The following is a 57,671-nucleotide window of genomic DNA, read 5'->3' as shown; positions in this document are numbered from 1 at the left end:
TCGGGGCCTTGCCGATTGATATCGTCGGTGTGGTTTCAAACCATTTCGACTATCAGAAGGTCGTGGTCAATCACGATATCCCGTTCCACCACATCCCGGTGACCAAGGACAACAAGCCCGAAGCCGAGAAAAAGCTTCTTGATATCGTTGCCAGCAGCGAGGTCGAACTCATTGTTCTGGCGCGCTATATGCAGGTTCTGTCTGACAGCCTGTGCAAGAAAATGAGCGGCAAGATCATCAATATCCACCATTCATTCCTGCCAAGTTTCAAGGGCGCCAACCCGTATCGGCAGGCCTATGAACGCGGTGTGAAACTGATCGGGGCGACGGCCCATTATGTGACGGCCGATCTTGATGAAGGTCCGATCATTGAACAGGATATCGCACGCATCACCCATGCCCAGAACTCGGCCGATTATGTGTCAATCGGGCGTGACGTTGAAAGTCAGGTTCTGGCGCGTGCGGTTCACGCCCACATTCATCACCGGTCCTTTATCAACGGCAATCGCACCATTGTCTTCCCGCCAAGCCCGGGAAGCTATGCGTCCGAACGCATGGGATAACCATTCCGATCCGAAAACCGAAACGCCCCGGCTTTGCGCAGGCCGGGGCGTTTGTTTTTTTATGGGTGTCTTTCTTGACCGTACCGATGATCAGACTTCGGCCTGACGCAATTCATAGGGCAGAAGAATTGTAACAAGAAGCCCGCCCTGATCACGGTTGCGGATTTTGATATCCCCGCCATGGGCGCGAATGGCACGCTGGGCAATCGACAGGCCAAGGCCGAACCCACCGCCCCAGGCATTTGATTGCCCGCGCACGAAGGGCTCAAACAGATCATCGAGTTTGTCGCCATCAATGCCCGGGCCTTCGTCACTGATGTCGATGCGGAACTGCTGGTGATCGGCATCATCCGTGGCCGTGATTTTGACGATCTGGCCTTCGCCCGAATGGCGCAGGGCATTGCGCACGACATTTTCAAAAGCCCGGCGCAACAGTTCGGGACTGCCCATCAATACCGGTACATTTTGATGACCGGACGGTCGTGCCCCGAAATCGGCATCGACAATCACACCGGTGGCATCGGCCTCGAACCGGGCATCGCTGACCACACGGCCCAGCAGATGATCAAGATCGATCCATGATTGATGGCGTGCCGCACCGCTTTCGGCCCGCGACAGGGTCAGAAGTTCACCCACCAGCTCATCAAGCCGGACGGCTTCCTTTTCGATGCGATCAAGCGAAGTGGCACTTTTGTCCGGTGACTGGCGCGCCAGCCCGACGGCAAGCTGCATCCGGGCAAGCGGGGAGCGCAATTCGTGCGAGACGTCATTGAGCAACCGGTCACGCGCCGCAACAAGCCGTTGCAACCGGTCAGCCATGACATCGAAATCACGGGCCAGATCGGCAATTTCATCACGCCGCCGCCCGATGGTTTTGCCCAGACGATAATCCAGATTGCCGCGCGACAATTCTTCGAACCCGTCACTGATTTTCAGGATCGGGCGCGTCAGATACCAGGCGAGAACACCACTAAAGACAAGGCCGCCAATCGATCCGAGAATGATCAGGGGATTGGGGACTTTCCAGCGTGAACGTTGCGGGATTTCGTCAATCACATCACTGACATCATAGATCAGGCGGATCTTTTCACCGCCAGGTCCGGTCACGACCTGTTCAAAGACCGGATATTCTTTGAGCGCATCCAGCCATTCGGGGGAACCATTATCCGGCAAGACGCGCGCAACCATATCGCTACTATTGGCGCCATCGACAGTGCCGCCCGAACCGGGGGTGCCCAGATCAATGATCAGGCGGCTGCGTTCGGATTTTGGCCAATGGGCAATGGTGGCTTCGAGTTCGTCAACACCGCCATGGCGGGCGACTTCGGCCGCAGTTTGCAGATATCCCGGGGCGGTGCGTTTGAGATAGCCGATATGGAACGGTTCGGGCGGCCCGCCATATAACATCAGCAGCGACCACACCCCGACCGAGATACCGGTAAAGGTTACAATAAACCCGATCAGGATTTTCCAGAACAAACGGCTTTTCATGTGTCCTGCCTTAAACGATAGCCAAAGCCGCGCACGGTTTCGATCATGCCGGCATCGCCGCTGATGGTTTGCAGTTTCTGGCGCAGGTTACTCATATGCACATCAATCGAACGGTCATAAACCTCGCGCGGGCGACCCAGCACCTTGCGCGACAATTCGTCCTTGGAAAGGGCACGTTCGCCCGCACGCATCAGAACTTCGAGCAGATTGAATTCCGACACGGTCAAATCAAACGCCACACCATCAAAACTTGCCACGCGGCTGGCCGGTTTGAGTTTGAGCTTGCCGTGAACAAGTTCATCTGACGGATTGTCCCCCGGCCCGTCAGGGTCACTGGAGACAACCGGTTCGGCCCGGCGCAAGACCGCCCGGATACGGGCCACCAGTTCCCGCGGATAATAGGGTTTGGGGATATAATCATCCGCCCCCAGTTCAAGCCCGATGACCCGATCAACGTCATCGCCCTTGGCGGTCAGCATGATGACGGGTACGCGGCTTTTGACACGCAATTCGCGCAGAACGTCAATGCCGCCCATGCCGGGCATCATGATATCAAGCAGAATGACGGCATATTCCCCCTGAAGCGCGCGCGCCAGCCCTTCCTTGCCGTTATAGGCCTGGGAAACGTCAAAGCCCTCGCCATCAAGATATTCGGCAAGCATCGCCCCCAGTTCGGCGTCGTCATCTACAAGCAATATGCGGGTCAATTGTTTGCGTCTTTCCTTGGCGTCGGCACGGTATAACGGGCCGGTTTGTTTTTGTGGTCTGGATGATGCCATTCTACCCATCGTTGCGCCCGTTAAAAGAGGCCGCAGGCCATCTTTACACATTCCTTACAGATCATTTTCGCCCCCCTCACCCTCAAGCCCGGGCTGGCTTGTTATCTGTTGCTCATCAGGAATGCGCATGTCGCGCCACTGAGCAATGTCAGGAATGAATGCCCGATGAGTAGATCCGGAAAACGTGTCCGCAACGCCGTCATTTTGATTGTCGCCCTGGCCGGGGCTGCGTGGGGGTTGCAGGCCTATCTGTTCCCCAGCAGTGCCGATACCGCCTTTATCACGGCCAAGCCGCGCATGGGCACAATCGAAGATACCGTGCTTGCCACCGGGGCGGTCAGTGCTTCGAAGCTGGTCAGTGTCGGCGCGCAGGTTTCCGGTCAGATCATGGCCCTGCATGTGGAACTTGGCGACCGGATCCGCGAAGGCGACCTGATTGCCGAGATCGATCCGTCAACCCAGGAAAACGATCTGCAGGAGGCCGAGGCATCCCTTGCCAATATCAAGGCCCAGCTTGCCGCGCAGAAGGCGACACTCAAACAGGCGGAACTTGATTTTGCCCGCCAGAAAAAGATGCGCGCACTCGATGCATCCCCGCAGGAAGACTATGACGCGGCCGAAGCCACCCTTGCGATTGCCAAGGCCGATGTCGATGCATTGAATGCCCAGTTCACCCAGGCCGAAATTGCGGTGGATACCGCGCGGATCGATCTTGGCTATACCAAGATCACAGCACCGATGGATGGCACGGTCGTCGCCCTTCCGGTCAAGGAAGGCCAGACCGTCAACGCATCACAATCCACCCCGACCATCATCAAGCTGGCCAAACTTGATACCGTAACCGTCAAGGCCGAGGTCTCCGAAGCCGACATCATCCGCATCACGGAAGGTCTGCCTGTGAAATTCACGGTTCTGGGCGATTCCAGCACCGTTTACAAAAGCACCCTTCGCGCCATTGAACCGGCCCCGACCGGGATCGAGGACGATGATGAAAACACCGATGACGAAGCGGTCTATTACAACGCGCTGTTTGATGTTGAAAATCCCGACCACCTGTTGCGTCTGTGGATGACAGCAGAAGTCACCATCATTCTTGATCAGTCGGAAAATGCCCTGATTGTTCCATCCTCGGCCCTGAAAGGCCCGACCGAAGATGGCGGTTATTTTCTTGATGTCATGACCGACGATGGTCACCCGGAACCGCGTGCCGTCACCGTCGGGCTGAATACCAATATCAATGCCGAAATCACCAGCGGACTGAGTGCAGATGACGAGATCGTCATTGGCATGGCCAGCGGGGCCGAATTGCCGACAAGCACACAATCGGGACGCCGGGGTCCTCCGGGTGGGATGTTTTGATCATGCGCGATGAAACCATGTCAAACAGCACCACCGCCCCGCTGATCGAAATTCGCAATCTGTGGCGCCATTACCCGGCCGGCGAAGAACAGATCGCCGTGCTTAAGGGCGTTGATCTGACGATCGAGCGTGGCGAAATGGTCGCCATCATCGGGGCGTCGGGATCGGGCAAATCGACATTGATGAATATCCTTGGCTGTCTGGATCGCCCGACCGAGGGGGAATATCGCGTCAATGGTCGCCTGACCGGTGATCTTGAACCTGACGAGCTTGCCGCCCTGCGCCGTGAATATTTCGGGTTCATCTTTCAGCGATATCACCTGTTGTCGGATCTTAGTGCGCTTGGCAATGTTGAAGTTCCGGCGATCTATGCCGGAACCGATGCCAGCGAACGGACCAGACGCGCAACCGAAATCCTGACCCGTGTCGGATTGGGTGACCGCATCCATCACAGACCGAGCCAGCTTTCGGGTGGACAGCAGCAACGTGTCAGTATTGCCCGTGCACTTATGAATGGCGGGGATGTCATTCTGGCCGATGAGCCGACCGGCGCACTTGATACGCAAAGCGGCAAGCAGACGCTTGATCTGTTGCGCGATCTGCATCGGGACGGACATACCGTCATTCTGGTGACCCATGATCATGATGTGGCGGCCCATGCCGAACGCATCATCGAAATCCGCGACGGCGAAATCATCCGCGATGAACGCATCACGCCAAAATCCGATGACGACGCATCGACCGTTGCGATCAACACCATCAGCAGCGGTCAAAGCAGTTATCTGTCGCAACTTGGCCGGTTTGGCGAAGCGTTCAAAATGGCGCTGATTGCGATGAATGCGCATCGCCTGCGCACATTCCTGACCATGCTGGGCATCATTATCGGCATTGCGTCGGTGGTTTCGGTCGTGGCCCTTGGCACCGGGTCACAGGAACGCATCCTTTCCGATATCAGCAGCATCGGCACCAGCACGATCGACATCAATCGTGGCAAGGATTTCGGGGACCGGGATGCCGATCAGATCCGCACATTGACCGCCGGTGATGCCGACGTTCTGGCCAGCCAGTATTATGTCGACAGCGTCACGCCCCGGGTTTCAAGCACCGTCGCACTGCGATATCGCAATATCGAGGTCAATGCCAATGTCACCGGTGTTGGCACCGATTATTACCGTGTCCGCGGCTATGAAATTGCCGACGGCATCTGGTTTGACCAGGCGGCAATCGGGAAACGTGCCCAGGTTGCCATCATTGACGACAATACCGTGCAGAAACTTTTCCCGGACGGGGAACGTGCGGTTGGCGAAGTGATCCTTCTTGGATCGGTGCCGGTACAGATCATCGGGGTAACCGCGCCTAAAACCAGCACGTTTGGCAATCAGGACAGCCTGAATATCTGGGTGCCGCACAGTACGGCGCTGACCCGTATTCTTGGTCAGACCTATCTGAGCAGCATCACGGTACGGGTGGCCGACAATGTCGCCCCCGCCCTTGCCGAAAGCCAGATTACCGATCTTTTGACCCAGCGCCATGGCACCAAGGATTTCTTTACCGTCAATAGTGACAGCATCCGCCAGACGGTCGAGAAAACCACCAGCACCATGACGCTTCTGATTTCGTCGATAGCGGTGATTTCATTGGTCGTCGGCGGGATCGGGGTGATGAATATCATGCTGGTTTCAGTCACCGAACGCACCGGTGAAATCGGGGTCCGCATGGCCGTTGGCGCCCGTCAAAGCGACATTTTGCGCCAGTTCCTGATCGAAGCGGTTCTGGTGTGCATTCTGGGCGGGGGACTTGGCGTTCTTGGCGCCCTTGCCATCGGCGAGCTGTTTGATCTGATCGGCAGCAGTTTTTCGATGGTCTATTCCCCGACATCGATCATCGGTGCCTTTGCCTGCGCGACCATGATCGGCATCACGTTCGGCTTTTTGCCCGCCCGAAATGCGGCACGACTGGATCCGGTCGATGCCCTGTCACGCGACTAGGAAAGAAAAAGATCATGAAAAACATTCTGAAAACCGGAACGATCCTGTCGATGCTGATGCTTGCCGGATGTTCAAGCCTGTCGGAAGTCAGCTATGACCGGCCCGACATGACCATGCCGGCATCGTGGGGCCAATCAACCGATAGCGCCACCAGAAACGACACCGGAAACAACACCGGCACGGACGACACCGCAACCCGGGCAGAAATTCTTGCACAGACCGGATGGTGGAAGAATTTTGACGACCCGCAGCTTAACCGGTTGATTGCCCGCGCGCTTGAAACCAACAACGATCTGGCCGCAGCCACCATCAAAGTCCGCCAGGCACAGCTGACAGCCGGACTTGCCGAAGATGCGCTTTATCCCGATCTTTCAGCAGGCAGCGATATTTCGACATCGCGCCAGTTTGACAGCGAAGATGGTCGCAGCAATGGCGACATTACGCGCAGCTATGGTGTTGATGCCGGGATCAGTTACGAACTTGATCTGTGGGGGAAGCTTGGCCACGATTATGATGCCGCCAAGTGGGAAGCCCTTGCCACCCTTGAAGATCGCGAAAGCACTGCGCTTTCGCTGATCGGGACGACGGCGACCCTTTACTGGCAGGCGGTCTATTATCAGCAGCGTCTTGATATCGCGCAGGCCAGCATTGATTACGCGCAGCAAACCCTTGATCTGGTGGATGTGCAATATGCATCGGGTTCGACATCATCGCTTGAAGTCAATGAAGCGCGCAGCAACCTTGAAAACCAGCGCGCGGCCTATACCCAGATTGAACAGAGCCTGACCGAAACCAAGAATGCGTTGTCCATTCTGTTCAACCAGCCGCCATCAGATATTGAAATCACGCGCAAGACACTGCCCGCCGGTATGTTGCCTGCCATTCCCGAAGGGTTGCCATCGGGCCTTCTGGAACGGCGTCCCGATGTCCGGGCTGCTGAATTGCGGCTGCGCGAAAGTGTCGAGGAACTCAATTCCGCAAAGACCAGTCTGTTGCCAACCATCAGCCTGACCGGGACGCTTGGATCAAGCAGTGATCAGTTGCGCAATCTTTTGTCCAATCCGGTTGGAACACTTGGCGCCAGCCTGGCGTTACCATTCCTGAACTGGAATGAAGGGCAGTTGAATATCAAGGTATCCGAAGCCGAATATGAACAGGCCATCGCCGAGTTCCGCCAGACCACATACCAAGCAATGGCGGATGTCGAAAATGCCCTGTCTGCGCGGACCAATTATGATCGCCGGGCTGAAAGACTTGAAGCAGCACTTGCGGCGTCACTTAACGCAGAGGCGATCTATGAAACCCGGTTCCGGTCGGGTGCGGTCGCGATGCAGGATTGGCTTGATGCGCAGGAAGACCGGCGCACCACCGAGGAAACCGTCCTTGAAAACCAGCTTGATCGCATCACCAACCTGATCACGCTTTATCTGGCGCTGGGCGGGGATGCGACACCAGACGCATCGCAGTCCGATGCAGCAACCGATCAGGTCAGCCCGACCTGATCACAGTGCGCGCGGATATTGGCAATATTTGAAAGGTCAGGACATGCCCCGATTTCATCGTGAAAAAGCACCAATGCTTGGACGGCTTATGATGCTTGTCGGTGGCGGGCTGTGCTTTGCGGCACTTATTTTGACGGTTCGGGAATCCAACAGCGTGACGCGCGGTGAAATCATATTTGAACGCGACAGTGCGCAACGCCTATCGCCAGGACTTGATTGCACGGCGGTCAACTGCCCGTGGGACGATGCCGCACGCCGCATTTCCAATCGCATCGAGGACATTGCTCGCAGCGATATCACATTGCCGGGCTTCCATCCGCCCAAGCCGCCCTTCGAAGAGTTCTACCCGTTCTTTGATCCCCCGTGGATCGGCGGGTAATTCCACCCCGTCCAGAAACGCCACCGGGTCAAGCCAGTCAAGTTTCAGCGTCGTCAGGTTCAGACGCAGCACATCCCCGTCACGCAGATAACCGATCCCGCCGCCCGTGAATGCTTCTGGCACCATGTGACCAATGCACGCGCCCTTTGTCACCCCCGAATAGCGCCCGTCGGTAATCAGCATCGAGGATGCTTCAAGAATGCGGTGATGACGCAGATTCTGGGACGGTGAAAACATTTCCGGCATGCCATAGGCTTCGGGCCCCTGCCCACCGATGACAAAGGCAAAGGACAAATGCCCCTGTGCCAGCATGTCCTTGGGCGCGTTCATATCAACACTGTTCCCGCCATTGCGCCGAACCACTGCGGCAATCAGTTCTTCGTCCACGCCATCGGTTTCAATCAGGCGCGTCACCAGATCGGGGGATGCAAAATCCCCGTTACAGACATGTTCGTTTTCGTAATAGCGGACGATGAAAACATGATCGTCGAAATGCGACAGCAAATGGTCGCTCATACCCGATGTTTTGACCGCGCAATTTTCAAAGAAACTGCCGGTAAGAACATCGACACCCGATCGTTTGCGCACCGGGGTTGCGCGAATGACCGACGCATCACCAAGCGACAGATCAACCGGATTTTCAAGACCGGCAATACGTTCGGCCCAGGTTTTGCCAAGGACCGTCGGCGCATCAAGATCCATCGCCACCCCCAGATCGGCCAGAATGCGATAAATGCTTTCCATGCCGCGATTTTTGCCTTCGGCCATTTGTTGGGCCAGTACAAAGGTATCGCGATTTTCGGTCAGGCTGTGGGCAAAGATTTCAGGCACCGGGGTTTTGGTGCGCACATCCTGATAATCATCAATCGACACATCAAACCCGGCATAGCGCATCATGAAAGGCAGATGCAAAAGCATGTTGCTGCTTGATCCGGTCGCATTATGAATGCGCACGAAATTGGCGAAATTGGCTTTCAGCAGATTGCCGATCGCATATTGCGGTTTGTTGAAAACATCAAACAAGGCATCCACCCCGGCCGCCACCGCACTAAAGGGCGGAACATCGGTCAGAAGTTCCAGTTCCGGCGGCGTCAGACCAAAGGCGGCCAGCATGGTACGCGATGAATTTCCCGTGCCGTTAAAGGCACAAATGCCACCCTTTGAATCACAGGTCGCAGTGGCGAGCTGATCAAGTACGCTGCGTTCAAGTGCGCCATCAATCAGGCCCAGCAACCGGGCACGTTCCAGCAACCCGGCAAAGGCCTCGTCCGAGGTGCATTGCAGGATATAGCGCATGTTTTCACGAATATCCGATCCCAGATCATCATGCCCGGCCGCGTCCGCACTGGCTGCGATATCATCAAGCAACCGCCGCGTGCCTTCGGGGATTTCACCGCCCTTGAGAACATGGGACGGGGCAAAAACCGCCCAGACCGGGGCCTGATCGCCGCGATAGGCACGGGCATGATCGGCCGCGGCCAGACCGGCAACCACAGCAGCCGGTGATTTGTCACAACCGGCAATGACATAGGCCGCGTGATAGCTGTGCCCTTCGAACGTGATATTGACCGCAGCAGCCGTGTGATTGCGTGACGCCAGGGAATAGCTTTGTCCGATATTGTTTTGCGCGGTGCCATCACAGATTACGGGCACATGAAACAGGAACGGCACCCCGCCCATTTCCCAGATGCGGATTGCCGCCATCAGGGCCTGTGGCCGATCAAGAAGATGGGCCGGATGATCCGGCGCGCCGCCAATGATCGCAATGCGTGGCCGGTTTTCCACCAGACGCCCGACCACATCCCTGATTTCCGGGACGCTGAAATCACGGTCCCGGGCAACGACCGGGTTTTCATTCACCGCATCGCGCAACAGTTTGACGACCGTGATCGGCTGATTGGCCAGCCCCTGAATGCAATCGCGGTACGGGTTTGCTTTTTCATCAATGATGATCGGAGATACGGGAAGATTGGTGGGCGACATGATGTGTGTTCTCGATTGGGGCGACTGCGGGACAAGGCATTTACGAACCGGCAAACCCGATGATCGGATTTAGGCCGGTATGCGACGGATCAGACGATGCCGCCATCAACAATGAAGTTCTGTGACGAGCAGGCCGAAGACACATCGGATGCCAGAAACAGCACCATCTGCGCGACATCATCACCGACCAGCCGGCGTTTGACGCATTGCTGTTGCTGGATGCGTTCCTCGTCGGCGGGGGAAATCCACAGATCAAGCTGTCGCTGGGTCATGATGCAGCCCGGCGTTAGCGCATTCACGCGAATGCCATCAGCCCCCCAGTCACGCGCCAGCGCACGCGTCAGGCCAATCACCCCGGCCTTGGCCGTTTCATAAGCCACCAGATCGGGAAGCCCCATCATATAACTTACGGAACTGAAATTAATGATGCTGCCTGCGCCTTTTTTCTTCATGTCCGGGGCCACGGCCTGGGCGCAAAAGAAATGATGCGCAAGGTTTACATCCAGACCATCGCGCCATTGTTCCGGGCCGATTTCTTCGGGGCGATGCCGGTCATCACGGGCGGCATTATTGACCAGAACATCCATCGGCCCGATTGCCGCCGACATTTCGCGCACCGCACCGGCAATCAGCGATTGCTGGCGAAGATCAAAGGATTTGTAGACCGGTGCCCGACCGGTTTCATCGCGGATCTCGTCAATCAGCTTTTGTGCGGCACCATCATCAATATCAAAGAAACCGACATGCGCCCCCTGGGCACAGAAGGCACGCACAATTGATGCCCCGATCCCCGACGCACCGCCGGTCACAAGCACGGATTTCCCGTCAATGTCGTGATAACTCGCTGTCATAACGTTCCCTGTCATATCTTTGTTTTATTTTAGACAACCGAATTAAATGATGCAGTGCATCATTGAAAATCACCCCATAAATCAACCAAAAATGCGGATTTACGGGACAAATTGATCGCCTAAAGAGCTGTTTTTAATTTAATCACTAAAAAAAATTTGACAGGACGGCTTCTTCACGTCAACATTTTTTCGACAACAAAAATAAATGTCGCAACAAGACACATTCATTCAGGGAAGAAACCAATGAAAAAACTCCTCTCCACGGCCATGCTGGCCGGTAGCGTATTGCTGTCTGCAAATGCCTTTGCGGCCGATCTTACGGTTGGCGTCAGCTGGTCGAATTTCCAGGAAGAACGCTGGAAAACCGATGAAGCAGCGATCAAGGCCGCCCTTGAAGCAGCCGGCGCGGAATACATCAGCGCGGACGCCCAAAGCAATCCGTCCAAGCAGCTTTCCGATATTGAAAGCCTGATTGCGCGCGGCGCGGATGCACTGATCGTTCTGGCGCAAGACTCCGCCTCGATCGGTCCGGCGGTGGAAATGGCAACCAATGAAGGCATCCCGGTGGTCGGTTATGACCGCCTGATCGAAGATCCGAACGCCTATTACATTACATTCAACAACAAGGAAGTCGGCCGTCTTCAGGCCGAGGCCGTGTTTGGCGCCCAGCCCAAAGGCAATTATGTCTTTATCAAGGGTGCTCCGACCGATCCGAATGCCAATATCCTGCATGAAGGCCAGCTTGAAATTCTTCAGGCGGCCATCGATTCCGGTGACATCAAGGTTGTCGGCGAAGCCTATACCGACAGCTGGCAGCCGGCGATCGCCCAGCGCAATATGGAGCAGTTCCTGACGGCTGCGGATAACAAGGTTGATGCTGTTGTTGCCTCCAACGACGGCACGGCTGGCGGTGTGGTTGCCGCCCTTTCCGCACAGGGCATGCAGGGTATCCCGGTTTCGGGTCAGGATGGCGATCATGCGGCCCTGAACCGTGTTGCACTTGGCACCCAGACGGTTTCGGTCTGGAAGGATGCGCGTCTTCTTGGCAAACGGGCCGCTGAAATCGCGGTCGATCTGGCCAAGGGCACCAAACTGGCCGACGTTTCGGGCACCGAAGACTGGCAAAGCCCGAATGGCGTGACCATGAAATCCTTCTTCCTTGATCCGGTTGCCATCACCCAGAACAAGCTTGATCTGGTGATTGATGCCGGTTGGGTTTCCAAAGACGTCGTATGCAAAGGCGTTCCGAGCGGCAAGGTATCTGCCTGTAACTAGGGCAGTCTTTATTTCCTCCTGCCTTGCTTAACCCGGGGTCGGCTGCTGTTCGCGTGCGCAGAACACAGCATGCCGGCCCCGCTGCCTTACGAGCGTTTTCATGTCACGACTGCTTACGAAAATGGAAGTCGACCGCCGGTTGGTTGGCCTTGCCGTTGTTTTGCTGATCATCTGGGTCGGCTTTGATATCGCATCGGGCGGGCGATTTATCACCCCGCGCAATATCTTTAACCTGTCGGTCCAGACCGCATCGGTTGCCGTGATGGCCTGCGGCGTGGTTCTTATTATCGTTACCCGCCATATCGATCTTTCGGTCGGCGCCATACTGGGCGTTCTGGCCATGATCATGGGCGTGGTTCAGACCGATGTCCTGCCACCGTTTCTCGATTACAATCATCCGCTGACCTGGATCCTGACCCTTCTGGTCGGCATTATCCTTGGCGCGGCTATTGGCGGGCTTCAGGGGCTTGCCGTCGGGTATCTCGGTGTTCCGGCCTTTATCGTGACCCTTGGCGGCCTTCTGGTGTGGCGCGGTTCGGCCTGGTGGGTAACACAGGGCCGCACGGTTGCCCCGCTTGATCACAATTTCATTTTGCTGGGCGGCGGGATCGAAGGCACGATTGGCGCGACATGGAGCTGGATCGTCGCCCTGATCGCCATTCTTGCGATCATCTATGCCGCGATCATGGAACGCCGCCGCCGTCTTTCATTCGAATTCCCGGTCAAGCCGGTTTGGGCGGAATACACCAATACCATCATCAAGGGCGGGCTGGTTCTGGCCGCGATTGCGACCCTCAATGCCTATCACCTGCCGACGCGTGCTGCCGAACGCCTGCTTGAGAACAAGGGCATTCCGGTCACCGCGGAAAATCTTGAAATCTCGCACGGTATTCCGATCCCGCTTCTGATTGTTGCCCTTGTGGCGATCATCCTGACCATTGTGGTCAAGCGGACCCGGTTCGGGCGCTATGTCTTTGCGATTGGTGGCAATCCGCAGGCCGCCGAGCTTGCTGGCATCAATGTCAAACGCATGACGGTTGCGGTCTTTGCCCTGATGGGGGTTTTGTGCGCGATCAGTGCGGCGATTTCGTCAGCACGCCTGCAATCTGCGGGCAATGATCTTGGCACGCTTGATGAATTGCGCGTCATTGCCGCCGTGGTGATTGGCGGAACGTCGCTTGCGGGCGGGGTTGGCACGATTTATGGCGCGCTGATCGGCGCGCTTGTGATGCAAAGCCTTCAAAGCGGCATGGCGCTTTTGGGGGTCGATACATCGCTTCAAAGCATTGTCATCGGACTGGTTCTTGTTCTGGCCGTCTTTAGCGACAAGTATTTCCACCGTCGTTACAGCGACCCGACCGCGTAAGGAGACCGGATATGACCGACATGACCACAAATACCGATCCGCTTGTCGAAATGCGCGACATCCATATCAGCTTTGGCGGGGTCAAGGCCGTCGACGGGGTTTCGATTGATCTTTATCCCGGCGAAGTGGTCGGGGTGCTGGGCCACAATGGCGCTGGCAAATCGACCCTGATCAAGATCCTGTCGGGTGCGTATCAGGCCGATAGCGGCCAGATCATTGTCGATGGCAAGGAAGCCAAAATCGAAAATGCCCGTGATGCGCGCGACAACAATATCGAGACGATCTATCAGAACCTTGCCCTTGCCGATAACCTTGATGCAGCCCAAAACCTGTTTTTGGGGCGCGAAATCATCGACAAGCTTGGCTTCCTTGATGATGCGGCGATGGAACACAAGGCACGCGAGGTCCTTCATCGCCTCAACCCGAATTTCAAGAAATTCACATCACCCGTTTCGGCCCTGTCGGGCGGGCAGCGGCAATCGGTTGCGATTGCGCGTGCGCTTTTGTTCGAAGCCCGCGTTTTGATCATGGATGAACCATGCGCCGCCCTTGGCGTGCATGAAACCAAAATGGTCGGCGAACTGATTGATCAGTTGAAACGTGACGGGCTCGGTATATTGTTGATCAGTCACGATCTTCATGATGTGTTTGATCTTTCCGACCGGCTGCATGTGATGAAAAACGGCAAGCTGGTCGGCAGCGTCAGGACCAAGGATGTCACACATGATGATGTTCTTGGCATGATCATTCTGGGCAAGATGCCCGAACATCTTTTGCATCTGGCTGGTCCGGGTGCAACCAACCGTCCGGCCGCCTCCAAAGCATCGGACATCACAACACCGGATAAAACTGGCACCGACCAACCACACCTAGCCCCTTTGACCCCGAACGAAACAAGCGAGACGCCCCGATGACCCAAGGCTTTCCGGCAAACCAAACCGATATCCTGCCCGATGACGCCAATCGTGCCATTCTGATCGGACGCATCTGGGACCCGCGGGTTTCCGGCCCGACCCCGGTTCTGGTCGATGGTGAAAATCTGCGTGATATCAGCAGCCTTGCGCCGACCATCAGCCAGTTGCTTGAACGCGATGATGTTCTGGCCCGGCTGTCGAACCCGGCAAGTTTCCCGACCGCCGCATCGCTTGGCGACATTATCGAACAGTCAAAACCGGGTGCCGATGGCAAAACCGCCCATCTTCTGAGCCCCAATGATCTTCAGGCGATCAAGGCAAGTGGCGTGACCTTTGTTGCCAGCCTGCTTGAACGCGTGATCGAGGAACAGGCACGCGGGGACGCCAGCAAGGCCGATCAGATCCGCACCGAAATCACCGGCATTATCGGTGATGACCTGTCACAGATCGAACCGGGATCAGACAAGGCCGCCGAGATCAAGCGGGTCCTGATCGAAAAAGGTGCCTGGTCGCAATATCTTGAAGTCGGGATCGGCCCGGATGCGGAAATCTTTACCAAATCCCCGGTGATGTCGGCTGTGGGCCATGGGGCCCATGTTGGCCTGCATCCGATTTCAAACTGGAACAACCCGGAACCCGAAGTGGTCCTGACCGTGACCTCCAAGGGCAAGATCGTCGGCGCGACACTTGGCAATGACGTCAATCTGCGTGATGTCGAAGGCCGGTCCGCATTGCTTCTGGGCAAGGCAAAGGACAATAACGGATCCTGCGCCATCGGGCCGTTCATCCGCCTGTTTGATGACCACTTTACCCTTGAAACCGTCAAGGATGCCGATCTTGCCATGGCGGTTGATGGTACGGATGGCTATCACCTTGATGCGGTCAGTTCGATGAGCCAGATCAGCCGCACACCCGAAAGCCTTGTCGCTCAGGCGATTGGCAAACATCACCAGTACCCGGATGGCTTCATGCTGTTTTTGGGCACCATGTTTGCCCCCACCGATGATCGCGGCGGTGCTGGCAAGGGCTTCACCCACGAGATGGGGGATCTTGTGACCATCTCGACGCCAAGCCTTGGCAAACTGATCAATCAGGTTGACCGGTCCGATGCCATCAATCCGTGGCAATTTGGCATTACCGCCCTGATGACCAACCTTGCCGCCCGCGGGCTTCTGTAACAAACAGACGCCCGGGCGTTCTATCCCCTTGCCAAAGCGGGATAAAAAATGCCCATATCAAGGATCAGGACGTATTGATATGCCACCGGGCATCGATCCGTCCCGATCCTGCGGCGCGCACAAAGCCCGCCCCGCCATTTCAAAGGATGCAGATCCGCTTCATGAGCCGCCGTAAAGAAGCCGAAACCCCACGCCAGCCGTCACAGATTGCCATTCTGCGCTATTTGCGCATTCACGGCCCTGCTGCGCGCATTGATATCGGCACCGCAACCGGGTTAAGCCCGGCAACGGTAACATCCCTGACCGCCGATTTGATGGCACAGGGGCTGGTGCAGGAAAGTCAGGGAACGGCGAACGGAAACGCGACCGGCAATGGTGGCGGAAATGGCGGATCAACACGCGGCCGCCCCAAGGTGCTGCTTGATCTTGTGCCCAATGCGGCCTGTGTGATTGGCGTCAAGATCACCATCAATCTGATCGAAATTGCCCTAGGCAACTTCAAGGGTGAAATTGAATGCAGTTCGGAACACAGCATCAACACCCGCGATCTTGATGAAAATGGTCTGGTCACGACCCTGATCGGGCTGATTGAGGAATTCATCACCCGGCATAAGGATTTTTCCGCCCGGCCACCGGTTGGTATCAGCCTTGCGGTTCAGGGGGTGTGCGACAGCAATAGCGGCGAAATCATCTGGTCCCCGGCCCTGCGCCATCGCAACATCGCACTTGCCAAGGCATTGGGCGAACGGTTTGGCGGGATTGTGCAGATGTCAAACGATGCCAACTGTATTGCCACCGCCATTTCCCAAAACACCAATCTGCATCGCGGCGGCGATTTTGCCGTGATCATGCTGGGCTATGGCATCGGCATGGGGCTGGTTCTGAACGGGTCGGTTTACAATGGCGATTTCGGTACAGCAGCCGAATTCGGCCACACCAAATATCAACCCGACGGGCCGCTGTGCAATTGTGGCAGACGCGGCTGTCTTGAAGCCTATATCGGGGATTACGCCATATTGCGCGATGCCCGTGGCCTGATTGACCTGCCCGATACCAACAGCCTGCATCCAAGCGAAGAACAGATGATGGATCTGGTGGCGCGCGCCCGTGCCGGGGATCAGGACCTGGCTGATTTGTTCCGCCACGCGGGCAAGGTTTTGGGATATGGCATTGCCAATCTGATCGCGCTTTTGGGTCCCAAACAGATTTTCATCACCGGATCGGGCGCACGCGCCTATGACATGATGGAACCGGAATTGATGCGCGGCCTTGAACAGGCACAGGTTCCCGAACTGCGCCGCGGCCCCGAAATCACCCATCTGGCCTGGGACAAGGACCTTGCCCTTCAGGGTGCGATTGGCCAAAGCCTGTTGCGTCATGATGAAAACATGTTTCAGGCAACCACCGCCAACTAGCAGCACCCGCTTGCAAAACCGGCCACCAAAGAAAAAGCCGCCCCATCGGAGCGGCTTTTGTCGTTTGCGACGTATTGTCTGTGACGCAACGGGCGGAAATCAACGCCCGTTCTTCTTGCGCCATTCTTCGTAATTGGCCTTGGTTTCATCCTTGGTTGCCGGATAAAGACCAATGATCGGCTTGCCCGAAAGAACTTCTTCAAGAACGAAATCCTCGAAGCTTTCCATGCCTGCGCATTCTTCGGCCAGTTCATCGGCCAGGTGGGCCGGAATGACAACAACGCCATCCTTGTCCCCGACCAGAACATCCCCCGGGAAGACCGGCGCATCACCACATCCGATCGGCACATTAAGGTCATAGGCCTCGTGCAGGGTCAGGTTGGTCGGCGCGGACGGGCGCGAGTGATAGGAATGAATGGAAAGCTTGCCAATCCCTTCGGCATCACGGAAACCGCCATCGGTCACGATGCCTTCGACACCGCGCTTCATCAGGCGGGTCACAAGGATCGAGCCGGCAGAGGCCGCACGGGCATCCTTGCGGCTATCCATCACCAGAACATGACCGGGCGGGCATTCTTCGACAGCCACGCGCTGCGGATGTTTGGGATCACGGAACACTTCGATCGGGTTGCGATCTTCGCGGGCCGGGATATAGCGCAGCGTATAGGCCTGCCCGACCATGTTTTCGTCCTTGGGGGCAACCTGATGGACGTTCTGGATGAACTGGTTGCGCAGGTTGCGTTTAAAAAGTGCCGTGCACAGCGAAGCGGTGCTGATTTTCTTGAGCTTGTCGCGTGTCGCACTGCTCAGGACATAGTCACTCATTATTTGTCTCCGTGGGTTTCCCCGGCGGCTTTGCGCCGGGCGGTATCTTGGAAAAAGCAGTTGGTTACGCGATATCAGCCGGCAGCACGTCGGTCGGGATGTTCTGATAGCAAACCGGGCGCAGGAAGCGGCGGATCGCCATGGTCCCGACCGAAGTCGCGCCAAAGTTGGTCGATGCCGGATATGGCCCGCCATGGACCATGGTATCGGATACTTCGACACCGGTCGGGAAACCATTGGCAAGAACACGGCCCGCCTTGTGTTCAAGGATCGGCAGAAGCGAACGCGCATCGGCAGCATCGCCCGCATCAAGATGCAGCGTGCAGGTCAGCTGGCCTTCAAGCGCCTTGGCGATGGTGCGCATTTCCGCAACATCCTTGACCCGCACGACCAGACCAAGCGGACCAAAGACTTCTTCGCCCAGTTCATGGTTAGAAAGCCAGTTTTCACCGGTGGTTTCAAACAGATACGGCGTCGCATTGCGCAGATCGCATGACGTGGTCAGAACTTCTTTCACGCCCGCAGTTGCGGCAACGCGCTTTGCCCCGGCACGATAGGTTTCCGCCATGCCATCGGTCAGCATGGTCTGGGCCGCCACACCCGAAAGGGCTTCCTTGGCAGCACTCACAAAGGCATCGGCTTCCGGACCATCAATTACAACCGCGATCCCCGGATTGGTGCAGAACTGCCCCGCCCCCATAGTCAGCGACCCTGCCCAGCCTTTGCCGAGTTCTGCGCCACGTGCGGCAACAGCCTTGGGCAGCAGGAACATCGGGTTGACCGAACCCAGTTCGCCAAAGAACGGGATCGGCTCCGGGCGCGATGCGCACAGATCAAACAGCGCACGACCACCGCCAAGCGATCCGGTAAAGCCGACCGCCTTGATCAGCGGATGCTGAACCAGCGACTGACCGACATCACGTTTGCCACCCTGAATAAGGCTGAAGACGCCCGGATGGACACCGCATTTCTTGATCGCGGCATCAATGGCCTGGGCAACGATTTCACCGGTACCCGGATGGGCGGAATGGCCCTTGACCACGACCGGGCAACCAGCAGCCAGTGCCGATGCGGTATCACCACCGGCAACCGAAAATGCCAGCGGGAAGTTCGATGCGCCAAACACGGCGATCGGACCAATCGGACGTTGCATCAAACGCAGGTCGGGACGCGGCAGCGGTGCACGATCAGGCAATGCTTCGTCATAGCGACGATCCAGATAGGCACCATCAAGAATGTGGCTGGCAAACAGGCGAAGCTGACCAACCGTACGGCCGCGTTCGCCCTGAAGACGGGCTTCGGGCAGGCCGGTTTCCTGGGTGCCGATTTCGGTGATTTCATCACCACGCGCATCGATTTCATCGGCAATGGTATTGAGGAACCTGGCGCGGTCTTCGCGGGTGGAATACCCGAAAGTCCAGAAGGCTTCTTCGGCGGCCTTGGCGGCCTGATCGACCAGATCGGGGGTGCCGACCGGGAAGGTATTGGCCGGGCCGTGGGCCGGTTCGGACTGGAAGGTTGCGGCTCCGGCGACCCAGTCGCCCGCGATCAGATGTTTTCCTGTCAGGGTATAGGACATGGATGTCTCCTCTGTGCGGCGGGGCCGCTTATTTCACAAGATTGTTTTGACGCATGAAGCCAACCAGCTTGTCATGCTGCTTATCGGTCAGCGGCCAGGCCGACGGCGGGCGGGTCGCACCGCAATCATCGCCAAGAAGCTTAAGGGCCGCTTTGACACCGGTCACGTTCGTACCGTTCATTTCTTCGGCGCGGACTTCTTCAAAGGCGCTCATATCGCGGATCAGATCACGGGCCTTGGCATAGTCACCGGCCTCAAGGGCGGCATGGATTGCCATGGACCGTTCCGGCCAGACATTGATCAGCCCCGATGTAAAGCCACGCGCCCCAACCGCATAGAATGCCGGTGCCCAGGTTTCCGCCAGACCACCGACCCAGACAATTTCCGGATCACAGGCATTGATCGCCTCGGACAGTTTCATCGGGTTCGGGGTTGCCCATTTTACACCAGCCACACCTTCGATGGCACAAAGATCGGCAATCGCCTTGGTGCCAATCGCATCATTGCGCAGATACAGCATCATCGGAAGCCCGCCCGATGCATCGGCAATGCGTTTGATATATTCAACAACACCGCGCGGGGCGACAAAGGGATCTGGCGGCTGATGGATCATCAATGCTTCGGCCCCGGCTTCGGCGGATGCCTTGGCAAGTGCGCAGGCATCCTGTACGCCACGACCGATACCCGCCAGCATCGGCGCACGACCATCAAGCATTTCGGCGACCGATTTGGCCATAGTGATGGCCTCAGCCGTGGTCAGCGCGTAAAATTCGCCGGTATTGCCATTCACCACCGGAAAATGAACACCCGCCGCAAGCGCGCGGTCGATAATTGGTTTCAGCTTGGCCGGTGCAATGTCGCCATTCTCGTCATAAGGGGTGACTAGAATGCCGGAAATACCTGACAGCACGCCACGCAGATCGGCTTTGGAAAGTGCCATGGGTCAATATCCCTGATTGATTTGGTTCGTGTCATTGCAACAGGGCGCAAATCACGCCCCGTTGCTGTTTCTGATGATGGTTTGCGGCAAGCCTAGAAAATATCCGGCTCGCCCGCTGTTTCGCCAAATTCCGGCGACAGGAAGTCAAAGTCGCACCCTTCATTGGCCTGGGTGACATGTTTGCCAAACATCCAGCCATATCCACGCTGATAGCGCGGCTCGGGCGTTTGCCAGGCTGCACGGCGACGCTCTAGCTCTTCCTCGTCGACCAGCATGTCGAGGCGACGGTTATCAAGATCAAGCTTGACGATATCGCCGGTTTTCAGAAGGGCAAGCGGACCACCGATATAGGATTCCGGTGCGACATGAAGCACGCAAGCGCCATACGAGGTTCCCGACATACGGGCATCCGAAATACGCAACATGTCACGGTGCCCCTGTTTGATCAGGGCCTTGGGGATCGGAAGCATCCCCCATTCCGGGAAGCCCGGACCACCGAGCGGACCGGCATTGCGCAGCACCATCACATGATCGGGCGTGATATCGAGATTTTCGTCATCCACCGCCTTTTTCATTTCCGGATAGCTGTCAAAGACAAGTGCCGGGCCCTGATGATTGCGGAACCGTTCATCACAGGCCGCCGGCTTGATCACCGCCCCGTCCGGGCAGAGATTGCCGCGCAGAACCGCAAGCGATCCTTCATGATAGACCGGATTTGAAAGCGGGCGGATGACATCATCATTATAAACCGTCGCACCTTCGAGGGTCTGGGCAAGGGTTTTGCCCGTGACCGTGGTGACCGATGTATCGAGCTTGTCACCAAGCTGCGCCATCAGAGCGCGCAGACCACCGGCATAGAAGAAATCTTCCATCAGGTAGTCGCCCTTGCCCGACGGGCGGATATTGGCGATCAGCGGTGTTGTGCGACCAAGTTCATCAAGATCATCAAGGGTGATTTTAATTCCGGCGCGACGCGCCATGGCCAGCAAATGCACAACAGCATTGGTCGAGCAGCCGGTTGCCATCGCAACCACGGCCGAGTTGCGCACAGATGCCGGGGTGACGACCTTGTTCGGGGTCAGGTCTTCCCACACCATATCAACGATGCGACGACCACACTGGGTCGACATACGGATATGACCGGCATCCGGTGCCGGGATCGACGATGCCCCCGGAAGGCAAAGGCCCATGGCCTCGGCAATTGCGGTCATGGTCGATGCCGTGCCCATGGTCATGCAGTGACCATAGGAACGGGCAATCCCGCCTTCGACACCAACCCATTCTTCGTCGCTGATGTTACCGGCACGGCGTTCATCCCAGTATTTCCAGGCATCCGAGCCCGAGCCCAGGATTTTACCGGCATAGTTGCCACGCAACATCGGACCGGCCGGAAGATAGATCATCGGAACACCGGCCGAAAGCGCGCCCATCACCAGACCCGGTGTGGTTTTGTCGCAGCCGCCCATCAGCACCACGCCATCAAGCGGGTGGGAGCGAATCATTTCCTCGGTCTCCATCGCAAGCAGGTTGCGATAGAGCATCGAGGTTGGCTTGGTAAAGGATTCGTCGACCGAAATGGTCGGCAGTTCAACCGGGAAGCCACCGGCCTGATGAACGCCCTTTTTGACGTCGGCGGCACGTTCACGGAAATGCAGATGGCACGGGTTAATTTCAGACCAGGTATTGAGGATGCCGATCACCGGGCGACCGGTCCAGTCTTCGGGATCAAGGCCCATCTGCATCAGGCGTGAGCGATGCCCGAACGAACGAAGATCGTCGGGCGCAAACCAGCGCGCACTTCTAAGATCTTCTGCGGATTTTTTGATTTTGTCGGACATGGCGTTCCTCCCGTCTCGCGATCGTCCCTGATCTTAACGCCAGCGGCTTGACCAGGACGACCTGCACTTTTGATTGATGCTTTATGTATGCGCATACACTAACAAGATGTCAAGCAAACTTACATGTCAAAAAGGTAGATTTATCCTACGCAAGACCGCCGAGAGATTCAGCAATTGACAGGCTTTGCAACAAGATGTATCAAAATATGTATGCGCATACATAAAGCTTGAAAGTTTACAAGCTGACTAACAACAAGAACAAGCAACACCAACGCCTTATGGGAACCACACCAGAAGGCATCACGGGGACATCCCCACCATTCAGGAATGCGTCATTCGGGAGGAATCTTATGACCGGACTTTTTAAATCCATCGCCGCCGCTGCCGGCTTTGCCGCCATGGTTGCAACGCCTGTTCTGGCGTCTGCTGCTGACCTGCCAAGCAATGTTCGCCTTGTCATCGGGTCGAAATCGACCGGTGGCGACACCTATCAGAACAGTGCCATTGTTGCAGAAGCGCTTGCCAAGAAACTCGACATCAATGTGAAGGTTGATGCCGTTGGCGCGGGCGAGGCATTCAAGGCATTGCAGCGCGATTCGCGCGGCACCACGATCATGATTTTCCATGATCAGTCCTATCTTGCGAACCTGTATGGCGTTCGCGGCTATGACGATATCTTTGAAAACTACGTTGTCGGACCGACGGTCGCGATCAATCCGGGCAATGCGTATCTGGTTGCCAAGAATTCGCCGATGCAGTCGATGGAAGACGTGTTTGCAGCAGCTGCTGCCGGTCAGCGCGTTCGCGTTGCCATTCAGGCCGGTGGCGTTTCCGAGATCGGTTTCTCGGCGATGAAAAATGCGGCCAAGGTCATGCATCCGGGATCGGAAGCAAACATCGTTCCGGTCAATACCGGTTCGCAGGCAGATAAAAACCAGCTGATGTTTGATGGTCAGGCTGATGTGATCAACGGATCGGTTCAGGCCAACGAACAGTTCACCCAGCTTGCCAATGACGACCAGAAAGCCATGCGCTTTATCTGGCTGACCGCACGTGAAGAAACCATTGAACAGGCAAATCCGGAAGGCATGGGCGACACCACCCGTGACGAACTTCTGGCATTTACCACTCCGAATGTCAGCGTTACGTTTGACGGGTCGAAAGACTTTACCTTCGACAAGGAATTCTTCTTCCTGTTCAACAAGGACATGGATGCAGAACAGATTGCCACGATCGACAATGCGCTGAAGGAAATCTATGCCGAAGGCGAGATCCAGAAAACGCAGAAGGCATCCTTCTTCATTCCGAACTACAAGCCGCAGGCAGAAGCCGCAGCTTACCTTAAGGCGAAACGCGACCAGTACCGCCAGGTCATCGACGCGATTGCAACCAACTAACTTCCCGGTTGGCCCGGCATATCAATGCCGGGCCACTTTTGCCTGATCAGGTGGATGGATATTCTTCCACCCGCACGTCCCGCCATAACACCCCGACATGATTTCCATCCTGGTTGGAAATCAGTACCATGGGGAAAAACAGGCACATCCGGAGGCGTCCCATGTCGTTTGACTCCCCCTTTCATGTGACGATTGATTTCAACACGTCGCATATGATTTTCCCGACGATTATCGCCGTGATCCTGGGAATTCTTTTCGTTTCAATTCTGATCACACGCGGCAGCACCATTCTTGCCACGGTTAGCAATGGCAACTGGTGGCCTGCCGGCATCGACCACAAGCGTTTCTTTGGTACGATTGCCCTGACCGTGATCTATTTCATGGCCATGCCGGCAGTCGGGGACATTTTCCCCAATACCGGACTTGGATTTTACCTTTGCTCGATCCCGTATCTGTTCGCGCTTAGCACGCTTTACCTTCACGAGCGCAGCCGTCGAACATTGATGATCGCAGGCGCCAATGCGCTGATTGCGCCAAGCCTGGTCTGGTACATCCTGTCCGAACTTTTCAATATTTCGCTGCCATAGGGCGACCGGAACCCGGTTCTGGTCCCTGTTTGGCGCGGTATGATCCAAGAGATTTACCATGGAACTCCTATCCATTCTGACACCGATGTTCTTTGCGCTGGTTGCCGCAGGCACCGTGATCGGCATCATCTTCGGTGCAATTCCCGGCATGACGGCGACCATGGCGGTTGCTGTCTGTTTGCCGCTGACCTATTCGCTGGGTCTTGAAAACGGTCTGGCACTTTTGCTGGGGCTTTATGTCGGGGGTATTTCCGGCGGTCTGGTCCCGGCCATTCTTCTGAACATCCCGGGAACGCCGTCATCGATCACCACCACCCTTGACGGGTACCCGATGACCCAGAATGGCGAAGGCGAACGCGCACTCAAGATCGGGATCACATCGTCACTGGTTGGCGGCCTGATCAGTCTTGCCGCGCTTTATCTGTTTGCCCCGGCACTGGCCGACTTTGCGATCAAGTTTTCCTATATCGAGAAATTCCTGATCATCTTCTTTGCCCTGACCGTGATGGCGGCCCTTTCCAACAGCCTGCTGGTCGGCATTTTCAGTGGATTTCTGGGTATTTTCATCAGCCTGATCGGGGCCTATGACATTTCGCGCGGCGGCAATGGTGAATTGCGTCTGGTGCCGGAATTCCTTGAATATTACCTTGAAAGCGGCTTTTCGCTTTTGCCGGTTCTGATCGGTTTGTTCGGCCTTGCCACCATCCTGATCGAAGCCGAAGAAGGCATGAAAGAAGGAAAAGGTCTTTCGGGGGTAAAGATCGGCGGCAAGCCGTTCAAGATTTCCGTCTTCAAAGGCCAGATCGTCAACCTGATCCGGTCGTCATCGATCGGGACCTTTGTCGGCATTCTGCCCGGCGTTGGCGGCAGTGCGGCATCCATTCTTGCCTATAGCCAGGAAAAGAACTTTTCCAAGACACCGGAAAAATTCGGCAAAGGTGCACCTGCCGGGGTGATTGCATCGGAAAGTGCCAATAACGGTTTGACGGGCGGCGCACTGGTGCCGTTGCTGTCACTTGGCATTCCCGGGGATTCCACCACCGCCATTCTGATCGGTGCCTTTACCCTTCAGGGCATTCAGGTCGGCCCGCTGTTTATCGGCAACAATCCGGTGACGTGGGATGCGATGATCATCGCGATGCTGGCTGCCAATATCATCATGTTCCTGGTGATGGTCTTTGCCATTCGCCATCTGGCCAAGGTTGTGACGGTTCCGAAAAACATCCTGTTCCCGATCATTCTGATGATGTGTGTGGTCGGCGCCTACACCATCAATTACGGGGTGATGTTTGATGTCTGGACGCTTTTGATCTTTGGCCTGTTTGGTTATCTCGCCCACAAGATCCGGCTTGAAATTGCGCCCTTTATCATCGGGTTTATTCTGGGACCGTCGGCGGAAATCTATTTCGTCAAAAGCCTGGAATCCTTTGGCACGTTTTCGATCTTCTTTACCAAAAGCTGGATCGCGGTGTTGCTGTGGATCCTGATTGCGCTGTCGATTGCGTTTTCGATTTCTGTCGCGCGCAAGAAAAAGCGCATGACCGACTAAACCAGAATACGTGCCCATAGCCGGGTTGTCACGGCAGCCCGGCCGCCCAACGACACCATCGGGCAAGAAGCAACAGCTCCCTCCCTGTGCTGTAAAGTGGTTCTGAGCCAGACCGCGCTTCTTGCCCACCTTTTTGTGCTGATGTAATGTCCGAAGCAGAACAGATTGGCTGACGTCGGACCAAAACCAAAGCCCGACCATTCCCGGTTCGGGCATCAGATCAAGAGACCGTAACCCTTTGTCACTCGCGCCGAAAAATACTGACCAGACCACCATGGCCGAAATCAAAAGCGGCACCGTCACGATGGAAACCGTCGGACGGATAGCAGGTGTTTCGCAGGTCACGGTATCGCGCGCGCTGAATGACCCGAAAAAGGTTTCCGCCAAGACGCTTCAACGCATCCAGGATGCGATCGAGCTGACCGGATATGTGCCCAATATGGTCGCCGGTGCGCTGGCATCACGGCGCAGCAAACTGATTGCGGCCCTTGTGCCATCGATCACCAACGTCATCTATGCCGATCTGATGCAGAATTTCATCAATGTCATTCGCGGATCGGGCTATCACGTTCTGATGGCCGAAACCGGCTTTTCCCAGGATGAGGAACAGGCGGTTGTCTCCACGATGCTCAGCCGTCGCCCCGACGGCATCCTGTTGACCGGCATCCACCATTCGGCCGGCTGCAAACGCATGTTGCTGGGGGCCGGTATTCCGGTGATTGAAGTGTGGGATACGACGGAAAACCCGCTTGATGTCTGTATCGGCTTTTCACACATCAAGGCCGGCGAGGAAATGGCGCGCTATGCGGCGGGCAAAGGTTATCAGCAGGCACTGATCGTATCAGCCGGTGATGAACGCGCCCTGCGCCGCAAGGATTCCTTTGCCAGTCAGTTCAAACAAATGACCGGCAATGCGCCGATTGAAGTGCTTTATGAAGCAGGTGCGACCATCGAACGCGGCCGCAATGGCCTGAGCACCGGTCTGGAAAAAGGTTTTCGCAACGGCATCATCATGTGCAGTTCGGATCTTTTGGCCCATGGCATCCTGATCGAGGCGCAGGCACGCGGCCTGCGCGTACCGCAAGACATGGCCGTTCTCGGTTTTGGCAATCAAGACTTTTCGCCCTTTACCCTGCCGGCCCTGACCACGGTCGAAGTCAATCGCGCCAATCTTGGCCGACGCGCCGCCGAGGCGCTGGTGGCACGGATCGAAAACGAACCGCTGCCGACCAAATCAATCGATGTCGGATTTGAAATCATCGAACGCGCATCAACCTGATCGCAACCTGATCGCAACCTGATCGCGACCGGATCAGGCAAGTTTGCGGATCAGGCAAACCGGCGAAACAGCCCGCGCCGTTCGCGACAAATCAGGGTGAGCCCCGCCTGCCGTGCAAGGTTCACCGCCGTCAGGGTCGGCCCCGACAGGGTCACAAGCCCACCCACCCCGCATTGCACGGTTTTGGTGACGATTTCATAGGAACAGCGACTGGTCATCAGCACAAAGCCACCGGCAGTATCAATGCCCTGACGGGCAACCGCACCGAGCACCTTATCAAGGGCGTTATGACGTCCGATATCTTCGCGGACCAGCTTGATGTTACCGCTAACATCGACAAAGGCGCTGGCATGCAAAAGCCCGCCGCCTTCGCGGTTGCGGGTCTGATGATCGGGTAAAGCGTCGATGGCTTGCAAGACGACATCCTGTGCCATATTGCCCGGCGTGACCTTGCCGATCTTGTCCATCGCGACGGCTTCGAGCGATTGCACCCCACACAGACCACATCCCGACCGGCCTTCAAGGGTGCGTTGACGTTCATCAAGACGGTCAAACACATCTTCATGCAGGTCGGCTTCGATCACATAGCCCTGAAGGGTTTTGCGCACTTCGCGCAGCGTGATCTGGGAAATGTCATCAACGATGCCTTCGGACAGGGCAAAGCCGATCATGAAATCTTCGAGATCATGGGGCGACACCATCATCACCGCATGGGATTTGCCATTGAAAGTCAATGCAGCCGGAACTTCCGGCTGCAACATCATCGGGGCATCGTCATTGGCATCATCACGCGAAATGGCACGGGCAAGATCAACATCGCGCCCGTCAAGGATGCGGTTCTCGGAAGGCTTGGGGGTCATGCAGGTTCCTTGACCTTGCGGATCATCGGGGCAGCTTCAAGCACAAGCGGGTCAATCCCGTCATACCCGTCCGCAATCAGGACAAACAATTGTTTGCGCATACGCGGTTCCCAGAAATCGCTGATATGACCGGCAACACCGGCCACCCCTTCTTCGTGGGGTTTGGATTTGAAAAATGTCGCGATCTGATTGGCCATATAGACAAGCTTGTCAGGTGCCATTGTTCATTACTCTTTGGCTATGGTCTTTTTTACGGATACAGGATTTGCCAGATACTGTGCGCAAGGGAGTATAGCACAATATCTGGCAGGGCATCCTATTCGGCGGCATCGACACGCGGTTTGATCCGGCGCGACTGTTCGGCCTGACGATCATATTCCACCTGCCATTCGGATGGTCCGTTTGATGCGGAAACCTGAACGGCGGTGACTTTGTATTCCGGACAGTTGGTTGCCCAGTCGGTAAAGTCGGTGGTGATCACGTTGGCCTGTGTCCCGGGATGGTGGAATGTGGTGTAAACCACGCCCGGTGCCACACGATCGGTAATGGTGGCGCGAAGGGATGTTTCGCCCGATCGCGATGCAAGGCGGATCCAGTCGCCTTCGCGAATGCCGCGCTGTTCGGCATCATGGGGATGGATTTCCAGAAGGTCTTCCTTGTGCCAGGCGGTATTTTCGGTACGCCGGGTCTGTGCGCCCACATTGTACTGGCTCAGGATACGGCCGGTCGTCAGAAGCAGCGGGAAGCGCGGCCCGGTGCGTTCATCGGTAGCGACATATTCGGTCACCACGAACTTGCCCTTGCCGCGTACGAAACCATCCATATGCATGACCGGTGTCCCCAGCGGGGCCTTGTCATTGCATGGCCATTGCACCGAACCTTCGCGTTCCAGAAGGTCGTAGGTCACATTGGCAAAGCTTGGCGTGGTTGCCGCAATTTCGGCCATGACCTGTGACGGATGGGTGTAATTCCAGTTCTGGCCCATCGCACGGGCAAGGTTCTGGGTCACTTCCCAATCGGCAAAGCCGTTCTTTGGCGTCATCACCTTGCGCACGCGGTTGATGCGGCGTTCGGCGTTGGTGAATGTGCCGTCCTTTTCAAGGAAGGTCGAACCGGGCAGGAACACATGGGCATAGTTCGCGGTTTCGTTCAGGAACAGGTCGTGGACGACAACACATTCCATCGCCGCAAGACCGGCTGCCACATGTTTGGTATCGGGATCGGATTGCAGGATATCCTCGCCCTGAATATAGATGCCCTTGAACGTGCCTTCGACAGCGGCATCAAGCATGTTAGGGATCCGAAGCCCCGGTTCGTCATCAAGTTTAACCCCCCAGATATCTTCAAAGATATCGCGGGTGGCACTGTCCTGAATATGGCGATAGCCCGGCAATTCGTGCGGGAACGATCCCATGTCACAGGAACCCTGCACGTTGTTTTGACCACGCAGCGGGTTCACGCCAACGCCCGGACGGCCGATATTGCCGGTCGCCATGGCAAGGTTGGCAATTGCCATCACGGTGGTTGACCCCTGACTGTGTTCGGTCACGCCAAGCCCGTAATAGATCGCACCATTGCCCCCCGTGGCAAAGGCCCGTGCGGCTTCGCGCATGGTCTGGGCATCAACACCGGTGACACCCGCAATGGCTTCGGGGCTGTGGCGCGGATCGGAAACAAATGTTGCCCAATCCTGGAATTCATCCCAGTCACAGCGTTCACGCACAAACGTTTCGTCAAACAGGCCTTCGGTCACAATCACATGGGCAAGTGACGTCAGAACCGCGACATTGGTGCCCGGACGCAGCGCCAGATGCGCGACAGCTTCGATATGCGGGGAACGGACCAGGTCAATCCGGCGCGGATCAATCACGATCAGTTTAGCCCCCTGACGCAGACGTTTTTTCAAACGCGAGGCAAAAACAGGATGCCCGTCGGTCGGATTGGCCCCGATCAGGATGACCACATCGGTATGTTCGACAGAATCAAAATCCTGCGTCCCGGCCGATGTCCCAAAGGTGGTTTTAAGGCCATACCCGGTTGGCGAATGACAGACACGCGCACAGGTATCGACATTGTTATTACCGAACCCGGCACGGATCAGTTTCTGAACGAGGAAAGTTTCCTCGTTCGTGCACCGCGATGACGTGATCCCGCCCAACGCACCCTTGCCGTATTTGGCCTGGATGCCCTTGAACTTGTCAGCAGTAAAGCGAAGGGCTTCTTCCCAACTGACTTCCTGCCAGGGATCATTGACATTTTCGCGGATCATCGGGTTGAGGATGCGGTCCTTGTGATTGGCATAGCCATAGGCAAAGCGCCCCTTCACACAGGAATGCCCCCGGTTGGCCCGGCCATCCTTATAGGGGACCATACGCACCAGTTCCTCGCCGCGCATTTCGGCCTTGAACGAACAGCCAACCCCGCAATAGGCACAGGTGGTAACGACCGAATGTTCGGGCTGACCGATTTCAATGACCGATTTTTCCTGAAGCGTTGCGGTCGGGCAGGCCTGAACACAGGCACCACAGGATACGCATTCGGAATCAAGGAAATCTTCGTGCATGCCCGGTGACACACGGGATTCAAAACCGCGACCTTCGATGGTCAGGGCAAAGGTGCCCTGCACTTCTTCGCAGGCCCGCACACAGCGCGAACAGACAATGCATTTCGACGGGTCATAGGTGAAATACGGGTTGGTTTCATCCTTTGCCATATAGCGCGGATTTTCTTCGCCATTCTGGCGGACCTCGACATGGTTGCCGCCGTCATAGCCATAACGCACATCGCGCAGGCCAACCGCACCCGCCATGTCCTGAAGTTCGCAATCACCATTGGCCGCACAGGTCAGGCAATCAAGCGGATGATCTGAGATATAAAGTTCCATCACCCCTTTGCGGATTTTTTTAAGCCGCTCGGTCTGGGTGTGGACCACCATGCCGTCTGCCGCCGGCGTGGTGCAGGATGCCGGGGTTCCGTTGCGGCCTTCGACTTCGACCAGACACAAACGGCAGGAACCGAATGCATCGACCATGTCGGTCGCACAGAGTTTGGGCACCTGAATGCCTGCTTCCATCGAGGCCCGCATAACCGATGTGCCTTCGGGCACGGTCACGTTCTTGCCATCGATGGTCAGCGTGACGGTTTTTTCGGATTTGGCGGCAGGAGTTCCGTAGTCGACTTCTTTGATCAAGGACATCGTATTACTCCGCAGCTATATCAAGCGCACGCGGCTTGAAATCATCAGGGAAATGGGTAATCGCGCTCATCACCGGATAGGGCGTAAATCCGCCGAGCGCGCACAACGATCCGAACTTCATGGTTTCACAAAGATCGCGCAGAAGATCGATCTGCAACTCCGGATCTTCACCACGTTCAAGTTTGTCGACCACTTCGGTGCCACGGATCGATCCGATCCGGCACGGTGTGCATTTACCGCATGATTCAATGGCACAGAATTCCATGGCGAAACGGGCCTGTTTCATCATGTCGACCGTGTCGTCAAAAACGACCACACCGGCATGACCGATCAGACCATCACGCTTGGCGAATTCTTCGTAATCAAAGGGCGTGTCAAACAGTTCGCGGGGGAAATAGGCCCCCAAAGGACCGCCAACCTGAACCGCCTTGACCGGGCGACCCGATGCAGTGCCACCGCCGATCTGTTCGACGATTTCACCCAGCGTCATGCCAAAGCCGATTTCATAAAGCCCGCCATGTTTGACATTGCCGGCAATCTGGATCGGGATGGTGCCACGTGACCGGCCCATGCCGAAATCACGGTAATATTCCGGTCCCTTTTCAAGAATGACCGGCACCGAGCACAGCGAAATCACGTTATTGACAACCGTCGGACGGCCAAGGAAACCTTTCAGGGCGGGAAGCGGCGGCTTGGCGCGGACAACGCCACGCTTGCCTTCCATGCTGTTAAGAAGCGAGGTTTCCTCGCCACAGACATAGGCCCCTGCCCCCATACGGACTTCCATATCAAAGGTCTTGCCCGATCCCAGGATATTGGTGCCCAACACTCCGGCAGAACGGGCAACTTTTATGGCCTCGGTCATGATGCGGATGGCATCGGGATATTCCGAACGGGTATAGACATATCCCTTGGTCGCCCCGGTCGCGAGACCGGCAATGATCATGCCTTCGATCAGAACAAAGGGTTCACCTTCCATGATCATGCGATCGGCAAAGGTGCCGCTGTCGCCTTCGTCGGCGTTACAGACGATATATTTCTGATCGCCATCGGCTTCGCGCACCGTGTTCCATTTGATCCCGGTCGGGAAACCGGCCCCGCCGCGTCCGCGAAGGCCACTGTCAGTGACGGCCTTGACGATGTCGGCTGCCGACATTTTCAACGCGTTCTCAAGACCGGACAGACCGTCATGGGCACGGTAATCATCAAGCGACAGCGGATCAATGATGCCGCAACGCTGGAAGGTCAGACGCGACTGGCTTTTCAGGAACGGAATATCGCTGGTCCGGCCAAGATAAAGCTTGTGATCGCCGCCGGTCAGAAAATCTGCATCAAACAGGGTATCGATGTCATCGGTGCTGACCGGGCCATAGGCAACGCGACCGCGCGGTGTTTCCACCTCGACCATCGGTTCAAGCCAATACATGCCAAACGATCCGTTGCGCACGATTTTGATGTCGGCTCCGGACTTTGCGGCCTTGGTGGCAATCGCGGTTGCGACATCATCGGCCCCAAGGGCCACCGCACCGGAATCAAGCGGGACATAAACCTTGATCGTCATGCGCCCACCTCATTAAGAATGCGGTTCATACGATCACTGGTCACGCGCCCGACCACCTTGCCATCGACCATGGCGGCTGGTGCACAGGCACACAGGCCAAGACAGAAAACAGGTTCCAGCGTGATCTTGCGATCCGCCGTGGTTTGTGACCAATCCACCCGAAGATGACGGCGCACCTGATCGGCGAGCGCATCGGCCCCCATTGCCTGGCAGGCCTCGGCACGGCAAATCTTGATGATATGTTTGCCGGCCTTTTCTTCGCGGAAGTCGTGATAGAAACTTGCAACCCCGTGGACTTCGGCCCGGCTGAGGTTCAGTTTCTTGGCGATTGTTTGAAGTGCGCCTTCGGGGATATGGCCGAACTCTTCCTGCACTTCGTGCAAAATGGGAAGGAGCGGGCCTTCCATCGTGATCATCTGATCACAAATGGCCTCGACGCGGACATTCTGGTCCTCGGTCGTTTCCGACATGCAAGCCTCTCTCTCAAGCATGTTACAGTTATATTTATTGTTTTTAATAGTGTCGGGCATCTGTGGTGCCCGTTCAATAAAGCCATCCCGTTACGCGATAGCGAAAACCTATCAAGGCGCAATCAGGCGGTTTCGAGTTCCGAAATCAGCTTTGCCTCTTTTAGCAGGGCAGAGACCACCGGTGTTGCCGGTTCGCGTTTTGCGGTGATCAGTCCGACGGTATGGCTGGCGTCGGGATCGGTGATCGGGATGGATTTGACGCGATCGCGCATCCCGAAACTGTCGACCATTTTTTCGGGCATGATGCTGGCCCAGTTGCCAGTCTGAACATGGGTAAACAATGCGATCATGGAATCACTTTCCAGTGTCGCACTGACCTTGGCCCCGGCGGCATTAAGGTGCTGGTCGATGATCCGACGGTTCTGCATGTCAGGCGTCAGCAGACACAGGGGCAACTGGGCTGCTTCGTGCCAGGTGATGTTTTTGCGATCCCCGAGATCATCAAGATTTGATGTCACCAGTTGATAGCGTTCGCGATAAAGCGGGATCGACGTCACACGACCAAGCGGTTCGTTATCAAGATAGGTAATGCCCGCATCGATCTGAAGATTGTCAAGCAAGGCCTGAATTTCGGTCGAGGTGCGCGACAGGATGGCGAAACTGACATCGGGATGTTTTTCGCGAAATGGCGTGGTCAGTTCATGAACCATGGCAAGTGCCGTCGGGATCACGGCAATTTGCACCTGCCCGGTCAGACCGGACCGCATGGCGCGCATTTCATCACGCATTGAACGGGTGCTGCCGACAATATGGCGCGCCCATTCCAGAACACGTTCGCCTTCGGGTGTCAGGCCCTGATAGCGTGAACCGCGTTTGACCAGGACCACACCAAGATGGTCTTCAAGTTGACGGAGCGCGCTGGACAAAGTCGGCTGGGTCACGCCGCATTCTTCGGCGGCATGTCCAAAATGCTGCTCACGGGCGAGCACCATAAACATTTCGAGTTTGTCGATCATATCACTTCCGGCAACCGGTTTCGCGGCATGCTTTTATCGGGCGTTGAAGTCGGCCAATTGTCGGACCGAAGCGAGATTGGAAAACATGCGTCGTGACGCTTGTGTGTTCTGGTTGCAGGATAACCGATTACCCCGACGGGCAAAAAGGTTATTCCTGCAACAGAACGCAAGTCCGGGCTGGATGAACGGAACCCGGACCCAAGACATGACTGTGCCAATCATGCCCCCAAAATGACTGACAAATTGGTGCGTCAGTCAAACGGGCGTCGATCACAGGGTGCGGCAATCGACGCCCAAGGCCGTTACGCTTTGGAAGTTGCTTCCTGTCCGGTGGTTGCACCACCGTCCTGCGTTTCCATGTAGTGCTTGTCGTCAATCGGACGGACCAGCTTGTTGGCAACAAGCGCAATCGCCAGAAGTGCCGCCATCGCATACATGGTGGTGTTATAGAGGCTCGACGTCGGATCAACCGTACCGGCCGGTGCGATTTCCATCAGACGACCGATGGTCACGGTTTTGGCCGCAACCAGCTGATCAAGCTGTTCGATACCGGCACCGAATTTGGCCTGGAATGCCGCAGGATCGACCTTGCTTGCCAGATCCTTGATCGAATTGGTGACCGAGGTCTGACGCAGCTGGGTGATTGCGAGCGGGCCAAGAACGCCAGCCGTGCTCCATGCGGTCAGAAGACGACCATGGATACCGCCGACATATTTGGTGCCGAACACGTCCGCCAGATAGGCCGGAATGGTTGCAAAACCACCGCCATACATCGTGAAGATGATCATGGTTGCGGCATAGAACATCACAAGCCAGGTGACAGCCGGGTTGATGCTGACCTGTTCTGCGGCAAACGGGATCGACAGATAAAGTGCGATACCCAGAATGAAGAAGCAGTAATAGGTGTTCTTGCGACCGATATAGTCCGACATGGACGCCCAGAAGAAGCGGCCACACATGTTAAAGACCGAAATCATAAACACATAGGTCGCCGCAAAGGCCGAGTTGACCACCAGCGGCAAGGTCGTGCCGAAGATTTCCGACATCATGGTTTTGGCAACGCCAATCACCCCGATGCCCGCCGTCACGTTGAAGCACAGAACAATCCACAGCAGATAGAATTGCGGGGTTTTCAGTGCCTGATCGATATGGACGTTTTTCTGCGTGATCATGCGCTTGGATGCGGTGTCTGCGGTCGGCGGGGTCCAGCCTTTGGGCAGCCAGCCATCACGCGGCACACGATACGAGAAGGATGCGATGATCATGACAATGAAATAGGCAATCCCGAGCGTGAAGAAGGTGCTGGCAGCACCGGTATTACCCGTGCCGGCAACATAGACGCCTTCTTCGATCGGAACCGGTGCGGCAGCAACCTGTGCGGCACCTGCCACAACGACTTCGACCATCTGGCCACCGACTTCGGCCATACGCTTGCCACCTTCGGTAACAAGGTTAACCGCACTTTCCGGGCCAAGATATTCAGGAACCTTGTAGAAAGCCGAAAGCAGGCCTTCCTTGATCGGGGTTGCGATCATCGCACCACCGCCAAAGCCCATGATGGCCATGCCCGTTGCCATCCCGCGCCGGTCCGGGAACCAGCGGATCAGGGTCGAAACCGGCGACACATAGCCAAGGCCAAGCCCGGCCCCGCCAATCACGCCATAGCCAAGATAGACAAGCCACAATTGATGGCTGGCAATACCAAGACCGCCAATAATGAAACCACCGCCCCAGCAGAAAGCTGCGACAACGCCGACCATACGCGGGCCGACTTCTTCAAGCCACTTGCCGCCAAATGCAGCAGCAAGACCCAGGCTTACGATCGCAACAGAGAAAATCCAGACAACGGATTGCAGGCCCCAGTCACCGGAACTTGCTGCAACCACGCCGAATTCCTTGATCAGTGGCGGGTTAAAAATGCTCCATGCATACACAGAGCCAATACATAGATGAATTGCAATAGACGCTGGCGGCACCTTCCAGCGGTTAAAATCGTCGCTGGCGACGATATGTTCTTTTTTAAGCTTATCAAACATGTCGTTGTTACCTCCCGGCATTTTGATCTTCTTGCCTTGCCCACCCCCGGTTGAAGGCATTGTGCAGGGCAACCACGGTAGAACCCCGAACCCTCTTTATCGCAATCGCTGTGCCATCCGAAAAAATGCCATGATTTCCGCCACTTCGCCCTTAAATTGCCCCATATTGCACCGCACGCGCATGGACAAAATGTCCAACTTTTTCCACCCGCCAAGGTGGTATCAAGACAAAATGTCCACTCGCAAATGCAACATTTCACAGCGCATCATTGCCCGGGTAGCAGGAATTTCGGTGATAAGGACCTTGCTTTTTCACGCCGATCTGGTAGCCATTAAGGGTCAAAAACAGGTTAGGTCGGTGCGGTTGGCCCGGCCCCCGCAGATGCGGGTCCTTCCGTTGCACTGTAACGGCCCATGACTTTCAGGATGTGTGCAATGTGCGCACGCCAACAGAAAGGAATGGCCATGCAACAGCAAATCTCTGTCATTACGCTTGGAATCAACGATCTTGACCGGTCGCGGCGCTTTTATCAGCGCGGCTTTGGCTGGGTCCCGGTGTTTGAAAATGCCGATATCAGTTTTTACCAGATGAACGGGCTCGTTCTGGGAACATGGTTAAAGGACGCGTTGCTTGATGATATGCAACGCCCCGAAGGCGATGGTCCACCGGCCTTTTCACTTGCCCATAATGTCGCAGATGGCCATCAGGTCGGGGAACTGATGGACCGGCTGATCGCGGCGGGTGGCAAAATGTTGCGCCCGGCCGATGCACCACCCTATGGCGGGTTGCGGGGCTATGTTGCCGACCCGGACGGACATGCATGGGAAATCGCATGGAACCCGGCCTGGGCCATTGATGCCAACGGACATGTCCGTTTTGGTGTTTGAGGGTGTCTGTTAGGCCCGCAAACCGGTGGCCGGGTCTTCGCCCTAGCCTGCTTCGGGCAGCCAGATGGTAAAGGTTGTGCCCTTTTGCGATGTGCTTTGAACATCAAGTCGGCCGCCCTGGCGATCAATCAGGGTCTTGGTGATCGATAGGCCAAGACCCGTTCCCTGCTGTCGCTTGGTTGTATAGAACGGATCGAAAATCCGGTTCAGGACATTTTCGCTCATGCCAATGCCAGTATCGCGCACGGTGATGCTTATCCCCGGACGGCCATCGTGATCGGCGTCTTCGTCAATCAGGGTCAATGTGCCGCGGTCCGGCATTGCGTGCAGGGCATTGACCATCAGATTGACCAGCACCTGTTGCAATTCGGTGCGGTTCATCAGAACCAGTCGGGTTGACTGATGTTCGCGCACGACCTCGATATCGGCCCGGCTGAGCAGATGGGCAACCAGCGGCATGCAGTCATCAATCACCTGTGCGACACTGTGGCGTTCGACAAAGCCTGCATATTCTTCGGGTTTGGCAAATTGCAGAAGCTTGGTCACGATCAGATTGATCCGGTTGACCTGTTCATCAATCAGGCGAAATTCCGTATTGGCGATCTTTGCATGATCGCCAAGCAGATCACGCACCACATCCAGATTGCCCTGAAGAACGGCGACCGGATTGTTGATTTCATGGGCCACACCGGCGGTAATTTCGCCGATCGCGGCCAGCTTTTCGGACATGATCAGCTGTTTGGTCGTGGTTTCAAGCGCCCGATTGGCATCGCGCAATTCGCGGGTGCGGGCATCGACACGGGCATTGAGCTGATCATTCCAGGCACGAAGACGTTTGTCGCGTTCCTGGACCTGATCAAGCAGATCATCAAGATGATCGGCAACCAGGGTGATTTCGTCCTGTACCTGATCAAGGTTGGTTCGCGCCGACAGATCACCGCTTTCCACCCGGCCAATGGTGTTGGCCATGCGTTCAAGCGGTTTGAAGATGCCGCGCGCCCAGCGCAGAAAGATCGGCACCGACATCGCCGCCACAAACAAAAATGCCCCGATCAGGATCAAAAGGCTTTCATATTTGGTCTGGGCAAAGGGGGCCTCAAGGAAACCGACATACAGCATCCCGACCCGTTTGCCGAAGCTGTCCTTGATCGGTTCATAGGCCGAAATATACCAGTCATTGACCACAAAGGCGCGATCAAGCCAGACCCGGCCGTCTTCAAGAACAGTTTTGCGCACGACACTTGAAACACGGGTGCCCAGCGCACGACGGTCGGCAAACAGCCGGACATTGGTGCTGATGCGCACATCATCAAGAAACAGGGTTGCAGTCCCCTGACTGCCTTCGGGCAGGCTGCTTTGACGATAGACAAGATCATTGATCGTATCGATGAAGCCCAAATTCTGGTTCAGCAATATCCCACCGACCAAGGCCGCCCGTTTGCCCGATGGCAATTCAACCGGACTTGCCGAATGGACCACCATGCCGCGGGTTTCGGCATTGCGCGTGGTCGGAACCGCATTGGGCGTATCAATCAGATCAACGCGCGCCCGTGCCGCAAGGTCAGGCGAAAACCCCATCAGGTCGGTATTGCTGAAAATATCGATGCTGGTTGATGACCGCCCGGCAAAGGCGCTGGCGATGACCGGCCAGTCACCGGTCGTTTGTCCCGATGTTCCGCCATCAGCAAGATAAAGAAAATCAAGACCAAGCGCCTGTTTGCGTTGCGCCAGAAGCGATGCCAGCGCATCGGGATCATCCGCAGTCAGAACATTGCGAAAGGCGACAGATTGTCCAAGGGCAGCGATCTGTTCGCCGGTATTATCAAGAATGTGGGTGAAATATTGATGGGCAATCGTCAAATCGCCACTGACTTTCGAGGTCAGCAGCGCATCAAACTTGGAATTCCAGCGCACCATCATCACGCCAAGCAACAATGGCAAAATGACAAGTGTTGGCAAAAGCGCAATCGCCAAAAGCTTGAAGCGCACAGAGCGTGTGCGTTTTGGCCGATCAACAGATGATCCGGAAAACAGTATCATTCCTGTTCCCAGCTGGCGCATTTGCGGTCGATCGTCTTGCGCGAAACGCCAAGACGCCGGGCCGCTTCATTCCGGTTGCCACCGGTCTTGTGCAACATCGCCAGAATGTGGCGGCGTTCCATTTCATCAAGGGTTTCGTCACTGTCGACCGCTGTATCCTGATCGCCATGGTCCCCGTGATCGGCGCTTTCGTCGCGGAATTCGTTGGGGAACCGGCCAAGGATCAATGTGCGTTCAATCAGGTTGCGCAATTCACGCACATTACCCGGCCAGTCATAGCGCGTCAGTCCGGCGCGCACGGCACTGTCCATCGCGACCTGGCGCACGCCAAGCTGTTTGGACAATTTGGCCATGAACAATTCAGCCAGTTCCAGCACATCATCCCCGCGTTCACGCAAGGGCGGCATTTCGATATGCATGACATTGATGCGGTAAAACAGATCGGCACGGAAACGCCCGGCTTCGACTTCGGCCTCAAGATCGGCATTGGTCGCAAAGATAAAGCGCAGATCGACCGGCGCTTCGCGTTCGGACCCGACCGGACGGATACGCCGACTTTCGATTGCACGCAAAAGCTTGCTTTGGGTGGCCAGTGACAATTCGCCGACTTCATCAAGAAACAAGGTGCCGCCCTGGGCATGCATGAAAAGACCGTCGCGTGCGGTCTGTGCACCGGTAAAGGCACCTTTGACATGACCAAACAGCTCCGCCTCGATCATTTCGGACGGAATGGCGGCACAGTTGATCGGCACAAACGGCTTTTGCGCGCGATCCGACAGGGCATGCAGCGAACGGGCGGTGACTTCCTTGCCCGTACCACTTTGTCCCGAAATCAGGATCGATGTCGGAAGCGGTGCCACACGGGCAATGGTTTCGCGGATTTCCTGAATTTGCGGGGAATAGCCGATCAGTTTGTCACGCAGCAACACGTGATCGGATGTTGCGCGCAATTCATGGCGCAACACGTGGTTTTCACGCCGCAGGCGCATCCGGTCCAAGCAACGGGCGACCGCGTTCAAAATCTGGTTGGACCGGAAAGGTTTGAGAACAAAATCAACCGCCCCGGCGCGCAGGGCCTTGATCGCGGTATCAAGATCAGCATAGGCCGTCATCAGGATGGCGTCGGAAAAGAAGCCGATTTCGCGTTGTTCGGTCAGCCATTCGACACCGCTTTTGCCCGGCATGATGTTATCAAGGATCACGACATCAAAATGGTGCTGATCCAGCAAGGCAGTTGCCTGTTCGCAATCGGCGGCTTCTTCGACCCGTTTGGCGCGCGGGCCCAATGTGCGGACCAGAAAGTTGCGCATGCCCGGTTCGTCATCGACGATCAGAATTGATGCCTTTTCAAGCCACGGACCGAATTCCGGTCCCGGCGCGTTAAAAGCCGTGTCATTGCCAACAGTTGGCGCCGTCCCGTCCGATGCGCCCATAACGGTCGATCTCATGACGTCCTCCGCAGAAACTTATTATTGTTTTTATTATAGGTCTTACTCAGTCGAGTACAGTTCGCAAAAGCTTAGTGCAGCTATACATGAAATGCAAAACGTCGCCCCCTGCCCCCGAACCCCGCCGGTTCGCAAGGCTTTGCGGTATTTGCAAATGTTCCCAGAAATCACAAAAGGCGGCCTTAAAGCCGCCTTTTGCATCACTACCTGGTTGAATTACCCGGGTTAACTAGTTCGGAATAACCGCCGTGGCTTCGATTTCAAGCAGGGCTTCGTCTTCGACAAGGGCACTGACCACGACCATGGTCATGGCCGGGAAATTCTTGCCAAGAACATCGCGATACGCACGACCAACTTCGCGCTGTTTGGCGAGATATTCCTGTTTGTCGGTGACATACCAGGTCAGGCGGGTCAGATGTTCGGGCTTGCCACCCGCCGCATCAAGAACAGCGGCAATGTTTTTAAGCGCCTGTTCCATCTGTCCGACAAAGTCCTTGGCAACGAAGACCTGATCTTCGTTCCAGCCAATTTGTCCGCCGATATACAGGGTGGCACCTTGTGCAAGGACACCGTTTGCATATCCCTTGGGCTCTTTCCATCCGTCTGGCTGAACGATTTTATGCATTGTTTTCTACCACTTGATTGATTTCTTTTTCGATTTTGGCACGCAAATCATCTGGCCATGCCACTGACTTTCCGGCCCCTTTTTTGGTGAAGACCAGTGTTACCGTTGTTTTCAGGCGTTGCTCGTCACCTGCGAAAGCTGCGATTTCCAGCTCAAGACTTGATCGTCCGATCCGGATCGGTTCCAGACGAAATTCCAGCTGATCACCCAACATGCTTGGCGCGGTAAAGGCGATGGTCAGCCCCGCGGTCGGAACGGCGGCCTGCATCGGGCCATGCATGGTCGGAAACCCGCATCCGATGACCACATCAAACCATTCTTCGACCGTCGCGTTGACCATTTCGAAATAGCGCGGATAAAAGACAATCCCCGCCGGATCGCAATGTTGAAACAGGACTTTCTGCCGATAGGTGAAAACAGCCATATCAGACCCCCAGATACCGGTCGGCCAGATCGTCGGTCAGTTCGTTCACCGCACCGGTCCAGGCGGTAACGCCCTTTTCAACGACAACATAGCGATCAGCCACACCTGAAAGTTCCTTAAGCGATTTATCGACCACAAGGATTGTCAGACCCGATTGTTTGAGCTGATTGATCGCCGCCCAGATTTCCTGACGCACTACGGGGGCCAGCCCCTCGGTTGCTTCATCCAGGATCAGCAAACGCGGATTGGTCATCAATGCGCGCCCGATGGCCAGCATCTGCTGTTCACCGCCTGAAAGGGTCATGGCCTTTTGATCGCGCCGTTCGGCAAGGCGCGGGAACAGTTCGGCGACCTTGTCAAAATCCCATTCCCCGGAACGGGCAGCGGCAATCAGGTTTTCAGTCACACTGAGGCGGGCAAAGCACCGGCGCCCTTCGGGCACCAGACCAAGGCCCAGACGGGCGGCCTTGTGCGATGGCATTTTCGCAAGATCATGACCGGCAAAACGGATCGAACCATCACGATGTTCCATCATGCGACAGATGGTTTTGATCGTGGTGGTCTTGCCCATGCCGTTACGGCCCATAAGGGCAACGGCCTCACCCTCATTGAGCGTCAAATCAATGCCAAAAAGCGCCTGCGATGCGCCGTAAAAGGCGGTCACGCCACTAAGTTCGAGAAGTGCAGTCATATCAGGCTTCCTCCCCGAGATAGGCACGTTTGACATCTTCGTTGCCGCGGATTTCATCGACCGTGCCGGTCGCAATAATCCGGCCATAGACCAGAACTGAAATCCGGTCGGCGAGCGCAAAGACCGCATCCATGTCATGTTCGACCAGAAGGATCGGGGCCTGCGCCCGCAAACCATCAAGGAACCCGGTCAGACGTTTGGAACCTTCTGGTCCCATACCGGCCATCGGTTCATCAAGAAGGAACGCCTTGGGTTCAAGGGCAAGGGCCACGGCCATTTCAAGCTGACGGCGTTCGCCATGCGAAATATCGGCCGCACGCATCTGTGCACGATCGGCCAAGCCGACCCGTTCAAGCTGTGCCATGGCCGGTTCGACAAGTGATTTGTCACCGAGAACCGGGCGGAAAAAGCGAAATACCTTTCCACTGACCGACTGGCGCGCCAGCATCACATTTTGCAGAACCGAGAATTCCGGCATCAGGGATGAAACCTGAAACGTTCGGGCAAGGCCCATGCGCGAGCGGGCAACCGCATCAAATTCGTTGATCAGCTGACCATCGAAATGAATGTCGCCGCTGTCAGATTGGATTTCGCCCGCGATTTGTTTGATCAGGGTCGATTTACCCGCCCCGTTTGGACCGATCAGGGCATGAATTTCACCGGGACGCAGATCAAGGGTCACATCATCACTGGCAAGTAACGATCCGAACTGTTTGGTGATGTTTGAAAGCGAAAGAATGGCATCAGGCATGTTTACGCTCCCCGGCCAGAACACCGACCAAACCACCGCGGGCAAACAGCACCACAATCAGCAACAACACACCAAGCGGCAGTTGCCAGAATTCCCACACACCGCCAAGCAGATGTTCGAGAATGATATAAAGTGCCGCACCGGCCAGCGGACCGAACAAACGTCCAACCCCGCCCAGAATGACAAAGATCATGATTTCGCCCGACATATGCCAGGACAGCATGGTCGGACTGACAAAGCGGTTAAGATCGGCATACAGCGCCCCGGCAAGGGCGGTAATCATTGCCGAAATCACAAAGGCAACCAGACGGATACGGAACGGCGCAATGCCCACCGCCGTCATGCGTTGCGCATTCTGGCGTGCGCCCTGAAGGGCAAGACCAAAGCGTGACCGGATCAGGACAGCTGAAAACAGCATGACAATCCCCAGCATCACCGCGCAAAGGGCAAAGAAGCTGATCGGATCCAGGGTATTGAGCCCCGGGAAGCCATTGCGCACATAGATCGACAATCCGTCTTCGCCGCCATAAGCCGGCCAGGAAATGGCGAAGTAATAGATCATCTGGGCAAAGGCCAGGGTGATCATGATGAAATAGACGCCACTGGTCCGAAGCGTGATCGCCCCGATCGCCAGCGCAACAAGTGCCGATACCACAAGGGCCACGATCCAGATCACGATCATCTGGGTGGTGCCTTCGATCAGGAACGGGCTTTCCATGATCGGTTCATAATTGAGCGCATGGCTGGCAAGAATGCCCGCGGCATAGCCGCCAATGCCAAAGAACGCCGCATGACCGAATGACACAAGGCCGCCAAAACCAAGAACAAGGTTAAGTCCGACCCCGGCCATGGCAAAGATCGCCACCTTGGTTGCAAGGGTAATGATAAAGGGTTCATCCATCCCCATCGCAATCAGCGGCACAGCCACAAGTGCAATGGCCAGAATGGAATTGATAAGTGTTTCGCGGTTCATGGTCATATCAGGCTTCCGTCCCGAACAAACCGCTTGGACGCAGGAACAGAACCAGCGCCATCACGATATAAATCAACATGGATGCAAGTGCCGACCCGATTGCCGTCGCACTTGACGGATCAAGGAAGGTGGCAAAGGCATGCGGCAACAGGAAACGCCCCATCGTGTCGGTAAACCCGACCAGAAGCGATCCAACCAGCGCGCCCTTGATCGAGCCGATACCGCCAATAACAATCACGACAAAGGCCAGAATAAGCACGGGTTCGCCCATGCCGACCTGAACCGACTGGGTGGTGCCGACAAAGGCACCGGCAAGCCCGGCCAATGCCGCGCCAAGCGCAAAGACAACCGTATAAAGGCGGTCGATATTGACCCCGAGGGCAGCGATCATGCCACGATCTGCCTCACCCGCGCGGATGCGCACCCCAAGACGGGTTTTGCCAATCAAAAGGAACAGGCCGACCGCAACCAGAAGCCCGGCAATAATGATCGCCAGACGGAAAATCGGATATTCAAGCGCGCCGGGCAGAACGACCGTACCGGTCAGGATATCGGGGACGCTCAGGAAAAGCGGGAAGGAACCGAAAAGCCAGCGGGTCCCTTCGGAAAAAACCAAAATAAGGGCAAAAGTCGCCAACACCTGATCAAGATGATCACGGTTATACAAGCGGCGAATAATCAGCATTTCAACCAGAACACCGGCAAGTGCAGCGGCCATCAGACTTGCAACAAGACCAAGCCAGAATGAGCCGGTCCAGGCCGCAACAGCAGCACAGGCAAACGCACCAACCATATAGAGCGAGCCGTGGGCAAGGTTAATCAGCCCCATCACACCGAAAACCAGCGTCAGCCCCGATGCCATCAAAAACAGCATCAGACCGGACTGAAGGCTGTTTAACAGCTGCTCCAGAAAAAGAGAGAACATTATTGGAAACTCCGTCACAAGGTAGTCGGGGACCGGTCATTGACCGTGACCGGCCCCCGCCGTCTTGTCAGCTCGTCATTACATCGAGCATTCCGACGCATAGGCGTCAGAGTGGTCTTTAAGGGCGACACCAACGATCTTGTTGGTCAGAACGTCACCTTCCTTCACGACTTCACGAACATAGATGTCCTGAATCGGGTGCTGGTTCGGGCCAAAGATGAAGTTGCCACGCACCGAATTGAAATCGGCAGAACGCAGGGCATCACGGAACGCTTCCTTATCGGAAATGCTTGCCTTGCCCATTGCTGAGAGCAGCAGGTTTGCCGTGTCAAAGCCATAGGATGCATAAAGCGACGGCAGACGACCATATTCGGCCTGGAAGGTTTCAACGAATGCCGCATTCGTCGGGTTGTCGATGTCTTTTGACCAGTTCGAGGTGTTTTTCACACCAAGTGCTGCGTCACCAACAGCGCCGAGAATGCCCTGATCCATCGAGAATGCCGGACCGATCAGCGGAATATCAACACCGGACTGGGCGTACTGTTTCATGAACGCGATGCCCATGCCGCCCGGAAGGAAGAAGAAGACGCTGTCTGCACCCGATGCACGGATCTGTGCGATTTCGGCGGCATAGTCGGTCTGGCCAAGCTTGGTGTAAACTTCTTCGGCGATATCACCCATGAAGAAGCGTTTGAAACCAGCCAGGGAGTCCTTACCGGCCGGATAGTTCGGCGCAAGAATGAAGGCCTTCTGGTAACCGGCACTTGATGCATAGCCACCGGCTGCTTCATGCAGGTTGTCGTTCTGATAGGAAACGCTGAAATAGTTTTTGTTGCAGCCTTTGCCGGCAAGCTGCGACGGGGCAGCGTTGACCGACAGATAGATTTTGTCCTGTGCAACTGCGGACGGTACAACCGCCATGGCCAGGTTCGACCAGATGATACCGGTCAGAACATCAACCTTTTCCTGCTGGATCATTTTGTCAGCCAGCTGAACCGCAACGTCCGGTTTGCGCTGATCGTCTTCGATCACGACCTGCAGGTCCGGATTGTTTGCCTGTTTGACAGCCAGCATAAAGCCGTCACGTGCATCGATCCCCAGACCGGCACCGCCACCCGAAAGCGTCGTGATCATGCCGACCTTGACCGGATCAGCGTGCGCCGACCCCGCTGCAAGCAAAGCAGCAACTGCTGCGATGGTTGTCTTGATACCCTTCATTAAAGCCTCCGTGTTAATACGATTTTTCATTTAGCAACACGTTGATCCCACGACATTTATGTCTTTTTGCGTCGTGGTTTTCGTGAACCTGATGCCTGCCCCTGATCTTGCAGTATTTGCATCGGGTCCGTCCATCCTCAAAGCGTGGTTCGCACCCGCCAGAGTTCCGGAAACAGTTCTACTTCCAGCATTTTCTTAAGATAACTGACACCACCGGTTCCGCCGGTCCCGCGTTTGAAACCAATAACGCGTTCGACCGTGGTCACATGGTTAAAGCGCCAGCGACGGAAGTAATCTTCGAAATCGACCAGCTTTTCAGCCAGTTCATAAAGCGACCAGTGCTTTGCCGGATCGCTGTAAACCTTGTGCCAGGCGGCAATCACCGCATCATCTGGCGTATAAGGGGCCGAAACATCGCGGTTCAGAATATGATCGGGAATATCGATCCCCTCGCCCGCGACAAGATTAAGCGCCTCGTCATACAGGCTTGGCGTTGCCAGTTCGGCCTTGAGCATTTCCATGATGTCTTCGCGATGTGCATGGGGGCGTAACATCGCGTGATTGCGATTGCCCAGCATGAATTCGATCTGACGATACTGATAGGACTGGAACCCAGAAGACGGGCCAAGCGCATCACGGAATGTCGTATAGTCACTTGGCGTCATGGTGCGCAAAACGTCCCATGCGTTATTAAGCTGTTCAAAAATCCGCGACACACGGGCCAGCATTTTAAAGGCCGGGCGCAAATCCCCACCCCGAATGGCCTTGCGCGCAGCCGCAATTTCGCGGATCGCCAGTTTCATCCAAAGTTCGGATGTCTGGTGCTGAATGATGAACAGCAATTCGTCATGGGCATCCGATTGCGGATGCTGGGCGGTCAGGATCGCATCAAGGGACAGATAATCCCCATAGGACATCTGATCGGAGAAATCCGTGCGGGCACCTTCGTTGCTGGGATCATAGGGGGTGGTCGGTTTTGCCATGATCAGGTCACCGCATTGCGTTTGTGAAATTCCGGCTTGTCCCAAGCCTTCGTTTCCATGATTTCGGCAAGGATTTTGACCGCACCATCAACATCGGCATTGTCGATATAAAGCGGGGTAAAGCCAAAACGGATCACATCAGGGGCACGGAAATCACCAATCACCCCGCGTGCGATCAATGCCTGCATCACCGCATAGCCCTGATCAAACCTGAACGAGACCTGTGATCCACGGTTTGCGGCATCACGCGGGCTTGCAAGTTCGAGCATCGGGCAGCTTGCCTCGACCCCGGCGATGAATTGTTCACAGAGTTCGATGCTGCGTGCACGGATATCGGCCATTTCAACGCCGTCCCATGCCTTCATTGCTTCTTCCAGAACTGTCATCTGGATCACCGGCGGGGTGCCAACCCGCATGCGCGACACATCGGGTGCCGGGGTGTAATCCGGGTCAAAGGCAAAGGGGGTGGCATGACCAAGCCAGCCCGACAGTGCCGGGCGGGCAACCTTGGCATGATCGGGACGAACATAGATAAAGGCCGGCGCACCGGGACCGCCATTGAGATATTTATAGGTACATCCCACTGCGAAATCGGCATTGCACCCGGCCAGATCCACCGGTACCGCACCAGCCGAATGGGCAAGATCCCAAATCACCAGGGCACCCGCGGCATGCGCAAGTTCGGTGATGCGTTTCATGTCATGCATGCGGCCCGTGCGATAATCCACCTGGGTCAGCATCAGCACAGCCAGATCTTCGTTGATCAGGCTTTCGACATCTTCGGGATTTGGGGTTTTAAGAACATGCCCCTTATCCAGACTTTTGATCAGGCCATCAGCCATATAAAGATCGGTCGGGAAGTTGCCGTTATCAGAAACAACAACCTTGCGATCCGGGCGCATTTCAAGCGCACTTGCCAAGGCCTGATAGACCTTGATCGACAGGGTATCGCCCATCACGACCGTACCGGGTGCCGCCCCGATCAAACGTGCGACAAGATTGCCGACACGTTCGGGTTGCTCCATCCATTTGGCTTCGTTCCAGCCACGGATAAGCATTTCCCCCCATTCATCCTCGATCATCGCCTTGGCGCGGTTTGCGGCCGTTTTCGGCAGCACGCCAAGCGAGTTCCCGTCAAGGTAAATCACACCTTTGGGGATATGGAACAGGGATTTGGTGGCGGCAAAGTCGGTCATGCAGACATTTCCTGTTTCAGTCTGAAGCGCTGGATTTTTCCAGTCGCGGTTTTTGGCAGTGTCTCGATAAAGACGACGGAGCGCGGATATTTGAACGGCGCGATCGTCGCTTTTACATGATCCTGAAGCAGTTTGGCCATCTCGGGTGTCGGGTGGAAACCGTCCGCCAGAACGATATGGGCCTGAACGATGGTGCCGCGTTCTTCATCGGGGGCACCGATCACTGCGCATTCTGCCACGGCCGCGTGGGACAGAAGCGCCGCTTCGACTTCGGGACCGGCAATGTTATAGCCCGATGAAACGATCATATCGTCATTGCGCGCCGCGAAATGGTAATAGCCCTTTTCATCGACAAAGAACGCATCCCCGGTCAGGTTCCAGCCATCGCGGACATAGACGGCCTGACGAACATCATCCAGATAACGACAACCCGTCGGACCACGCACGGCAAGACGGCCCACGGTGCCGACCGGAACTTCGTTCATGTCATGATCGACGATCTTGGCCTCATACCCGGAAACCGGACGCCCGGTGCAGGCCGGGTGACTGTCGCCAAAACGGTTGGAAATAAAGATATGGAGCATCTCGGTCGCGCCGATGCCATCAAGCATCGGCTTCCCGGTTTTGGCCATCCATGCCTCATAAACCGGGGCCGGAAGCGTTTCACCAGCCGAAACAGCGGCACGCAAGGATGAAAGATCCGCCCCGTCATCCATCGCCGAAAGCATCACCCGATAGGCGGTCGGGGCGGTAAAGCACACCGTCGCCTTATAGGTTTCGATGATTTCGATCATGTTGGGCGGGGATGCCTTTTCAAGCAGTGTCGCCGTTGCCCCGAAACGCAGCGGGAAGATCGCAAGCCCGCCCAGACCAAAGGTAAAGGCAAGCGGCGGCGATCCGACAAACACATCATCGGGCGTCACATTGAGCACTTCCTTGGCATAGCCGTCCGCAATAATCAGAAGATCACGGTGGAAATGCATGGTGGCCTTGGGGCTGCCGGTGGTGCCCGACGTAAAGCCAAGCAATGCCACATCATCACGCCCGGTTTTAACCGCCTCGAACTTGACCGATTTGGTCAGGGCAATGCGATCAAGTTCGGCATCATGATTGGCCGTGCCATCAAACCCGATGACCTTTTTAAGGAACTTGCTGTCCTTGGCACAGGCCACCAGTTCATCCATCAGGCGCGTATCGCAAAGGGCAAATTCAATTTCGGCCTTATCGACAATCTGACCCAATTCGCCGGCACGCAGCATCGGCATGGTATTGACCACAACCGCGCCGGCCTTGGTCGCCGCCAGCCAGCACGCCACCATTGCCGGGTTGTTGGCCGAACGGATCAGGATGCGGTTGCCGGGCTTGACGCCGTAATCTTCGACCAGCGCATGGGCAATGCGGTTGGTCCAGTCAGCCAGTTCCTTGTAAGTACGCTGGCGACCATTGCCGATCAGGGCGGTGTTATCCCCAAAACCCTGTTCGACCATTTTATCGGTCAGCTCAACACCGGCATTCAGATATTCGGGATAGTCGAACCCATCCAGATTGATTTCCGGCCATTCATTGAGCGGCGGGAGCTTGTCCCGGGTGAAGCTATCGGTATGTGCGGTTGGTCCGAGCATTGTGAAGTCCCTGATACAGCCATTATTGCGCCAGCGTTTGCCGTGCGATGATTATTTTCTGGACGTCGGATGCGCCTTCATAAATACGAAGGGCGCGAATTTCCCGGTAAAGCGATTCAACGATGTGGCCACTGCGCACACCATCGCCGCCATGAATTTGCACCGCCTTGTCTATGACGGTTTGTGCATGATCGGTGGAATAAAGTTTGGCCATCGCCGCTTCGCGGCTGACCCGGGCGGCACCGCTGTCTTTCAGCCACGCCGCGCGGTAAACCAGAAGTGCCGACGCATCGATATCAAGTGCCATGTCCGCGACATGTCCTTGCACCATCTGAAGATCAAATAACGGCGCGCCAAACAGTTCGCGTTCCTGAACCCGCGTGATGGTTTCATCAAGGGCACGGCGCGCAAAGCCAAGGGCCGCCGCCGCCACGGTCGAACGGAAAACATCAAGCACCGACATGGCGATCTTGAAACCATCCCCGCCCTTGCCAATCAGGCTTGATGCCGGAATACGGCAATCGGTGAATTTCAGGCGCGCAAGCGGATGCGGGGCAATGGTGTGCAGACGTTCGGCAATTTCAAACCCGGGAATACCGGCCGGGATCACAAAGGCCGAAAGCCCCTTTGCCCCGGGTGCTTCGCCGGTGCGCGCAAAGACACAATAGAAATCGGCAATGCCCCCATTGGAAATCCAGGTTTTCTCGCCATTCAGAACAAAGTCATCGCCATCGCGCCGGGCATCCAGGGCGATATTGGCAACGTCAGATCCCGACTTTGGTTCGGTCAGAGCAAAGGCAGCGATCCCCTTGCCGGAACGTACTTTTGGAAGCCACTCCCTCTGATGGGCTTCCGTTCCAAACAAGGAGATCGCGCCACTCCCCAAGCCCTGCATTGCAAATGCGAAATCTGCCAGACCGTCATAGCGTGCCAGTGTCTCGCGGATCAGGCACAGCGACCTGACATCAAGCTTTGAATTGGGATCAGTGTCATCAATCGCGGCATGGCGAAGCCATTCGCCCCCGGCAAGACGCCCCACAAGATCCCGACACGCGGCATCGACATCACCATGATCAATGCCATCAAGGTTGGCCGATGCCCATGCATCAAGACGCGTCGCCAGTTCACGGTGGCGATCTTCGAAAAACGGCCAGTCAAGGTAGGATGTATCAGCCATCAATTGCCCTCAAACACCGGTTTTTCCTTGGCGACAAAGGCCTTGTAGGCGCGGTTGAAATCTTCGGTCTGCATGCAGATCGCCTGCGCCTGTGCTTCGGCCTCGATGGCCTGTTCAATCGACATGTTCCATTCCTGGGCCAGCATGGTTTTGGTCATCATGTGACCGAAATTCGGGCCCTGGGAAATACGGGTGGCAAGGGCGATGGCTTCTGCTTCGAGAACATCGGCTTCGACCAGACGGTTATAGAACCCCCACCGTTCGCCTTCCTCGGCCGACATGGAACGACCGGTATAAAGAAGTTCGGCGGCACGACCCTGACCGATGATGCGTGGCAGGATCGCACATGCACCCATATCGCATCCGGCAAGACCGACACGGGTAAACAGGAAGGCCGTTTTGGATGATGCGGTTGCCAGACGCAGGTCGGATGCCATGGCAATGATTGCCCCCGCACCCACACAAACGCCATCCACAGCCGCAATCACCGGCTTGCCACAGCCAATGATCGCCTTGACCAGATCACCGGTCATGCGGGTGAATTCCAGAAGGCCCTTCATGTCCTTTTTGATCAGCGGACCGATAATGTCATGCACATCCCCGCCAGAGCAGAAATTGCCACCGTTTGATCCGAACACCACGGCCTTGACGTCATCGGCATAGACCAGATCGCGGAACGTATCGCGAAGTTCGGCATAGCTTTCAAAGGTCAGCGGGTTTTTACGATCCGGCCGGTCCAGTGAAATGACGGCAACGTCGCCTTCCATACGCCAATTGAAATGGGTCGGTGTGATGTTGGCCATCCTAGTCATGGTGGGGCGCCTCGTTATGGTGGGAGATGGTGCGAAGAATACGAATAAGGGCATCGGCATCCGATGACGACAGATCGGAAAACAGATCGGAAACCCAGCTTTCATGAACCAGTGCGCGTTCGGCGAAATCCTTTTCGCCTGCCTCGGTCAGTCGCACGATGGATGCCCGGCGGTCATTTTCGACCGGCAGGCGGACGACCAGTCCCTCTGCCACAAGCCGGTCCACGATGCCGGTGACATTGCCGTTCGAAACCATCAGCGATTTTGAAAGTTCGCTCATGCGCATGCCATCGCGTTCGCGATAAAGGGCGGCCAATACATCAAAGCGGGGCAAGGTCGATCCGAACTCGACCCGCATTTTTTCGCGAAGTTCGCCTTCGATCTTGCGCGACACTTTCAGGATTTGCAGCCAGGCCCGCAGGCGCGCCTTGGAAATATCAGACGTTTCGTTTCCGCCCGGTCCGGTGGCATTTTCGGATTTGTTCATATTCATGCTTCTCCTCCCGACACGGAAATGGTCTGGCCGGTGATCGATCCCGCATTCGGGCTGCACAGCCACATCACGGTTTCTGCAACCTCGTCTGGTTGAATGAATCGGTTCTGCGGATTGATTTTGGCAAGGCTTGCGCGGGCCTGATCACGGGTCATGCCGGTTTTCGCAACGATGTTTGCCACCGATTTTTCAAGCATCGGTGTTTCCATAAAGCCCGGGCAAACCGCATTGACGGTGATCGGGCTGCTGGCAAGTTCAACGGCCATCCCCTTGATCAGGCCGACAACGCCATGCTTTGCCGCACAATAGGCCGTGACATAGGCATAACCTTTAAGCCCCGCGGTCGAGGCAATCGAAATCAGTCGCCCCGGCTTGGCCTTGTCCATCACGGCAAGCCCTTCGCGGAAGGTCAGAAACGTTCCGGTCAGATTGACATCAATGGTGCGTTTCCAAAGATCGACCGACATTTTGCCGACCGGGGCACTTTCGGCCATACCGGCATTGGCAATCACCAGATCGGGCGCCCCCATGGTTTCGACCATGGTGGTGAACATGTCACGCACAGATGTTTCATCGGTAACGTCTGCTGCGATCGCCATGATGTTTTCATGCTGGGCGACCTCGGCCAGAACATCGGTCCGGCGGCCGGAAACGGCAACCTTGACCCCGGCATCGGCCAGCATCCGGGCCATAACCGCCCCGACACCTGAACCGCCCCCGGTTATCAATGCACGCTGAATGGCAAGATCACCCATCACGACTTACACCTTTCCGGTCATGACATCGGCCCGCTCAGAAAGACGCCACATCTGATCACGCCCGGCATAATAAGGGGCCGGCCAGTTTTCGGTGCGGTTGCCAAGCTGGGCTGCCTGATGCAGCGTCCAGTAAGGATCGGCCAGATGCGGGCGGGCCAGACAGACAAGATCCGCACGCCCCGCCATCAGGATCGAATTGACGTGATCGGGTTCGTAAATATTGCCAACCGCCATGGTCGCCATTTTGGCTTCGTTGCGGATACGGTCAGAAAACGGCGTCTGGAACATACGGCCATAAACCGGACGCGCATCCTTTGTCGTCTGACCGGCAGAAACGTCACAGATATCAACATCATTGGCCTGAAGAATGCGGGCAATCTCAACCGCGTCTTCGGGTGTGACCCCGGCATCCCCGACCCAGTCATTGGCCGAAATACGCACCGACATCGGCTTGTTGGCAGGCCAGACCGCACGCACGGCATTGATGACTTCAAGTGGGTAACGCATCCGGTTTTCAAGCGATCCGCCATATTCATCTTCACGCGTGTTGCTGACCGGGCTGATGAAGGATGACAGAAGATACCCGTGCGCGGCATGGATTTCGATCATGTCAAATCCGGCGCGGTCGGCCATTTTGGCCCCGGCAACGAACTGGTCACGGACCATATCCATATCTTCGCGTGTCATGGCCTTGGGAACGGCATTGCGATCAGACCAGGCAATGGCGGATGCCGACAAAAGCGGCCAGTTGCCGTCTTTTAACGGCGCATCCATTTCTTCCCAACCCAACTGGGTTGACCCCTTGCGTCCCGAATGACCGATCTGCATACAGATTTTTGCATCCGTTTCGCCATGAACGAAATCGGTGATCCGTTTCCAGGCCGCTTCATGGGCATCATCATAAACCCCCGGGCAGCCCGGCGTGATCCGGCCATCGGCCGAGACACAGGTCATTTCGGTATAAACCAGCCCCGCACCGCCCTTGGCACGTTCAGCATAATGGATCAGATGCCAGTCGGTCGGGCAACCATCAACGGCCTTGTATTGCGCCATCGGGGAAACAACGATCCGGTTCTTCAGTTCCATATCGCGCAGTTTGAACGGCACAAACATCGGGTGACGGACCGGTTCGGATGCCGGCAATCCTGCCTTGCGCTGGAACCAGCTTTCAGCACTTTCCAGCCATTTGGCATCGCGCATGCGCAGGTTTTCGTGGCTGATACGTTGCGATCTGGTCAGAAGCGAATAGGTGAACTGGACCGGATCGAAATCAAAGTAACGCTCGATCTCTTCGAACCATTCCATCGAGTTGCGCGCAGCTGACTGCAGGCGCAGCACCTCAAGACGGCGTTCGTCCTCATACTTGCCAAAGGCCGATTTCAGATCCGGCTCGGAATGCAGGTAATTGGCCAGCGCAATCGCACTTTCAAGCGCAAGCTTGGTTCCCGATCCGATCGAAAAATGCGCCGTCGCCGCGGCATCGCCCATCAGGACGATATTTTCATGGGACCAGCTTTTGCAAAGAACGCGCGGGAAACTCAGCCAGGCCGAACCACGAATATGATGGGCATTGCTGATCAGGGCATGACCACCAAGATGATCCTTGAAAATCGCCTCGCAGGTCGCAATCGACTCTTCCTTGGACATCTCGCCAAAGCCGTAAGCGTCCCAGGTTTCCTGCGAGCATTCGACAATGAAGGTCGCGGTTTCGTCATCAAACTGATAGGCGTGCGCCCAGACCCAGCCCTTGTCGGTTTGTTCGAAGATGAAGGTAAAGGCATCGTCGAACTTCTGATGCGTGCCAAGCCAGACAAATTTGCATTTGCGGGTATCAATATCGGGCTGGAACTGATCGGCAAACTCGCTGCGGGTTTTGGAATTCAACCCGTCGCTGGCAACCACAAGATCAAATTCTTTGGCATAGCTTGCCGCACTTTCGGCCTCGGTCTCGAACCGCAATTCAACACCAAGTTCACGCGCACGTTGCTGAAGCAGGATCAGAAGCTTTTTGCGGCCGATACCGCAGAAACCATGACCGGTCGACACGGTTTTCTCGCCGCGATACTGAACCGCAACATCATCCCAATAGGAAAAGTTGGCACGAATGGCCTCGGCACTTTTGGCATCATTTTCGGCCAAATTATCCAGCGTCTCGTCAGACAGCACCACACCCCAGCCGAATGTGTCATCGGGCTTGTTGCGTTCAATCACCACCACCTCATTGGCGGGATCGCGCAATTTCATCGAGATTGCAAAATAAAGTCCCGCAGGACCGCCACCCAGACAAGCTACTCTCACCAGCTTTTCCCTTCCTGATTTGTTTGGTTGTTTCGGGAAACTGATAAAACGGTACGCCTCGTTCTGTTTTATTTCAAGCACAAATATTTTAAGTTTGAAATATCTGTGAAGTTGCCTAGAATTTGTCCTATAACCAGAATGCGCAAGCCCGCCTTTGACCGCGGGACCGAACCGCCACCACATCGAATATCAGGGAAGAAGTCACATGATTACCGACTGGGATGATGCTTATGCCAATGGCGACCATATTGCCGATGCCGGATCCTTTCCGGGCATGTGGGCTGAACAATCCTCCCGGTTCCGCGATGCCCTGATTGCCGATGGCCGAGCCGAACTTGATGTTCCCTATGGTACGGCTGATCGCGAAAAATACGATCTGTTCCTGCCTGTCGGCGCCCCAAAGGGCCTGGTCGTTTTCGTTCATGGCGGTTATTGGAAGGCCTTTGACAAATCAAGCTGGTCGCATCTTGCCAATGGTGCGGTCGCCAAGGGTTGGGCTGTTTGCCTGCCAAGCTATACGCTCGCACCCGATGCCCGCCTGTCCCAGATCACCCGACAGGTTGCCTTGGCAATCAATCATGTTGCGGGCCGCATATCTGGTCCCATTCACCTGACCGGACATTCGGCGGGCGGGCATCTTGTCAGCCGGATGGTTTCAAACACCTCGCCCTTAGCACCCGGTGTTATGGCACGGGTTGAAAACACGGTGTCAATTTCCGGCCTGCATGATTTGCGACCGCTTTTGAACACGTCGATGAATGATGTCTTGGGCCTTGATGAAGAAGAAGCGGCAACCGAAAGTGCAGCCCTTCTCAAACCAACCCTGCCCTGCTCGATCACCTGCTGGGTTGGTGCCGATGAACGTCCGGAATTTGTCCGCCAGAATGATTTGCTTGCCAATATCTGGACCGGGCTTGGCGCATCGACCCGTTCGGTTCATGCCCCGGACAAGCATCATTTCGATGTCATTGCCGATCTTGCCGATCCCGAGTCTGATCTGACGGCCTGCCTTTTGACACCGATCAGCGGGGAGGATGACTGATATGACCACCGTCACCCTGACCCGTGAAGACCATATCGGCATCATCACAATCAACAACCCGCCGATCAACGCCACCAGCCATCCGGTGCGGGCCGGCATCGTTGATGCCCTTGATCAAGTCGATCATGATCCGGCCATCCGGATCGCGATCCTGATCTGTGGCGGCAAAACCTTTATCGCCGGGGCCGATGTGACGGAATTTGGTCAACCGCCCAAAGACCCGATCCTTCCCGATGTGATCAAACGGCTCGAAGCAGCAACCAAACCGGTTATTGCCGCCATTCACGGTCATGCCCTTGGCGGCGGGCTCGAAGTCGCGCTGGGATGTCATTACCGGATTGCAGACAAATCGGCCAAGCTTGGCCTTCCGGAAGTCAATCTTGGCCTGATCCCCGGTGCGGGCGGCACTGTTCGCCTGCCCCGTCTGGTCCCTGTGACTGAGACCATCAACATCATCACGTCCGGCAAACCTGTTTCAAGCACCAAGGCCAACGAAATTGGCCTGATCGATGCGATTTGCCACGGCGCGCTGCTTGATGCCGCCAAGGACTTTGCCCAGACGATCCTTGATCGGGAGATGCCGGTCGCCCTTGTTGATCGTCCGCCGGTCGATGTACCCGACAGTTCCGCATGGGACGACATTGTCGCATCCGCCCGTAAAAACGCCCGCGGCCAGATTGCACCGCTTGCGGCCATTGACGTCCTGCGTACCGGCCTTGAAAAGGGCGCCAAAGACGGTCTTGCTTATGAGCGTCAAACTTTTGTCAAACTGCGCGACAGCGATCAGTCAAAGGCGCTTCGCCACATCTTCTTTGCCGAACGTTCGGTTGGCAAATTGCCCGAGCTTTCCGGTGTCGATCCCGCACCCATTACCGATGTCGGCGTGATCGGCGGCGGCATCATGGGGGCGGGCATTGCAACCGCATCCCTGCTTGCGGGCTTTAAGGTCACGATCATCGAACGCAATGAAGATGCCTGTGCGAATGGCCGCAACACGGTCGAAAAGCATCTTTCAGGAAGCCTCAAGCGCGGATTGATCACTCAGGACCGCTTTGATCAGTTGATGGCTGCCCTTTCAACCAGTACGGACTATGCGGCCCTGGCTTCGGCCGATCTGGTGGTTGAAGCCGT

General features: G+C 56.1%; 48 protein-coding genes (2 of these 48 only partly in view). 16 read left to right on the top strand and 32 right to left on the bottom strand.

Going from position 1 to position 57,671, the window contains the following annotated elements; all coding sequences use genetic code 11:
• Window positions 1-563, top strand: partial view of a formyltetrahydrofolate deformylase gene (purU, locus tag M9H61_RS20520; protein ID WP_250282678.1) — the 3' portion only. It extends 322 nt beyond the left edge of the window; only the last 563 of its 885 coding nucleotides appear in the window; the start codon falls outside the window, past its left edge; its stop codon occupies window positions 561-563.
• 90 nt (window positions 564-653) lie between these two features.
• On the opposite strand, the gene M9H61_RS20515 is transcribed toward purU, so the two are convergent.
• Together M9H61_RS20515 and M9H61_RS20510 are read right to left on the bottom strand one after the other, a co-directional pair.
• Window positions 654-2,054 (bottom strand): ATP-binding protein, encoded by a 1,401-nt coding sequence (locus M9H61_RS20515; RefSeq protein ID WP_250282676.1) that lies wholly within the window; start codon window positions 2,052-2,054, stop codon window positions 654-656.
• Window positions 2,051-2,833 (bottom strand): response regulator transcription factor, encoded by a 783-nt coding sequence (locus M9H61_RS20510; protein ID WP_250282675.1) that lies wholly within the window; start codon window positions 2,831-2,833, stop codon window positions 2,051-2,053. The genes M9H61_RS20515 and M9H61_RS20510 overlap by 4 nt, the downstream gene beginning before the upstream one ends.
• Window positions 2,834-2,998: 165 nt before the next feature.
• Between M9H61_RS20510 and M9H61_RS20505 the strand changes: the two genes are divergently transcribed.
• From M9H61_RS20505 to M9H61_RS20495, 3 genes are read left to right on the top strand one after another with little or no spacing between them, the layout of a single operon-like run.
• Complete coding sequence (locus tag M9H61_RS20505; protein WP_250282673.1) at window positions 2,999-4,192, top strand: efflux RND transporter periplasmic adaptor subunit; 1,194 nt, start codon at window positions 2,999-3,001, stop codon at window positions 4,190-4,192.
• A 2-nt stretch (window positions 4,193-4,194) separates the two neighbouring features.
• Window positions 4,195-6,180, top strand: coding sequence for a MacB family efflux pump subunit (locus M9H61_RS20500; protein ID WP_250282671.1), 1,986 nt, complete (start codon window positions 4,195-4,197; stop codon window positions 6,178-6,180).
• 14 nt (window positions 6,181-6,194) lie between these two features.
• Complete coding sequence (locus tag M9H61_RS20495) at window positions 6,195-7,682, top strand: efflux transporter outer membrane subunit (RefSeq protein ID WP_250282669.1); 1,488 nt, start codon at window positions 6,195-6,197, stop codon at window positions 7,680-7,682.
• Window positions 7,683-7,881: 199 nt separating this feature from the next.
• On the opposite strand, the gene M9H61_RS20490 is transcribed toward M9H61_RS20495, so the two are convergent.
• Together M9H61_RS20490 and M9H61_RS20485 are read right to left on the bottom strand one after the other, a co-directional pair.
• Window positions 7,882-10,044, bottom strand: coding sequence for a dihydroxy-acid dehydratase (locus M9H61_RS20490; RefSeq protein WP_250282667.1), 2,163 nt, complete (start codon window positions 10,042-10,044; stop codon window positions 7,882-7,884).
• Window positions 10,045-10,133: 89 nt separating this feature from the next.
• On the bottom strand, window positions 10,134-10,895 hold the full coding sequence (locus M9H61_RS20485; protein ID WP_068517030.1) for an SDR family NAD(P)-dependent oxidoreductase: 762 nt from the start codon (window positions 10,893-10,895) through the stop codon (window positions 10,134-10,136).
• Window positions 10,896-11,138: 243 nt separating this feature from the next.
• On the opposite strand from M9H61_RS20485, the gene xylF reads away from it, so the two are divergent.
• The 5 genes from xylF to M9H61_RS20460 all read left to right on the top strand — a co-directional run bounded on the left by xylF (window position 11,139) and on the right by M9H61_RS20460 (window position 17,043).
• Window positions 11,139-12,170, top strand: a complete 1,032-nt coding sequence (gene xylF, locus M9H61_RS20480) for a D-xylose ABC transporter substrate-binding protein (RefSeq protein ID WP_068517029.1) — start codon at window positions 11,139-11,141, stop codon at window positions 12,168-12,170.
• 100 nt (window positions 12,171-12,270) lie between these two features.
• Window positions 12,271-13,536 (top strand): sugar ABC transporter permease, encoded by a 1,266-nt coding sequence (locus M9H61_RS20475; RefSeq protein WP_250282664.1) that lies wholly within the window; start codon window positions 12,271-12,273, stop codon window positions 13,534-13,536.
• A gap of 11 nt (window positions 13,537-13,547) precedes the next feature.
• On the top strand, window positions 13,548-14,450 hold the full coding sequence (locus tag M9H61_RS20470) for an ATP-binding cassette domain-containing protein (RefSeq protein ID WP_250282662.1): 903 nt from the start codon (window positions 13,548-13,550) through the stop codon (window positions 14,448-14,450).
• Entirely contained in the window at window positions 14,447-15,628 is a 1,182-nt protein-coding gene (locus tag M9H61_RS20465) for a fumarylacetoacetate hydrolase family protein (RefSeq protein ID WP_250282659.1), read from the top strand. The genes M9H61_RS20470 and M9H61_RS20465 overlap by 4 nt, the downstream gene beginning before the upstream one ends.
• A 161-nt stretch (window positions 15,629-15,789) precedes the next feature.
• A complete protein-coding gene (locus M9H61_RS20460) occupies window positions 15,790-17,043 on the top strand; it encodes an ROK family transcriptional regulator (protein WP_250282658.1) in 1,254 nt (417 codons plus the stop codon).
• A gap of 99 nt (window positions 17,044-17,142) precedes the next feature.
• On the opposite strand, the gene M9H61_RS20455 is transcribed toward M9H61_RS20460, so the two are convergent.
• The 4 genes from M9H61_RS20455 to araD form a co-directional block, all read right to left on the bottom strand.
• The gene (locus M9H61_RS20455; protein ID WP_068517025.1) at window positions 17,143-17,868 is read right to left on the bottom strand and encodes a ribonuclease activity regulator RraA; all 726 of its coding nucleotides are present in this window, start codon (window positions 17,866-17,868) and stop codon (window positions 17,143-17,145) included.
• A 64-nt stretch (window positions 17,869-17,932) separates the two neighbouring features.
• Window positions 17,933-19,447 (bottom strand): aldehyde dehydrogenase (NADP(+)), encoded by a 1,515-nt coding sequence (locus M9H61_RS20450; protein ID WP_250282656.1) that lies wholly within the window; start codon window positions 19,445-19,447, stop codon window positions 17,933-17,935.
• A gap of 28 nt (window positions 19,448-19,475) precedes the next feature.
• Complete coding sequence (locus tag M9H61_RS20445; RefSeq protein WP_250282654.1) at window positions 19,476-20,387, bottom strand: dihydrodipicolinate synthase family protein; 912 nt, start codon at window positions 20,385-20,387, stop codon at window positions 19,476-19,478.
• 92 nt (window positions 20,388-20,479) lie between these two features.
• A complete protein-coding gene (araD, locus tag M9H61_RS20440; protein ID WP_068518444.1) occupies window positions 20,480-22,225 on the bottom strand; it encodes an L-arabinonate dehydratase in 1,746 nt (581 codons plus the stop codon).
• A 350-nt stretch (window positions 22,226-22,575) separates the two neighbouring features.
• Here araD and M9H61_RS20435 point away from each other — a divergent pair, with 350 nt between their 5' ends.
• The 4 genes from M9H61_RS20435 (at window position 22,576) to M9H61_RS20420 (ending at window position 27,037) form a co-directional block, all read left to right on the top strand.
• On the top strand, window positions 22,576-23,622 hold the full coding sequence (locus M9H61_RS20435) for an ABC transporter substrate-binding protein (protein WP_101247823.1): 1,047 nt from the start codon (window positions 22,576-22,578) through the stop codon (window positions 23,620-23,622).
• Window positions 23,623-23,783: 161 nt separating this feature from the next.
• The gene (locus M9H61_RS20430) at window positions 23,784-24,209 is read left to right on the top strand and encodes a tripartite tricarboxylate transporter TctB family protein (RefSeq protein WP_068518445.1); all 426 of its coding nucleotides are present in this window, start codon (window positions 23,784-23,786) and stop codon (window positions 24,207-24,209) included.
• Between the two features lie 58 nt (window positions 24,210-24,267).
• Window positions 24,268-25,758, top strand: coding sequence for a tripartite tricarboxylate transporter permease (locus M9H61_RS20425; protein ID WP_068518446.1), 1,491 nt, complete (start codon window positions 24,268-24,270; stop codon window positions 25,756-25,758).
• A 274-nt stretch (window positions 25,759-26,032) separates the two neighbouring features.
• Entirely contained in the window at window positions 26,033-27,037 is a 1,005-nt protein-coding gene (locus M9H61_RS20420; RefSeq protein WP_197460803.1) for a LacI family DNA-binding transcriptional regulator, read from the top strand.
• Window positions 27,038-27,087: 50 nt separating this feature from the next.
• Here M9H61_RS20420 and fdhD read toward each other — a convergent pair whose 3' ends face one another.
• The 7 genes from fdhD to M9H61_RS20385 form a co-directional block, all read right to left on the bottom strand.
• Window positions 27,088-27,897 (bottom strand): formate dehydrogenase accessory sulfurtransferase FdhD, encoded by an 810-nt coding sequence (gene fdhD / locus M9H61_RS20415; protein WP_101247822.1) that lies wholly within the window; start codon window positions 27,895-27,897, stop codon window positions 27,088-27,090.
• Entirely contained in the window at window positions 27,894-28,118 is a 225-nt protein-coding gene (locus M9H61_RS20410; RefSeq protein WP_250282653.1) for a formate dehydrogenase subunit delta, read from the bottom strand. The genes fdhD and M9H61_RS20410 overlap by 4 nt, the downstream gene beginning before the upstream one ends.
• 95 nt (window positions 28,119-28,213) lie before the next feature.
• Window positions 28,214-31,093 carry a formate dehydrogenase subunit alpha gene (gene fdhF / locus M9H61_RS20405; RefSeq protein ID WP_250282651.1) on the bottom strand — a complete coding sequence of 960 codons (2,880 nt, stop codon included), beginning with the start codon at window positions 31,091-31,093 and terminating at the stop codon, window positions 28,214-28,216.
• A gap of 4 nt (window positions 31,094-31,097) precedes the next feature.
• Window positions 31,098-32,654 carry an NADH-quinone oxidoreductase subunit NuoF gene (locus M9H61_RS20400; protein WP_250282649.1) on the bottom strand — a complete coding sequence of 519 codons (1,557 nt, stop codon included), beginning with the start codon at window positions 32,652-32,654 and terminating at the stop codon, window positions 31,098-31,100.
• Entirely contained in the window at window positions 32,651-33,124 is a 474-nt protein-coding gene (locus M9H61_RS20395) for a formate dehydrogenase subunit gamma (RefSeq protein ID WP_068518451.1), read from the bottom strand. Before M9H61_RS20395 ends, M9H61_RS20400 begins: the two co-directional genes overlap by 4 nt.
• Before the next feature lie 122 nt (window positions 33,125-33,246).
• Window positions 33,247-34,140 carry a LysR family transcriptional regulator gene (locus M9H61_RS20390; protein ID WP_068518452.1) on the bottom strand — a complete coding sequence of 298 codons (894 nt, stop codon included), beginning with the start codon at window positions 34,138-34,140 and terminating at the stop codon, window positions 33,247-33,249.
• A gap of 302 nt (window positions 34,141-34,442) precedes the next feature.
• A complete protein-coding gene (locus tag M9H61_RS20385; RefSeq protein ID WP_082817776.1) occupies window positions 34,443-36,176 on the bottom strand; it encodes an OFA family MFS transporter in 1,734 nt (577 codons plus the stop codon).
• A 465-nt stretch (window positions 36,177-36,641) separates the two neighbouring features.
• On the opposite strand from M9H61_RS20385, the gene M9H61_RS20380 reads away from it, so the two are divergent.
• Window positions 36,642-37,064, top strand: coding sequence for a VOC family protein (locus tag M9H61_RS20380; protein WP_250282647.1), 423 nt, complete (start codon window positions 36,642-36,644; stop codon window positions 37,062-37,064).
• A 42-nt stretch (window positions 37,065-37,106) separates the two neighbouring features.
• Here M9H61_RS20380 and M9H61_RS20375 read toward each other — a convergent pair whose 3' ends face one another.
• The 17 genes from M9H61_RS20375 to M9H61_RS20295 all read right to left on the bottom strand — a co-directional run bounded on the left by M9H61_RS20375 (window position 37,107) and on the right by M9H61_RS20295 (window position 55,498).
• Window positions 37,107-39,104 carry a HAMP domain-containing sensor histidine kinase gene (locus tag M9H61_RS20375; RefSeq protein WP_250282644.1) on the bottom strand — a complete coding sequence of 666 codons (1,998 nt, stop codon included), beginning with the start codon at window positions 39,102-39,104 and terminating at the stop codon, window positions 37,107-37,109.
• Window positions 39,101-40,552 carry a sigma-54 dependent transcriptional regulator gene (locus M9H61_RS20370; protein WP_250282643.1) on the bottom strand — a complete coding sequence of 484 codons (1,452 nt, stop codon included), beginning with the start codon at window positions 40,550-40,552 and terminating at the stop codon, window positions 39,101-39,103. Before M9H61_RS20370 ends, M9H61_RS20375 begins: the two co-directional genes overlap by 4 nt.
• A gap of 229 nt (window positions 40,553-40,781) precedes the next feature.
• Window positions 40,782-41,177, bottom strand: a complete 396-nt coding sequence (locus tag M9H61_RS20365; protein ID WP_068518457.1) for a RidA family protein — start codon at window positions 41,175-41,177, stop codon at window positions 40,782-40,784.
• Complete coding sequence (locus M9H61_RS20360; RefSeq protein WP_250282640.1) at window positions 41,170-41,601, bottom strand: thioesterase family protein; 432 nt, start codon at window positions 41,599-41,601, stop codon at window positions 41,170-41,172. Before M9H61_RS20360 ends, M9H61_RS20365 begins: the two co-directional genes overlap by 8 nt.
• A 1-nt stretch (window position 41,602) precedes the next feature.
• Window positions 41,603-42,292: an ABC transporter ATP-binding protein gene (locus M9H61_RS20355; RefSeq protein ID WP_068518459.1), complete on the bottom strand. Its 690-nt coding sequence runs from the start codon at window positions 42,290-42,292 to the stop codon at window positions 41,603-41,605.
• A 1-nt stretch (window position 42,293) separates the two neighbouring features.
• Window positions 42,294-43,043, bottom strand: coding sequence for an ABC transporter ATP-binding protein (locus M9H61_RS20350; protein WP_228195683.1), 750 nt, complete (start codon window positions 43,041-43,043; stop codon window positions 42,294-42,296).
• Window positions 43,036-44,022: a branched-chain amino acid ABC transporter permease gene (locus tag M9H61_RS20345; RefSeq protein ID WP_068518461.1), complete on the bottom strand. Its 987-nt coding sequence runs from the start codon at window positions 44,020-44,022 to the stop codon at window positions 43,036-43,038. The genes M9H61_RS20350 and M9H61_RS20345 overlap by 8 nt, the downstream gene beginning before the upstream one ends.
• 1 nt (window position 44,023) lies before the next feature.
• Window positions 44,024-44,941, bottom strand: a complete 918-nt coding sequence (locus M9H61_RS20340) for a branched-chain amino acid ABC transporter permease (protein ID WP_068518462.1) — start codon at window positions 44,939-44,941, stop codon at window positions 44,024-44,026.
• Window positions 44,942-45,019: 78 nt separating this feature from the next.
• Window positions 45,020-46,159, bottom strand: a complete 1,140-nt coding sequence (locus tag M9H61_RS20335; protein ID WP_101247813.1) for an ABC transporter substrate-binding protein — start codon at window positions 46,157-46,159, stop codon at window positions 45,020-45,022.
• 137 nt (window positions 46,160-46,296) lie between these two features.
• Complete coding sequence (gene kynA / locus M9H61_RS20330; RefSeq protein WP_250282637.1) at window positions 46,297-47,142, bottom strand: tryptophan 2,3-dioxygenase; 846 nt, start codon at window positions 47,140-47,142, stop codon at window positions 46,297-46,299.
• A gap of 2 nt (window positions 47,143-47,144) precedes the next feature.
• A complete protein-coding gene (gene kynU / locus M9H61_RS20325) occupies window positions 47,145-48,338 on the bottom strand; it encodes a kynureninase (RefSeq protein ID WP_250282635.1) in 1,194 nt (397 codons plus the stop codon).
• The gene (locus M9H61_RS20320; protein ID WP_068518466.1) at window positions 48,335-49,960 is read right to left on the bottom strand and encodes an AMP-binding protein; all 1,626 of its coding nucleotides are present in this window, start codon (window positions 49,958-49,960) and stop codon (window positions 48,335-48,337) included. The genes kynU and M9H61_RS20320 overlap by 4 nt, the downstream gene beginning before the upstream one ends.
• A gap of 22 nt (window positions 49,961-49,982) precedes the next feature.
• Window positions 49,983-51,137, bottom strand: coding sequence for an acyl-CoA dehydrogenase family protein (locus tag M9H61_RS20315; protein ID WP_114113809.1), 1,155 nt, complete (start codon window positions 51,135-51,137; stop codon window positions 49,983-49,985).
• On the bottom strand, window positions 51,137-51,949 hold the full coding sequence (locus M9H61_RS20310; protein WP_206927155.1) for an enoyl-CoA hydratase family protein: 813 nt from the start codon (window positions 51,947-51,949) through the stop codon (window positions 51,137-51,139). The genes M9H61_RS20315 and M9H61_RS20310 overlap by 1 nt, the downstream gene beginning before the upstream one ends.
• Window positions 51,942-52,442, bottom strand: a complete 501-nt coding sequence (locus M9H61_RS20305) for a MarR family winged helix-turn-helix transcriptional regulator (RefSeq protein ID WP_068518469.1) — start codon at window positions 52,440-52,442, stop codon at window positions 51,942-51,944. The genes M9H61_RS20310 and M9H61_RS20305 overlap by 8 nt, the downstream gene beginning before the upstream one ends.
• Window positions 52,439-53,197, bottom strand: coding sequence for an SDR family NAD(P)-dependent oxidoreductase (locus M9H61_RS20300; RefSeq protein WP_250282633.1), 759 nt, complete (start codon window positions 53,195-53,197; stop codon window positions 52,439-52,441). The genes M9H61_RS20305 and M9H61_RS20300 overlap by 4 nt, the downstream gene beginning before the upstream one ends.
• A gap of 6 nt (window positions 53,198-53,203) precedes the next feature.
• Window positions 53,204-55,498, bottom strand: a complete 2,295-nt coding sequence (locus M9H61_RS20295; RefSeq protein WP_250282631.1) for a bifunctional salicylyl-CoA 5-hydroxylase/oxidoreductase — start codon at window positions 55,496-55,498, stop codon at window positions 53,204-53,206.
• A 205-nt stretch (window positions 55,499-55,703) separates the two neighbouring features.
• Here M9H61_RS20295 and M9H61_RS20290 point away from each other — a divergent pair, with 205 nt between their 5' ends.
• Window positions 55,704-56,540, top strand: a complete 837-nt coding sequence (locus tag M9H61_RS20290) for an alpha/beta hydrolase (protein WP_250282629.1) — start codon at window positions 55,704-55,706, stop codon at window positions 56,538-56,540.
• A 1-nt stretch (window position 56,541) separates the two neighbouring features.
• On the top strand, window positions 56,542-57,671 hold the 5' portion of the coding sequence (locus M9H61_RS20285; RefSeq protein ID WP_250282627.1) for an FAD-dependent oxidoreductase. It continues 832 nt past the right edge of the window; only the first 1,130 of its 1,962 coding nucleotides appear in the window; it begins with the start codon at window positions 56,542-56,544; its stop codon lies beyond the right edge, outside the window.

It is taken from the genome of Thalassospira sp. GO-4 (assembly GCF_023588965.1).
GTDB lineage: Bacteria > Pseudomonadota > Alphaproteobacteria > Rhodospirillales > Thalassospiraceae > Thalassospira > Thalassospira povalilytica.
This window is presented reverse-complemented; position numbering and strand designations above follow the sequence as displayed.

Coding starts and splice junctions, on each gene's coding strand:
- M9H61_RS20320 (WP_068518466.1), bottom strand. CDS start 49,960: ATGCTCGGACCAACCGCACATACCGATAGCTTCACCCGGGACAAGCTC.
- M9H61_RS20375 (WP_250282644.1), bottom strand. CDS start 39,104: ATGATACTGTTTTCCGGATCATCTGTTGATCGGCCAAAACGCACACGC.
- M9H61_RS20475 (WP_250282664.1), top strand. CDS start 12,271: ATGTCACGACTGCTTACGAAAATGGAAGTCGACCGCCGGTTGGTTGGC.
- fdhF (WP_250282651.1), bottom strand. CDS start 31,093: ATGTCCTTGATCAAAGAAGTCGACTACGGAACTCCTGCCGCCAAATCC.
- M9H61_RS20490 (WP_250282667.1), bottom strand. CDS start 10,044: ATGTCGCCCACCAATCTTCCCGTATCTCCGATCATCATTGATGAAAAA.
- M9H61_RS20315 (WP_114113809.1), bottom strand. CDS start 51,137: ATGGCTGATACATCCTACCTTGACTGGCCGTTTTTCGAAGATCGCCAC.
- M9H61_RS20395 (WP_068518451.1), bottom strand. CDS start 33,124: ATGTCGGAAACGACCGAGGACCAGAATGTCCGCGTCGAGGCCATTTGT.
- M9H61_RS20400 (WP_250282649.1), bottom strand. CDS start 32,654: ATGACGATCAAGGTTTATGTCCCGCTTGATTCCGGTGCGGTGGCCCTT.
- M9H61_RS20485 (WP_068517030.1), bottom strand. CDS start 10,895: ATGACAGCGAGTTATCACGACATTGACGGGAAATCCGTGCTTGTGACC.
- M9H61_RS20340 (WP_068518462.1), bottom strand. CDS start 44,941: ATGTTCTCTCTTTTTCTGGAGCAGCTGTTAAACAGCCTTCAGTCCGGT.
- M9H61_RS20350 (WP_228195683.1), bottom strand. CDS start 43,043: ATGCCTGATGCCATTCTTTCGCTTTCAAACATCACCAAACAGTTCGGA.
- fdhD (WP_101247822.1), bottom strand. CDS start 27,897: ATGACCCCCAAGCCTTCCGAGAACCGCATCCTTGACGGGCGCGATGTT.
- M9H61_RS20465 (WP_250282659.1), top strand. CDS start 14,447: ATGACCCAAGGCTTTCCGGCAAACCAAACCGATATCCTGCCCGATGAC.
- M9H61_RS20385 (WP_082817776.1), bottom strand. CDS start 36,176: ATGTTTGATAAGCTTAAAAAAGAACATATCGTCGCCAGCGACGATTTT.
- M9H61_RS20420 (WP_197460803.1), top strand. CDS start 26,033: ATGGCCGAAATCAAAAGCGGCACCGTCACGATGGAAACCGTCGGACGG.
- M9H61_RS20500 (WP_250282671.1), top strand. CDS start 4,195: ATGCGCGATGAAACCATGTCAAACAGCACCACCGCCCCGCTGATCGAA.
- M9H61_RS20425 (WP_068518446.1), top strand. CDS start 24,268: ATGGAACTCCTATCCATTCTGACACCGATGTTCTTTGCGCTGGTTGCC.
- M9H61_RS20355 (WP_068518459.1), bottom strand. CDS start 42,292: ATGACTGCACTTCTCGAACTTAGTGGCGTGACCGCCTTTTACGGCGCA.
- M9H61_RS20300 (WP_250282633.1), bottom strand. CDS start 53,197: ATGGGTGATCTTGCCATTCAGCGTGCATTGATAACCGGGGGCGGTTCA.
- M9H61_RS20515 (WP_250282676.1), bottom strand. CDS start 2,054: ATGAAAAGCCGTTTGTTCTGGAAAATCCTGATCGGGTTTATTGTAACC.
- M9H61_RS20410 (WP_250282653.1), bottom strand. CDS start 28,118: ATGGCACCTGACAAGCTTGTCTATATGGCCAATCAGATCGCGACATTT.
- M9H61_RS20360 (WP_250282640.1), bottom strand. CDS start 41,601: ATGGCTGTTTTCACCTATCGGCAGAAAGTCCTGTTTCAACATTGCGAT.
- M9H61_RS20495 (WP_250282669.1), top strand. CDS start 6,195: ATGAAAAACATTCTGAAAACCGGAACGATCCTGTCGATGCTGATGCTT.
- M9H61_RS20380 (WP_250282647.1), top strand. CDS start 36,642: ATGCAACAGCAAATCTCTGTCATTACGCTTGGAATCAACGATCTTGAC.
- M9H61_RS20310 (WP_206927155.1), bottom strand. CDS start 51,949: ATGACTAGGATGGCCAACATCACACCGACCCATTTCAATTGGCGTATG.
- M9H61_RS20455 (WP_068517025.1), bottom strand. CDS start 17,868: ATGAGTGACTATGTCCTGAGCAGTGCGACACGCGACAAGCTCAAGAAA.
- M9H61_RS20450 (WP_250282656.1), bottom strand. CDS start 19,447: ATGTCCTATACCCTGACAGGAAAACATCTGATCGCGGGCGACTGGGTC.
- M9H61_RS20305 (WP_068518469.1), bottom strand. CDS start 52,442: ATGAATATGAACAAATCCGAAAATGCCACCGGACCGGGCGGAAACGAA.
- M9H61_RS20470 (WP_250282662.1), top strand. CDS start 13,548: ATGACCGACATGACCACAAATACCGATCCGCTTGTCGAAATGCGCGAC.
- xylF (WP_068517029.1), top strand. CDS start 11,139: ATGAAAAAACTCCTCTCCACGGCCATGCTGGCCGGTAGCGTATTGCTG.
- kynU (WP_250282635.1), bottom strand. CDS start 48,338: ATGACCGACTTTGCCGCCACCAAATCCCTGTTCCATATCCCCAAAGGT.
- M9H61_RS20510 (WP_250282675.1), bottom strand. CDS start 2,833: ATGGCATCATCCAGACCACAAAAACAAACCGGCCCGTTATACCGTGCC.
- M9H61_RS20290 (WP_250282629.1), top strand. CDS start 55,704: ATGATTACCGACTGGGATGATGCTTATGCCAATGGCGACCATATTGCC.
- M9H61_RS20435 (WP_101247823.1), top strand. CDS start 22,576: ATGACCGGACTTTTTAAATCCATCGCCGCCGCTGCCGGCTTTGCCGCC.
- M9H61_RS20390 (WP_068518452.1), bottom strand. CDS start 34,140: ATGATCGACAAACTCGAAATGTTTATGGTGCTCGCCCGTGAGCAGCAT.
- M9H61_RS20335 (WP_101247813.1), bottom strand. CDS start 46,159: ATGAAGGGTATCAAGACAACCATCGCAGCAGTTGCTGCTTTGCTTGCA.
- M9H61_RS20445 (WP_250282654.1), bottom strand. CDS start 20,387: ATGGCACTTTCCAAAGCCGATCTGCGTGGCGTGCTGTCAGGTATTTCC.
- M9H61_RS20430 (WP_068518445.1), top strand. CDS start 23,784: ATGTCGTTTGACTCCCCCTTTCATGTGACGATTGATTTCAACACGTCG.
- M9H61_RS20505 (WP_250282673.1), top strand. CDS start 2,999: ATGAGTAGATCCGGAAAACGTGTCCGCAACGCCGTCATTTTGATTGTC.
- araD (WP_068518444.1), bottom strand. CDS start 22,225: ATGTCCGACAAAATCAAAAAATCCGCAGAAGATCTTAGAAGTGCGCGC.
- M9H61_RS20460 (WP_250282658.1), top strand. CDS start 15,790: ATGAGCCGCCGTAAAGAAGCCGAAACCCCACGCCAGCCGTCACAGATT.
- M9H61_RS20345 (WP_068518461.1), bottom strand. CDS start 44,022: ATGACCATGAACCGCGAAACACTTATCAATTCCATTCTGGCCATTGCA.
- M9H61_RS20370 (WP_250282643.1), bottom strand. CDS start 40,552: ATGAGATCGACCGTTATGGGCGCATCGGACGGGACGGCGCCAACTGTT.
- kynA (WP_250282637.1), bottom strand. CDS start 47,142: ATGGCAAAACCGACCACCCCCTATGATCCCAGCAACGAAGGTGCCCGC.
- M9H61_RS20365 (WP_068518457.1), bottom strand. CDS start 41,177: ATGCATAAAATCGTTCAGCCAGACGGATGGAAAGAGCCCAAGGGATAT.